General features: G+C 46.2%; 51 protein-coding genes and 1 riboswitch (2 of these 52 running past the window's edge). Of the genes, 18 read left to right on the top strand and 33 right to left on the bottom strand.

All coding sequences use genetic code 11. The features are described from left to right. On the bottom strand, positions 1–320 hold the 5' portion of the coding sequence (locus DESPCE1_RS0101810; protein ID WP_014792336.1) for a nitroreductase family protein. The gene continues 214 nt to the left of window position 1, outside the view; only the first 320 of its 534 coding nucleotides appear in the window; the start codon lies at positions 318–320; the stop codon falls past the left edge of the window. Positions 321–504: 184 nt separating this feature from the next. On the opposite strand from DESPCE1_RS0101810, the gene DESPCE1_RS0101805 reads away from it, so the two are divergent. Beyond that, positions 505–1,542: a hypothetical protein gene (locus DESPCE1_RS0101805; RefSeq protein WP_019849283.1), complete on the top strand. Its 1,038-nt coding sequence runs from the start codon at positions 505–507 to the stop codon at positions 1,540–1,542. Between the two features lie 21 nt (positions 1,543–1,563). Here the strand turns inward: DESPCE1_RS0101805 and DESPCE1_RS0101800 are convergent, their stop codons facing one another. The 7 genes from DESPCE1_RS0101800 to DESPCE1_RS0101770 form a co-directional block, all read right to left on the bottom strand. After that, positions 1,564–2,820: a DNA polymerase IV gene (locus tag DESPCE1_RS0101800; RefSeq protein ID WP_019849282.1), complete on the bottom strand. Its 1,257-nt coding sequence runs from the start codon at positions 2,818–2,820 to the stop codon at positions 1,564–1,566. A gap of 81 nt (positions 2,821–2,901) precedes the next feature. Then, positions 2,902–4,305 (bottom strand): sodium:proton antiporter, encoded by a 1,404-nt coding sequence (locus tag DESPCE1_RS0101795; protein ID WP_019849281.1) that lies wholly within the window; start codon positions 4,303–4,305, stop codon positions 2,902–2,904. A 132-nt stretch (positions 4,306–4,437) separates the two neighbouring features. After that, positions 4,438–6,312 (bottom strand): TRAP transporter large permease subunit, encoded by a 1,875-nt coding sequence (locus tag DESPCE1_RS0101790; RefSeq protein WP_019849280.1) that lies wholly within the window; start codon positions 6,310–6,312, stop codon positions 4,438–4,440. A 77-nt stretch (positions 6,313–6,389) separates the two neighbouring features. Continuing rightward, positions 6,390–7,436, bottom strand: a complete 1,047-nt coding sequence (locus DESPCE1_RS0101785; protein ID WP_014792331.1) for a TRAP transporter substrate-binding protein — start codon at positions 7,434–7,436, stop codon at positions 6,390–6,392. A gap of 25 nt (positions 7,437–7,461) precedes the next feature. Beyond that, positions 7,462–8,394 (bottom strand): glycyl-radical enzyme activating protein, encoded by a 933-nt coding sequence (locus DESPCE1_RS0101780; RefSeq protein WP_014792330.1) that lies wholly within the window; start codon positions 8,392–8,394, stop codon positions 7,462–7,464. A gap of 15 nt (positions 8,395–8,409) precedes the next feature. Continuing rightward, complete coding sequence (locus tag DESPCE1_RS0101775; protein ID WP_014792329.1) at positions 8,410–10,887, bottom strand: glycyl radical protein; 2,478 nt, start codon at positions 10,885–10,887, stop codon at positions 8,410–8,412. A 356-nt stretch (positions 10,888–11,243) separates the two neighbouring features. Next, positions 11,244–12,638 (bottom strand): sigma-54-dependent Fis family transcriptional regulator, encoded by a 1,395-nt coding sequence (locus DESPCE1_RS0101770; RefSeq protein ID WP_014792328.1) that lies wholly within the window; start codon positions 12,636–12,638, stop codon positions 11,244–11,246. 280 nt (positions 12,639–12,918) lie between these two features. On the opposite strand from DESPCE1_RS0101770, the gene DESPCE1_RS0101765 reads away from it, so the two are divergent. The 13 genes from DESPCE1_RS0101765 to DESPCE1_RS22890 all read left to right on the top strand — a co-directional run bounded on the left by DESPCE1_RS0101765 (position 12,919) and on the right by DESPCE1_RS22890 (position 24,905). Continuing rightward, a complete protein-coding gene (locus DESPCE1_RS0101765) occupies positions 12,919–13,857 on the top strand; it encodes an amidohydrolase family protein (RefSeq protein ID WP_014792327.1) in 939 nt (312 codons plus the stop codon). Positions 13,858–13,869: 12 nt separating this feature from the next. Further along, entirely contained in the window at positions 13,870–14,703 is an 834-nt protein-coding gene (gene eutJ, locus DESPCE1_RS0101760) for an ethanolamine utilization protein EutJ (RefSeq protein WP_019849279.1), read from the top strand. A gap of 58 nt (positions 14,704–14,761) precedes the next feature. After that, on the top strand, positions 14,762–15,052 hold the full coding sequence (locus DESPCE1_RS0101755; RefSeq protein ID WP_014792325.1) for a EutN/CcmL family microcompartment protein: 291 nt from the start codon (positions 14,762–14,764) through the stop codon (positions 15,050–15,052). Further along, entirely contained in the window at positions 15,045–16,379 is a 1,335-nt protein-coding gene (locus DESPCE1_RS0101750; RefSeq protein WP_019849278.1) for a 4Fe-4S dicluster domain-containing protein, read from the top strand. The genes DESPCE1_RS0101755 and DESPCE1_RS0101750 overlap by 8 nt, the downstream gene beginning before the upstream one ends. A gap of 2 nt (positions 16,380–16,381) precedes the next feature. After that, the gene (locus DESPCE1_RS0101745; RefSeq protein WP_014792323.1) at positions 16,382–16,927 is read left to right on the top strand and encodes a BMC domain-containing protein; all 546 of its coding nucleotides are present in this window, start codon (positions 16,382–16,384) and stop codon (positions 16,925–16,927) included. Between the two features lie 45 nt (positions 16,928–16,972). Then, positions 16,973–17,569: an ethanolamine utilization protein EutQ gene (locus DESPCE1_RS0101740; RefSeq protein WP_019849277.1), complete on the top strand. Its 597-nt coding sequence runs from the start codon at positions 16,973–16,975 to the stop codon at positions 17,567–17,569. 49 nt (positions 17,570–17,618) lie between these two features. Further along, complete coding sequence (eutM, locus tag DESPCE1_RS0101735) at positions 17,619–17,897, top strand: ethanolamine utilization microcompartment protein EutM (protein ID WP_014792321.1); 279 nt, start codon at positions 17,619–17,621, stop codon at positions 17,895–17,897. A gap of 22 nt (positions 17,898–17,919) precedes the next feature. Beyond that, positions 17,920–18,210 carry a BMC domain-containing protein gene (locus DESPCE1_RS0101730; protein ID WP_014792320.1) on the top strand — a complete coding sequence of 97 codons (291 nt, stop codon included), beginning with the start codon at positions 17,920–17,922 and terminating at the stop codon, positions 18,208–18,210. 54 nt (positions 18,211–18,264) lie between these two features. Continuing rightward, on the top strand, positions 18,265–19,752 hold the full coding sequence (locus tag DESPCE1_RS0101725) for an aldehyde dehydrogenase family protein (RefSeq protein ID WP_014792319.1): 1,488 nt from the start codon (positions 18,265–18,267) through the stop codon (positions 19,750–19,752). Positions 19,753–19,779: 27 nt separating this feature from the next. Next, the gene (pduL, locus tag DESPCE1_RS0101720) at positions 19,780–20,448 is read left to right on the top strand and encodes a phosphate propanoyltransferase (RefSeq protein ID WP_014792318.1); all 669 of its coding nucleotides are present in this window, start codon (positions 19,780–19,782) and stop codon (positions 20,446–20,448) included. A gap of 164 nt (positions 20,449–20,612) precedes the next feature. After that, complete coding sequence (locus DESPCE1_RS0101710) at positions 20,613–21,332, top strand: sulfite exporter TauE/SafE family protein (protein WP_019849276.1); 720 nt, start codon at positions 20,613–20,615, stop codon at positions 21,330–21,332. A 153-nt stretch (positions 21,333–21,485) separates the two neighbouring features. Beyond that, on the top strand, positions 21,486–24,713 hold the full coding sequence (carB, locus tag DESPCE1_RS0101705) for a carbamoyl-phosphate synthase large subunit (RefSeq protein ID WP_014792315.1): 3,228 nt from the start codon (positions 21,486–21,488) through the stop codon (positions 24,711–24,713). Positions 24,714–24,755: 42 nt separating this feature from the next. Then, positions 24,756–24,905, top strand: a complete 150-nt coding sequence (locus DESPCE1_RS22890) for a hypothetical protein (RefSeq protein ID WP_019849275.1) — start codon at positions 24,756–24,758, stop codon at positions 24,903–24,905. 36 nt (positions 24,906–24,941) lie between these two features. Here the strand turns inward: DESPCE1_RS22890 and DESPCE1_RS0101695 are convergent, their stop codons facing one another. The 3 genes from DESPCE1_RS0101695 to DESPCE1_RS0101685 form a co-directional block, all read right to left on the bottom strand. Further along, positions 24,942–25,895: a hypothetical protein gene (locus DESPCE1_RS0101695; protein WP_019849274.1), complete on the bottom strand. Its 954-nt coding sequence runs from the start codon at positions 25,893–25,895 to the stop codon at positions 24,942–24,944. A gap of 135 nt (positions 25,896–26,030) precedes the next feature. Beyond that, a complete protein-coding gene (locus tag DESPCE1_RS0101690; RefSeq protein ID WP_019849273.1) occupies positions 26,031–27,134 on the bottom strand; it encodes a response regulator in 1,104 nt (367 codons plus the stop codon). Then, positions 27,127–28,752 carry an ATP-binding protein gene (locus tag DESPCE1_RS0101685; RefSeq protein WP_019849272.1) on the bottom strand — a complete coding sequence of 542 codons (1,626 nt, stop codon included), beginning with the start codon at positions 28,750–28,752 and terminating at the stop codon, positions 27,127–27,129. The genes DESPCE1_RS0101690 and DESPCE1_RS0101685 overlap by 8 nt, the downstream gene beginning before the upstream one ends. Before the next feature lie 267 nt (positions 28,753–29,019). Then, positions 29,020–29,205: riboswitch (cobalamin riboswitch) on the top strand. A 130-nt stretch (positions 29,206–29,335) separates the two neighbouring features. Between DESPCE1_RS0101685 and DESPCE1_RS0101680 the strand changes: the two genes are divergently transcribed. The 3 genes from DESPCE1_RS0101680 to DESPCE1_RS0101670 all read left to right on the top strand — a co-directional run bounded on the left by DESPCE1_RS0101680 (position 29,336) and on the right by DESPCE1_RS0101670 (position 32,479). Continuing rightward, positions 29,336–31,705: an anaerobic ribonucleoside triphosphate reductase gene (locus DESPCE1_RS0101680; RefSeq protein ID WP_019849271.1), complete on the top strand. Its 2,370-nt coding sequence runs from the start codon at positions 29,336–29,338 to the stop codon at positions 31,703–31,705. After that, positions 31,705–32,217 carry an anaerobic ribonucleoside-triphosphate reductase activating protein gene (nrdG, locus tag DESPCE1_RS0101675; protein WP_019849270.1) on the top strand — a complete coding sequence of 171 codons (513 nt, stop codon included), beginning with the start codon at positions 31,705–31,707 and terminating at the stop codon, positions 32,215–32,217. Before DESPCE1_RS0101680 ends, nrdG begins: the two co-directional genes overlap by 1 nt. Positions 32,218–32,281: 64 nt before the next feature. After that, positions 32,282–32,479 (top strand): YjfB family protein, encoded by a 198-nt coding sequence (locus DESPCE1_RS0101670; protein WP_014792309.1) that lies wholly within the window; start codon positions 32,282–32,284, stop codon positions 32,477–32,479. 110 nt (positions 32,480–32,589) lie between these two features. Here the strand turns inward: DESPCE1_RS0101670 and DESPCE1_RS0101665 are convergent, their stop codons facing one another. The 11 genes from DESPCE1_RS0101665 to DESPCE1_RS0101610 all read right to left on the bottom strand — a co-directional run bounded on the left by DESPCE1_RS0101665 (position 32,590) and on the right by DESPCE1_RS0101610 (position 43,288). After that, entirely contained in the window at positions 32,590–33,120 is a 531-nt protein-coding gene (locus tag DESPCE1_RS0101665; RefSeq protein WP_019849269.1) for an FmdE family protein, read from the bottom strand. Positions 33,121–33,149: 29 nt separating this feature from the next. After that, the gene (locus DESPCE1_RS0101660) at positions 33,150–33,929 is read right to left on the bottom strand and encodes an ABC transporter ATP-binding protein (RefSeq protein ID WP_014792307.1); all 780 of its coding nucleotides are present in this window, start codon (positions 33,927–33,929) and stop codon (positions 33,150–33,152) included. Position 33,930: 1 nt separating this feature from the next. Beyond that, positions 33,931–35,019: an iron ABC transporter permease gene (locus tag DESPCE1_RS0101655; protein ID WP_014792306.1), complete on the bottom strand. Its 1,089-nt coding sequence runs from the start codon at positions 35,017–35,019 to the stop codon at positions 33,931–33,933. Continuing rightward, the gene (locus DESPCE1_RS0101650) at positions 34,994–36,091 is read right to left on the bottom strand and encodes an iron ABC transporter substrate-binding protein (RefSeq protein WP_019849268.1); all 1,098 of its coding nucleotides are present in this window, start codon (positions 36,089–36,091) and stop codon (positions 34,994–34,996) included. The genes DESPCE1_RS0101655 and DESPCE1_RS0101650 overlap by 26 nt, the downstream gene beginning before the upstream one ends. 400 nt (positions 36,092–36,491) lie before the next feature. Continuing rightward, on the bottom strand, positions 36,492–36,779 hold the full coding sequence (locus DESPCE1_RS0101640; protein WP_019849266.1) for a metal-sensing transcriptional repressor: 288 nt from the start codon (positions 36,777–36,779) through the stop codon (positions 36,492–36,494). Positions 36,780–36,925: 146 nt separating this feature from the next. Further along, positions 36,926–37,084, bottom strand: a complete 159-nt coding sequence (locus DESPCE1_RS22230; protein WP_019849265.1) for a hypothetical protein — start codon at positions 37,082–37,084, stop codon at positions 36,926–36,928. Positions 37,085–37,179: 95 nt separating this feature from the next. Continuing rightward, on the bottom strand, positions 37,180–37,557 hold the full coding sequence (locus tag DESPCE1_RS0101630; protein ID WP_019849264.1) for a carboxymuconolactone decarboxylase family protein: 378 nt from the start codon (positions 37,555–37,557) through the stop codon (positions 37,180–37,182). A 49-nt stretch (positions 37,558–37,606) separates the two neighbouring features. Then, positions 37,607–38,431, bottom strand: a complete 825-nt coding sequence (locus DESPCE1_RS0101625; protein ID WP_019849263.1) for an SDR family NAD(P)-dependent oxidoreductase — start codon at positions 38,429–38,431, stop codon at positions 37,607–37,609. Between the two features lie 36 nt (positions 38,432–38,467). Then, positions 38,468–39,796 carry an MFS transporter gene (locus DESPCE1_RS0101620; RefSeq protein ID WP_019849262.1) on the bottom strand — a complete coding sequence of 443 codons (1,329 nt, stop codon included), beginning with the start codon at positions 39,794–39,796 and terminating at the stop codon, positions 38,468–38,470. Positions 39,797–39,810: 14 nt separating this feature from the next. Next, positions 39,811–40,737 (bottom strand): glycyl-radical enzyme activating protein, encoded by a 927-nt coding sequence (locus tag DESPCE1_RS0101615; RefSeq protein ID WP_014792300.1) that lies wholly within the window; start codon positions 40,735–40,737, stop codon positions 39,811–39,813. A gap of 70 nt (positions 40,738–40,807) precedes the next feature. Beyond that, positions 40,808–43,288 (bottom strand): pyruvate formate lyase family protein, encoded by a 2,481-nt coding sequence (locus DESPCE1_RS0101610; protein WP_019849261.1) that lies wholly within the window; start codon positions 43,286–43,288, stop codon positions 40,808–40,810. Positions 43,289–43,543: 255 nt separating this feature from the next. Between DESPCE1_RS0101610 and DESPCE1_RS0101605 the strand changes: the two genes are divergently transcribed. Further along, a complete protein-coding gene (locus DESPCE1_RS0101605) occupies positions 43,544–44,938 on the top strand; it encodes a sigma-54-dependent Fis family transcriptional regulator (protein ID WP_019849260.1) in 1,395 nt (464 codons plus the stop codon). A 452-nt stretch (positions 44,939–45,390) separates the two neighbouring features. On the opposite strand, the gene DESPCE1_RS0101600 is transcribed toward DESPCE1_RS0101605, so the two are convergent. The 11 genes from DESPCE1_RS0101600 to DESPCE1_RS0101555 all read right to left on the bottom strand — a co-directional run. Further along, positions 45,391–45,900 carry a GNAT family N-acetyltransferase gene (locus DESPCE1_RS0101600; protein WP_019849259.1) on the bottom strand — a complete coding sequence of 170 codons (510 nt, stop codon included), beginning with the start codon at positions 45,898–45,900 and terminating at the stop codon, positions 45,391–45,393. Then, positions 45,872–46,060, bottom strand: a complete 189-nt coding sequence (locus DESPCE1_RS22885; RefSeq protein ID WP_242835414.1) for a Uma2 family endonuclease — start codon at positions 46,058–46,060, stop codon at positions 45,872–45,874. The genes DESPCE1_RS0101600 and DESPCE1_RS22885 overlap by 29 nt, the downstream gene beginning before the upstream one ends. Before the next feature lie 177 nt (positions 46,061–46,237). Then, positions 46,238–47,509, bottom strand: a complete 1,272-nt coding sequence (locus DESPCE1_RS0101595; protein WP_019849258.1) for a serpin family protein — start codon at positions 47,507–47,509, stop codon at positions 46,238–46,240. 139 nt (positions 47,510–47,648) lie between these two features. Further along, the gene (locus tag DESPCE1_RS0101590) at positions 47,649–48,749 is read right to left on the bottom strand and encodes a glycoside hydrolase family 5 protein (protein WP_014792295.1); all 1,101 of its coding nucleotides are present in this window, start codon (positions 48,747–48,749) and stop codon (positions 47,649–47,651) included. Next, positions 48,746–51,097, bottom strand: coding sequence for a glycosyltransferase family 2 protein (locus DESPCE1_RS20915; RefSeq protein ID WP_019849257.1), 2,352 nt, complete (start codon positions 51,095–51,097; stop codon positions 48,746–48,748). The genes DESPCE1_RS0101590 and DESPCE1_RS20915 overlap by 4 nt, the downstream gene beginning before the upstream one ends. A gap of 1 nt (position 51,098) precedes the next feature. Next, positions 51,099–51,941 carry a ComEC/Rec2 family competence protein gene (locus DESPCE1_RS0101580; protein ID WP_156831317.1) on the bottom strand — a complete coding sequence of 281 codons (843 nt, stop codon included), beginning with the start codon at positions 51,939–51,941 and terminating at the stop codon, positions 51,099–51,101. Between the two features lie 29 nt (positions 51,942–51,970). Continuing rightward, positions 51,971–53,191: a hypothetical protein gene (locus tag DESPCE1_RS0101575; RefSeq protein ID WP_019849255.1), complete on the bottom strand. Its 1,221-nt coding sequence runs from the start codon at positions 53,189–53,191 to the stop codon at positions 51,971–51,973. A 46-nt stretch (positions 53,192–53,237) separates the two neighbouring features. After that, positions 53,238–54,671: an MBOAT family protein gene (locus tag DESPCE1_RS0101570; RefSeq protein WP_014792291.1), complete on the bottom strand. Its 1,434-nt coding sequence runs from the start codon at positions 54,669–54,671 to the stop codon at positions 53,238–53,240. 11 nt (positions 54,672–54,682) lie between these two features. Further along, positions 54,683–56,290: a CotH kinase family protein gene (locus DESPCE1_RS0101565; RefSeq protein WP_019849254.1), complete on the bottom strand. Its 1,608-nt coding sequence runs from the start codon at positions 56,288–56,290 to the stop codon at positions 54,683–54,685. 11 nt (positions 56,291–56,301) lie between these two features. Continuing rightward, the gene (locus tag DESPCE1_RS0101560) at positions 56,302–56,982 is read right to left on the bottom strand and encodes a DUF4956 domain-containing protein (protein ID WP_019849253.1); all 681 of its coding nucleotides are present in this window, start codon (positions 56,980–56,982) and stop codon (positions 56,302–56,304) included. A 50-nt stretch (positions 56,983–57,032) separates the two neighbouring features. Further along, positions 57,033–57,671, bottom strand: partial view of a polyphosphate polymerase domain-containing protein gene (locus DESPCE1_RS0101555; protein WP_019849252.1) — the 3' portion only. The gene runs 63 nt beyond the window's last position; the window shows 639 of its 702 coding nt (coding positions 64–702); its start codon lies off the right edge, out of view; it ends in the stop codon at positions 57,033–57,035.

Genomic DNA, 57,671 nt, shown 5'->3' with positions numbered 1-57,671 from the left:
TCCATGGCCAATCCCGCATCCAGCATCATATAGTCCTTGCCTTCCCAGACCTCGGACTCCGATGGCACCCCGCAGAGCACCACAATAAGAGGGGCCTGGAGCAAAGCTTTGCGTCCGGGGTTGGTCTCTGCATAGGCCGTAGTCAGCTCTTGCCGCGAGGCCTCATCCTCCACTACGATAAAACGCCAGCACTGAAGGTTTTTCCAGGAGGGAGCCAAACGGGCGCATTCCAAGACGTACTCCAGCTTCTCCTGCTCTACTGGGTTCGGGAGATAACTCCGCAGACTTCTTCTCTTTTGAGCCAGTTCAAGAAAGTTCATATCCATTCCTCCTCTTCCATTGTATACCATTTATTCTTTATTATTACCTTGAATCCTTCTCCATTGTCATTTACTTCTAAATTTTATAAACCCCTCCTAAATACTGTCAAGTATTGCCGGTAATATTCCGATAACATAGATAAGGGTTTTTTAAGGATGAAATTAAAGACAAGGAGGTCGCCCTATGAAAATTCAAAACTCGTCCATCGTCATGGCAGGGGAATCCAAGTATTCTGAGAGTTACAAAAAGGATGTCACCCTGCAGGGCTGGCTGGGCAAAGATGTCGCCGGAAAGCCGACCCTTAGCCTGGAGAATGCAGACATTCTTGATTTATCTGATTCGCTTAAAGGCCTGCAAAGTCCTGCTTCCAATGTCCATCGATCCCAAGAGATCAGCTTGGACATGAGTGAAGAGGACAGGCGCAAGCTGGACCTGCTCCTAATCATGCTTGAAGCCATCACCGGCAAGAAGATGCACTTCTTGGTGCCCAAAAAGCTCGTCCTCAATGATCCGGGCAATCTTCCCTTTTTCCCCAACCGAATTCCCAATCAAAACTGGGGCATCATCTTCGAATCCAGGGAAGAGTATACCGAAGAGCAGTCCATGTCCTTTTCCGCCCAAGGCCAGGTAACCACTACGGACGGCAAGACCATCAATCTGCAACTTCAGTTGAATATGAGCCGCAGCTTTGCTTATCAAAACAACATCAGCTTCCGGGCCGGAGGTGCTGTGACCATCGATCCTCTGGTGATTAACCTGGGGGTCAGCTCCGCCCAGTTAACAGAGCAAAAATACGTCTTTGACATTGACTCTGACGGCAATACCGAGCTCATCTCCTTCCTGGCCCCAGGAAGTGGGTTTATCGCTCTGGATAAAAATCAGGACGGCATCATCAACGACGGCAGCGAGCTCTTCGGGACGAAAAGCGGAGACGGCTTTGCTGATTTGGCCGTCTATGACAGTGATAACAATGGTTGGATCGATGAAAACGACCCTATCTATGATAAGCTCCGCATCTGGACCAAAAACGAAAAGGGAGAAGATGTACTCTTCGCCCTGGGTGAAAAAGGAATAGGAGCCATCTATCTAGGTAACGTAGCCACCAACTTCGGTCTGAAAGATTCCAGCAATCAATCCCTGGGGGAGATCAGAAAGACCGGCATTTACTTGAATGAAAACGGTACTGTGGGAACTCTTCAGCATGTGGATTTGACCATCTAAGCTTCACATATATCTATATTCTTATCTCTGTTTATCTTTCGAACTTCTGACCGCTAGCTTTCTGCTTAAAGAAAGATATTGGGTTCCGCGCATAAGGATCTCAGATCCATATTTATTGCGAATCTCATCCACCGTTCGATCCAGCTCAGTCTGTTCTTGAACCTCTTCTTGAAACAGGCTGAGCTGCTCTATGCCCTTTTGCAGACGGCTGGCAGTTATACCCAGCAAGCGGATGGGTTTGCCTAGAGGCCATTTTTCAAAGAGCTTAAGACTCTCTTGATAGATCACATCAGTAATATCCGTGGGTTCAAAAAGGGTAGTGGAATAGGTCCGGGTCTTAAATTCTGCATCCTTGACCTGTACCGTAAGGGTCTGAGCCTTGGTCTCCTCCTGGCGAATTTTTCTTCCCACACTATCGGCCAGAAAAAGCAGGACCTCTGCCCCCTGCTCCGGGTCTTTTATGTCTTGGGGCAAAGTGATGGACCGCCCAATGGAATGATCCTTAACATGATCTTCCGGTGTCACAGGCCGATCATCACACCCATTAGCCCATTCATGCAGTTTGGTTCCATAAATGCCAAAACGCTTCCGGAGAACTTGAGGAGAAACGTGAGCCAAATCCCCAATGGTTCGGATCCCCATACCCTCCAGCTGTTTTTCCGTCTGCTTGCCGATCCCGGACAGCTCCCCTACCCCTAAAGGCCATACCTTACTCTCCAGATCACCCGGAGCGATAATGGTAAAGCTGCGGGGAAGCTTTATCCTGGTCTTTGGATCTCGCTGATAATCACTGGCCAGCTTAGCAAGAATTTTGCAATAGCTGATCCCTACCGATATCCCCAGACCTAACTCTTCAAGAATCTCTTTTTGTACCCGACGGGCTATCTCTTCCGTACTGCCAAAAAGAAGGTGGGAGCCTCGAAAATTCGCAAAGCACTCATCCACAGAGACCCTTTCGATATGATTTTCGTCTGTGTAGCGCTCAACGATCCGCCACATTTTTTCGCTAAGATCAAGATAGAGCCGAAAATCCGGAGATAACACCACCGCTTCCGGACAAAGCTTTAAAGCCTGAAATAAAGGCATGGCTGTCTTAATCCCACAGAGCCGCGCCTCGTAACTGGCCGTAAGGACAATCCCCGTCCGGTTCCTTGGATCCCCGGCCACCAGCAGAGGCTTTCCTTTGAGCTCAGGATTCACTGCCTGATGGCAGCTGGCGTAATAGCTGTTAGCATCGAAGAGAACGATATCAAAGTCCTTGGATTTATGTTCCAGCATCATGGATCCTTCCCGTCTATCCTATATAACAAATTATACCACAGGGGCGGTGAAAATGATGATACACCGACCCTCTAAATCTTAAAGAAAGAAAAGCCAGGTGACTATCCCAAAGAGGGGAAGGAGAATGCAGAAGCTATACGCCATATAGCCGAAAAAGCTAGGCATTTTTACTCCGGATTCTTCAGCAATGGAGCGAACCATAAAGTTAGGGGCATTGCCGATATAGGTAACCGCTCCAAAGAACACCGATCCAGCAGAAATTGCCAGAAGGTATAAGGGCTGGTCGACTAAGAACTGAGCCACTGCAGGGGCTTCAGCCATACCTGGATAGAATTGACCTAAAGCAGTACTAAAGAAGGTTAGGTACGTTGGGGCATTGTCAAGGAAGCTGGACAATGCTCCGGTAATCCAGAAGTATTGAACCGGCTCTTTTACTGCTGCAGTAATAAAAGACAAAGCTCCGGACTCACCAGCCTTCAATATCGCTAAAGCAGGAGCCATGGTGACAAAGATTCCGAAGAAGAGATAAATGATCTCCAAAATTGGCCCCCAGGAGTATTCGTTTTCCTCACGAACTGCCTTGGGTGTGATTTTCATGGAGATAACCACAATAGCTACAAGTACCAGATTACGGATAACATCCTGCCAGCCAAGATGAACCCCCAGAATAGATACTTCGCTCATCTTAACATAACCGCTAAATAGAATAACACCAATAATTGCGGCTAACAGAATAAAGTTTTGAACGCCTAAAACTTCCAATCTTTTTCCCAACGTTGAATCTCCACTGGAGTTATCTTTGGCTGCAACCCCATTGCAAGAAGATGAAGCAAAGGCTAAATTGCCTTCTTTTTGTTCCTTAGCCAGAAAGTACTTATCGAAAACAATATAAATTAGTAGGAGCCCGGCCAGCACTACAGCCATGGGTGTAATAAGGCGTAAGGTCCAAAAGAAAGGTACTCCATGCAAAAAGCCCAAGAAAAGCGGTGGATCCCCTAATGGGGTCAATGCTCCTCCCACATTGGCAACCATAAAAATAAAGAATACTACCATAAAGGCCTTATACTTACGATCCTTATTCACACGCAGGAATGGGCGGATTAATAACATAGCCGCTCCTGTAGTCCCCATCCATGAAGCGATAATAGCCCCGATCGTCAGGAAACCTGCATTGACCCAAGTTGTCCCCCTTAAGGATGTACGAACTAAGATTCCACCACCGACTGTAAATAAGGACCCGATAAGAACGATAAAGGGAATGTAATCCGCGATGAGTAAATGGAGCAGCTCATCAACACCTTGTTTTCCATAAGCTACGATCAGTGGAACAGCAAGCAGTGCTGCCCAGGCAGCTGATACCTTACCAAAATGATGATGCCAAAATTTTGGAAACAGAACAGGCCCCAGTGCAATGGACAACAACATACCTACAAAAGGAATGACTGAATACAATGGCAATAAAGTACCTAAAGAATGTTCCATTTTTTCCTCCTTAAATTTTCCAGCAGGTAAAACCGCGTTTTTAAAAACTTAATATATTAATACCTTAAAAATACCCTCCCATGGTCAAGAATATCTCACCATAGAAGGGCATAAGGTTTACTGGTTAATGTATTACCTCACAAATTGAGTAAGGAACATCGAAATGGAAGGCACATAAGTAATCAACAACAAGACGGCAATCATGGCCAAGAGGAAGGGAACAACCGCTTTGGCAATCTCTTCGATCTTTAGTTTCGCTATACCACTTGAGACAAACAAGTTGACTCCTACGGGTGGCGTTATAAATCCAATAGCCAGGTTGACAACCATGATGATCCCAAAGTGAATCGGATCGATACCAACCTTAGTGGCAATGGGAAGCAGAATTGGCGTGAGAATAACAATGGCCGCTAAAGCTTCCATGAATGTGCCAACGAAGAGCAATAATATGGTAACAATTAACAAAATAAGGTATTTACTGTCGGTTATCGCCAACATCCAGGTAGCGATCCTAGTCGGAATTTGTTCAATCGTCAAGATGTTACCAAAGATGGTGGCCATCGCCATCAAAACAATAATGATAGCAGAGGTACTGCAGGATTCCGTAAAGCAATACACGAAATTTTTTCTGGTAATGCCTTTGTGGATAAAAACGCCTACGATCAGACCATAGAACGCCGCTACAGCCGCAGATTCAGTAGGTGTCATGTACCCGGAATAAATACCACCCAGAATAATAATCGGAACCATCAAGGCCCATTTGGCCTCCCAAAAGGCCTTACCAACACTTCGAAAGGTGCGTTTTCGAGCTTCACCTTTCCAGTTGTTCTTTTTGGCATAATAATAACTGACGCCCATCAAAGCGAATCCAACGATTAAGCCAGGAACAATACCACCCATAAAGAGCTTACCAATCGAGACTTGAGCTGAAACGCCATAAACGACAAAGGGATTGCTCGGAGGAATCATAACCCCGATGGATCCGGCAACTGCAACAAGTGCCGCAGAAAATCCTCGGGAATACCCCCTTTCAACCATTGCCGGAATGGTTAAAGAACCAATGGCAGCTACAGTAGCCGGTCCTGAGCCGCTTATGGCAGCAAAAAACATACAGGTGGCAACCGTAGCCAAGGCCAAGCCGCCGGTAAAGGAGCCTAAGAGTTCATCAGCCAAACCCAAGAGCCGTTTGGATAATCCTCCTTCACCCATAAAGACACCTGCGGCTACAAAAAACGGGATAGCCATAATGGGAAAGCTATCGATGGAAGTAAAGCAAATTTGTGATATATACTCTATCGGCATAGTATGGGCACAGAGAATAGTGGCTAAAGCGGAAAGACCTAGGGACATGGCAATGGGTACACCAATAAAAACAAAAAGCACAAAGTATCCGAAAAGCCAAGCCATGGCTGGGATATCGAAATCCAAAAAAAGCGGAGAAAAAATTACAGCTACTATCAAAACTCCGATCAGAGTATCTTTTAGACCGCTCTCCAGGATTTGCTTAACCAAGTCCTGGAGACATCGAATCGACATTAAGCCAAAGCCAATGGGTAAAATTAAGTAGGGAATAAAAAAGGGTATATTCAATGCCGGAGAAATCTGAGGATACTTTAACATCATTTGCAAATGATCTATTCCCATAAAAAAGATTACTGCTGTTAATATAAGAATGCAGCCATCGACAACGATCCAACTCATTTTTTGCCACCTATCGGAAAGGCGATCATAGAGAATATCAACCCTGATATTATTTCGCTGTTTGATAGCCAATGGAATCGCTAAATAGGATATCCATATGAAGATAAAGCGTGATGCTTCTTCTAATCCAACAATTGCTGTACCGCCGGTGATATTAGAGACGATATAACGATAGATGGTTTGATAAGTAATCAAAACAATAATAGCCAGCATGCCGATCACAAGAAATGGTACTTCAAAATAGTCATCGATCCATTTAAGCCATTTTTTCCAAGAAGCTTCTGGTTTTTTTGAAATATCTATCATAACTAACCTCCTGTCCTATTTGGACAGAGGGAGCAGGAGTTACCCCCCTCCCCCCCTGTCTTCAAATGCTGTTGCTGTTATTGTTGAGTAGCTGTGACTAAATCAATCAATTCTTGAGGAATTTCCGGGAATTTATCCCAAATCGGACGAGTTAAGGTCTTAAATTCTTCTTTTTCAGCTGGAGACAATTCTTTAATCGTCATTCCGTCATCGATTAGCTTTTGTTTGGCTTTATCCTCCAGCTCAATGGTTACTGTACGCTGCCAATCCAGAGCCTCCTTACCGGATTCTACTAATATCGTTTGTAGGTCTTGAGGCAAAGCATCAAAATAATTTTTATTGATCATGAGCAAATGCATGCTGTAGTTATGGCCTGAGTCAATGCCGTAGGATAGTACTTCACCATGCTTCGCATCCGAAAGCAAGCCCCAGGTATTTCCTTCTGCATCAACGGTTCCCTGTTGCAATGCTGTATACGTTTCTCCCCAGGCGACCGGAGTAGCGCTCATTCCTAAAGCCTCAGCCACAGCAACTTCTACAGGTGAATCCGTGGTCCGCACTTTTAAGCCTTTTAAATCGGAGGCATTGGCGATGGGTTTGTTCGTGGTCACAAAGTTACGGTAGCCATATTCACTGTACATAATGGGCTTCAAGCCGACTTTCGCACACACGTTGTCCAAGTACTTGCCTAGTTCACCATTATCTAAAGCGTCGTACAATTTTTGTTGATTTTCGGGTTGGGTGATATAAGGAAGGTCGAAGACCATGAATTCACGGGCAAAACTGGCCATATTGGGAGATGAGCTGGAGGACATTTCCAAAGTGCCCTTTTGGGTGGATTCCATTGTTACACGGTCACTACCTAGGGTTGTATTTCCGAAGATTTGAATTTCAATTCTTCCGCCAGACTTTTGCTCGACGATTTCCTTGAATTTTTCATAACCCACCGTTACATTATTACCAGGTGCCATGGGATGTCCCAAACGAATGACGACTTTTTTATCAGCAACTCCTGATCCTGCGGCTGGAGCGGCGGCTTCATCAGCCTTTTTACACCCTGACAGAGAAAAGACAAGAAGACAGGATAAGATGAGAATCGAAAGCTTAAATAACCTCTTTTTCATATACCATTCTCCTTCCAAACACTCTCTAGTCTAAAATGGACTTTGCGAGCTCCTTAAGTTGTTCAAATTTTGCGTCCCCAAGCTGGGTATCACTTAGTGGATAATCTTTCCCCAAAAAGTGATATTTTTGTTGTCCTAGACGGTGATACTTAAGCAGCTCATAAGTAACATTGAGTTTACCCTTAACAAGATTGGCAATTTCCTTAATATCTTCTTCTGTATCGTTAAAACCGGGGACCACTGGGGTTCTAATAAGTTTTGGCAACTTTGGAAAGCCCTCGCAAAGCTTATTAAAGTTTTCTAGAATAAGCTCATTGGGAGCACCTGTATACTTTTTGTGCTTTTCGGAGTCCATGCATTTGATATCCATAATAATTGAAGTCAGATATTGACAAACGTTTTCCATGCTTGGCCAATCTGCATAACCACAGGTTTCGATGGTCGTTTTAAGTCTTCTCTTACGGGCTTCCTTTAATGTTTCCGTAACAAAGTCCGCTTGCATTAAAGGTTCACCACCGCTAATGGTTAAACCACCTCCGGATCGTGCATAAAACACACTGTCTTTTTCAACTTCCCTGATCGCTTCTTCAACGGTTATGGGTTTGCCGAAGACTTGTAAGGCTTGAGAAGGACAGACATCTACACATTTCACGCAATCCGTACAGAATTTACGATCAACAAAAATCTTGTCGTTTTCCTCTGTATTCAGTTTGATTGCTCCATAGACACACACCTCCGCACATCGAAAGCAAGCTTTTATGCCTATGCATTTATGGGGATTAAATCCAAGCTGTGGTTGTGTTTGCTGAGACTCAGGATTGCTGCACCACTCACATCTGAGGGGGCAACCCTTGGTAAAAATAATTGTTCGTATTCCTGGACCATCATGAACTGAATAGTGTTGAATATTAAAGACTAATCCATATCTACGCTCATCAGAAGCCCTCGACTCCCCCATAAAAGAACCTCCTCCTTAGATCGCCTCATGCTCTGTTCTAGCGATGATATCGTCTTGGAGATCTGAGGAAAGATCTACAAAGTAGGCACTATAGCCTGCGACTCGAACAATCAAACCGCGATATTTATCAGGATCTTTCTTTGCAGCAAGTAATGTTTCTCTATTGATAATATTGAATTGGACATGCCACAATTTCAAATCGCACCATGTTCTAATGAAGGATACTAATTTTTCGCTACCTTCCTCACCGGCTACGCAGGAAGGACTCAATTTGAGGTTCAACAAGCGAGCGGCCCGATTGCGATAACCATAATTCTTCGAGTAGAAATTGGATAGAAGCACTGCTGTTGGACCATAAATATCAGCACCATGGGATGCTGAGGAACCATCAGCCAGCGGAGTCCATGCTTTTCTGCCGTTGGGTGTTGCGCTGACGACCTTTCCGAAAGGTACATGGGAAGTGAACGGTACAAGTCTCAGATCCAAATGGACACCCAACTCTTTTGAATATTTTTTCGTAAATTCAAGGGCCTGACGATCCACTTCTTTAGCAATAGCATCCGGGTAGGGATCATTGTTGCCATACTTCGGTGTATGCATGAGCATTTCACGGATAGCTTCGTACCCTTCAAAGTTATTCTGAACAGCTTCAATCAACTCAGCCATGGTTAGCTTCTTCTCTTCGTAGACCAGTTTCTTAATAGCAGCTAAAGAATCTACCACAGTCCCATAGCCAATTAACTCAAAGTAACCTAAATCAATACCTCCTTTAATCACGGGTTGATGGAGATCGATACAATTCTCCATACAAAGATCGTGCATTAAAGAACCTAAGGGTGAGGCAAAATGTTGAGCACGCAGCCTGATGATGATATGTTGCTGAATGAAAGCATGTTTAAGGAAGTTGGTTTGTTGGGCAAGATAAGCCTCCCAGAATTCATCCCAAGTCTTGAATTGAGTCGGGTCGCCGGTTTCAAGTCCAAGCTGCTCATTTCCGTATTTTATCATTTTCCCGTTGTACAATGTCATCTCCACTGCCGCAGCAAAGTTAATATAGGGATTACCACTGGTATAGGTGTCCCGGTTGGGCATACGACACTCAGCGCAACCGGATACAGCATAGTCCATTGCTTCGTCAAATTTTGCGCCTTTAGAGAGGAGGAGCGGCACAACTTCCTCATCATTGATGAGTTTCGGGAAACCGGTTCCTTCTTTAATGGTCTCTGCAACTTCATGGAGGTACCGATCGGGGGAGCCAGAATGAATCCGCGCAGCCAAGTCAGGATAATTAAGGGGAAATTCTTGTTTGGATTTTAGGAATAGATACGTGAGCTCATTGGTTGCATCCAAACCGTCGGGAGTCTGACCGCCGACAGTAACGGCCTCCCAGTGAGCATACCCTTCATTGAACGCGCCACCTGTGGGCGATAAGTAAAGGTCAATGAATTGGGCCATGCCAACCCACATGCATTCCAGCAGTTCGATGGTTTGCTCATCCGTGAGGATACCGTCTTCAATATCTTTTTTGTAATAAGGATAGAAATATTGGTCCATCCGGCCATTGGAAATAATCGTACCCGTTTTTTGCTCAATTCTGGAGAACATCTGCACAAACCATTGTGATTGAACCGCTTCGCGGAAGTTGCGAGCCGGATTCTCAGGTACCCAGGCACATCTCTCGGCAATACCCAACAATTCCTGTTTGCGTTGGGGATCCCTTTCCTTTTTTGCATAATCTGCAGCTAATTGCGCATGGCGATTGGCCCAAAGGACAATGGCATCACAGGTGATAATTACCGCTTCGAGGAAAGGTTTCTTTTCCATATTATCTACAGGGCTCATGGGATCAAGGTTGGCCAGCTTTTCCTGGGCTTCTTCTTTAATGCCCTTAAAGCCTCTCTTCAGGATCTTTTCATAGTCGTGCACCCATTGAATGGATGACCGGAAGGATGCTGTTTCGTTGACAATGAACCTTGAAATCAATGGATCTTCCGGGTCATAAGTTACCTTCAAGGTGTCTTTGGGAAGTTCCTTAGCTAAATCTTCGTGGAATGTCTTGCCCTTCCAGTAAGGAGCAACATCTTTGATAATAACTTGTGCATCATCGGGATCGATATCAAAGGGAGACTCCACACGTTGGGGCAGCTGTTCAATCGCTAAGCCAAGGAAATCCCCGTCTAACTCCGGGAAAACAATCCCATAGCGTCCCTGACAGCCGGCACGACCTACAATAAGTTGATCACCATCAATATAGACTGTCATGTTCTGAGCAATGTGCATTAATGCTTTTGCCCATCTTAACTGTAAAGGTTGGCCTTCGGTCACTTTAAAGGACTCTGTAAAATATTTTGCGCGTTCGACATCAATTTTAGGGCGAAGGTTTTGGAAACTCGTTAGAATTTTGAATACTCGCTCACGGCCTTCGAAACTGACCTTGCCCTTTTGTTCATCTAAAATTCTTTGCTCGTGAGGGGATAAACAGCATGCGTTCATCTTTGATAAACTCCTTTCACTCATACTAATTCGTGGGAACCCCTTGCCCGGGGTCTGGACGTGAATGGCAAGTGTGATAACTTTTATAGCTCACTAAGCTGCTTTGGTTAAAACCAAGCCGTCTGTCAATCACTCTCCTTTGTTATTAAGATAACCAATTGCGCTCCTTGCCTTTCTTCATTGCAAAACTTATGCCAACCACGAATTCCTTGAAACATGCTGTCTTCGCAATAATGCAGGGAAAACTATGTTGCAACTATGCACAAACTCTTTCATGTAAAGTGCATGTGCTAACTATCCCAATAGGTAGGACTATGTTGTCATCCTGCATCAAGGTTTCCAAACTGCAACATTTATCACAAGAGATTATATTTTTTGGCTTTTCTAAATATTGTTGAGCGGTCTACCCTCAATACCTCAGCAACCTTCGAGCCTGATTTATATTGATCCAAGGCTTTTTTGAGTAAATTTTTTTCATAATCTCTTACAAGTTGATCCAAGGATTTTTCTTGGTGATGATCAGCGGAGTCTTCCTCCATATTGAGATTGATAAGCATATACTGAGGCAAATCCTGTACATCAAGAGCCTTCTTCTCACCGGTTACAACGAGGCTCTGAATAAAATTATCCAGTTGGCGGACATTACCCGGCCATTTATAAGAAAGGAACACTTGCTCCACCTCTTTAGTAAAGGATATCTGCTTACGATACTTAGAATTGTATTTGTCAAAAAAAGCTCGCATCATGGCGCTGATGTCCCCCTTTCTTTCACGTAGCGGTGGAATCTCAAGATCGGCAACACGTAAGCGATAGTAGAGATCACTCCGAAAACGGCCTTTCTTTACTTCTTCTTCTAAATTCCGATTGGTTGCGGCGATAAAACGGACATCGACTTTTCGAACCTTTGTTGAACCGATATGGATTATTTCTTGATCCTGTAGAACACGCAGTAGCTTTACCTGCAGCTGTAAAGGAATTTCGCCAATTTCGTCTAAAAACAATGTCCCTTTATCCGCCATCTCGAACAGCCCGGCCTTCCCTTTTGTACTGGCTCCCGAAAAGGCACCGTAATCATAACCAAATAACTCAGATTCAATTAAGTTCTCAGGGATGGTCGAACAATCAATTTTTAGGAAAAGTTCATTGCGTCTCGCGCTATATTCATGAATTTTGTGTGCTAAAACATCTTTCCCTACCCCAGTTTCCCCCAAGAGCAAAACTGTGGCATCTGTTTTGGCTATCCTTTTCAATTTTTCCATTAGGGTAAGCATTTTTTTGCTTTTAAATATTTCGGAGTTACTTTTTAAGACCTTTTTGCAATGCTTATTCGCTTCACGGTACTTAATAATCGTATCCTGTTGCTCTACAATCTGCTCCTTTAACCGGGACAATAAAGAAATATCTCTGACAAAGGTCAAAACAAAGCAAACTTTACCTGATTCATCACATATGGGATAGCCGTTTAATAAAACTTTTTGCCCTGTCTTCGTGATCTGCACCGACGATTTATGCTCACCGGTGACCACTATTTCCGGATTTAGAGCCACACTGTATATTCCCTTACCTACTAGCTCCTTAACATTTTTCCCTATAACCTCTTTACATTTCAAACCGGTAAGCTGTTCGTACATGGAATTAACCGCAATAGTCATACCCTCGGCATCAGAAATGTAAACTCCCTCAGAAAGCACTTCAATAACTTGCTGATGAAGTCCAGAGATACCCGAATTACTCCAATAATCCTGTGTCATTGAATAATCCCTCCCTGTACTCGTTGCATCATAGCAACAGGTATGCAGTATTGCACCAATCGCCTTGTCCTTATACCCCCATTCACAAACTCAACTCCGAATCCTTTCACTCGTTGCACCTTTACAACAATTTTATCACCGATTTGCTTTATGTAAATCCCCAGAACATTCTTTAGGCTGATTAGAGGGTTGGAATGAATCTTGCAATGTTGTTTACTGAAGTGTGTTAACTTTGACAGACTATGCGCTCCGGTCTGTCTAATAACAAGGAGGAAGCTTCATGACCATTATTGATTTCAGATTTAGACCTAATACTGAAGAAATCTTAAAAGGAATCTCGAGCAACCCTGCTTTTAAAGGGATGTGCCAATCCATCGATTTTAACAAAATGCTCCCTCAAACTGTAGAGGAAGTTGTTCAGGAGCTGGATCATCATCATGTCGTTAAGGCTGTGATTTCCGGCCGGGATTGTGAAACAACTTACGGTGCAAAATCAAATAACACGAGTGTGATCGAGTTCTGTCATCGATTTCCTGACAAGTTTATCGGTTTTGCAGGATTAGATCCCCACAAAGGAATGGCCGCTATAGAAGAACTTAAACATGTTGTTAACAATGAAGGGATCAAGGGAGCCGCAATTGACCCCTACCTGGCCCGTATTTATGTTAACGACGCCAAATACTACCCGATTTATGCAAAGTGTTGCGAATTAGATATTCCTTTAATTATTGCCACCGGCCCTGGAACCTTAGTTCCTAATGCGGTTATCGATCATGTTGCCCCTCGCTACATTGACTTTGTAGCTCGCGACTTTCCCGAGTTGAAGATTATTGTCAGTCATGGTGGATATCCTTGGGTCAATGAAATGATTACTGTCGCACAACGGAATGCTAATGTCTTCCTTGAGTTATCAGAATATGAATTCTTCCCACAAGCGGACGCCTATATAGAAGCCGCCAACTCAATTCTCAGTGATAAAATCATGTACGCCAGCGCTCATCCCTTTGTTGATTTTAAAATTGCTTTGAAAAATTATGAACAACTCCCCTTTAAACCCGAAGTTCGTGAAAAAGTGATGTATAAAAATGCTGCTAAAATCTTGGGGCTTAGTGATAGTGCTTCCTCCGTGAGCAAGACGATGGATAGTCAACAGATACAAGTTATTATCGAAAATGTGATTGCCCAGCTTTCACAGAAAGGCATGTTAGCGAGTCGCTAACTGAGGGCACTCATGAAAACTATAGGAAAAGCTAACCAGCTCATTGAGGCTTTTCAAGAAGTCATCGAGCACCCCAAGCCCTATAGCGGACATAAGCAGCTTTATAGTGGAGTCGATCTGGGCACTGCTTACACCGTTCTCGCAGTCGTTGATGAAGACGGCGCCCCCGTAGCCGGCGCCATGCGCTTTGCACAAGTCGTCCGGGACGGACTTGTTGTTGATTATCATGGGGCCGTTGAGATCGTGGGGGAACTCAAAGCAAAAATCGAGAATTCCCTTGACGCAGAACTCCTCCAAGCGGGAATAGCCTATCCCCCTGGAACCTCCGAAGGTGACCAAAAAGCCTTTCGCTATATTGCCGAGGCTGTCGGCTTTGAAGTGGCCGTTTCCATTGATGAACCTTCCGCCGCCAATAATGTATTGAATATTGAGAATGGTGCTGTCGTGGACATCGGAGGAGGAACCACAGGTATTGCAATCATTGAAGATGGCCGGGTGGCCTATCTTGCCGATGAACCAACAGGGGGGGTCCATGTGAGTTTAGTTATTTCAGGAGCTTGTAAAATCCCTTTTGAAAAAGCAGAAAAACTAAAAAATGATTCTAATCATCATCAGATGCTGTTGCCAACTATCAAGCCTGTTATTGAAAAATTTACGACTATCATCAGACAACATATTCAAAATCGCAACGTCGATAAGGTTTTTCTTGTTGGCGGTACGGGCTGTTTTACACAGTTTGAAACCATTATTGAGGCAGAGCTTCATCTGCCAGTCATTAAACCAGCCAATCCCTTCCTTGTGACTCCCTTAGGAATCGCTTTAGAAGTAACCAAGGCCTGTTCCTGACGACTAAGCAGGCAGCCCTTATCCTGTCTGCAAATCTTAGTAACCATGGGGTGAATTTATGCGAATTGGAAAAGTAATCAACAGTATCTGGGCCACACGGAAAGATGATTCTTTGATAGGGACTAAGCTGATGATTGTCCAGCTCCTTGATCGTCCCAATGATGAATTAGGCCGCATCATTGTTTGTGCCGACATTATTGGAGCGGGAATCGGGGAAAAGGTCTTAGTCAGTGAAGGTAGCTCAGCACGAAATATGGACAGCTTTAATTCCTCGCCCATCGATTCTGTGATCGTCGGGATCATAGACGAGGAAAAAGATAAATCGGACGAGGTGCCTAAGAATGCGTGAAGAATTAATCCAAAAAATTAAAGAAGCAGGTGTAGTAGGTGCCGGGGGTGCCGGTTTCCCGACTCATGTAAAAGTTGCTGCAAAAGCACAAATCGTCATCGTCAATGGGGCTGAGTGTGAACCCCTGCTTCGAGTTGACCAGCAACTGATGGCGTCCCAAGCAGCTAAAGTGGTTATGGGCTTAGAAATAGTGATGTCTATAACGGGTGCCGGCGAAGGAATCATCGCTCTTAAAAGCAAGTATAAGGATGCCATTGCCGCACTGGAAAAAGAAATTGCCGGCAAACCTATCCGAATTCACATCCTGAACGATTTTTATCCGGCCGGTGACGAACATCTTATCGTCTATGAGTCGACTGGCCGTCTCATACCCCAAGGAGGCATTCCCCTAAAAGTCGACTGTATCGTCAATAATGTAGAAACCTTAATCAATATCGTTGATGCCGTTGCAGGTAAACCTGTGACAGATACCTATCTCACCATTACAGGTGAAGTCAATCAACCCATGACCATAAAATTACCTATTGGAACTTCCATCATCGCAGCCTTAGGGTTTGCCGGTTACCATGATTTAGAACATATGAAGATCATTGAAGGCGGCCCTATGATGGGAAACATCGTCGATGATGTGGCCCAACCCATCACTAAAACCACCAAAGGATTAATCCTCTTGCCACAAGATCATCCTTTGATTAAGAGCAAAACTCTCCCCTCAGACAAGGTTCTGCGCCAATCACGGGTCAGTTGTATGCAGTGTCGTTATTGTACGGATTTATGCCCCCGTTACCTGCTGGGACATAAGATTGAGCCTCACAAAATGATGCTAATGGTTAAACATCTCCAAGGGGATGAAAACACGATGAAAATGGCTTTTTCCTGCTCTGAATGTGGTGTTTGTGAACAATACGCCTGCATTATGGGGCTCTCCCCCCGAGCTGTGAATGCCATGCTTAAACATGAATTATCAAAAATGGGCATTAAGCCTGATCCCTCCCCAGCCAACCAAACTGTCGACCCTCTCCGGAAGCATCGTAAAATACCGATTAAGCGCCTTATTTCTCGACTCGCTTTAACACAATATGACCAAAGTGCACCCCTAAATGAACAGAACTATCCCGTTCACAATGTCGCCATAAAATTATGCCAACATATCGGTGCCCCGTGCAAACCTTCCGTTAAAGTTGGAAGTAAGGTTAAGAAAGGCGATGCCATTGCTTTCCCTCCCACCAATGGCATAGGGGCTTGTCTTCATGCCAGTATCGACGGGGTCGTCAAAAAAATTACGAACAGCATCTTTATCTCTTCAAGTGAAGGAAGTGAAAAATAGCCATGGAATCCATAGGTTTGGTGGAAATCAACAGTATTGCTAAAGGGATCGAAGCGGCTGATGCTATGCTGAAAGCAGCCCAAGTGGACCTTCTCGAGGCAAAACCTGTTTGCCCGGGAAAGTATACTATACTGATTTGCGGTGATGTTGCTGCCGTTCAAAGTTCTGTAGACGCTGGAAAAGGCATTGCTGCCAACTCAGTACTTGACGATTTTATCCTTCCCAACGTTCATCCCCAAGTTCTCAAAGCCATCTCATCGACTACACCCATTACGGAGATTATAGCTTTGGGGATCATTGAAACCTTTTCTGTAGCCTCACTCATCGTTGCCGCTGATACAGCTGCCAAAACAGGTCAAGTGGACTTGGTTGAAATTCGGATCGGCATGGGAATCGGCGGAAAATCTTTTGTGACTCTCACCGGCGACGTGGCTTCGGTGGAATCCTCCGTTGCAGCAGGAGCTGCTCTGGCTTCCGAAAGAGGAATGCTTGTAGAGAAAGTCGTGATTCCTTCCCCACATTATAATTTGAAACAGTGCCTCTGTTAGAAATTCTTCTTCGGAAAACTACTACCTAAGGAGGTGAAATGACCATTGAAAGCCTTAATCACAGCTGCTGATGTCAAAACTACAGCTGAAAACCATCAAACAATACTCTATGTTTCTGAAGAAAGTATCATTACCCCTGCAGCTAACGATGCTGCTAAGGAGTTGGGAGTAGAAATTACAGTCCGTTCCCTTTCTTCACCAAATCAACCCTCGGCTTCTTCCCTCGATCCTGCCCTTCTAGCCAAGATCGTGGAAGAAGTCATGGTCTTCTTAAAGCAACCCCAGTGTCCTTTACCGCCCCATAAAGAAGCAGACCCCTGTGGTTTAAGGATTGTCAAGGGAAGCCATCTGATTTTAGAAGACTTTAATACAGGTAACCCCAAGGATTGCATCAAGATCAAAGAGCTATTTAATAAAAAAGAATGCTCCAACTATTCGGTAGGGATTATGACCCTCGAGAAAACCGACTACACTTCAACGACTACAAAGGATGAAATCGATTACATCGTCGAGGGTACCTTGGAATGTTGTGTCGATAACCGCTGCTATACTGCACAGGCTGGCGATACACTGTATATTCCTGCCCATGCCACCATCACCTTGTCTACTTCAGATAAAGTCAAACTCTTTTATGTCTGCTAACTTACCCTTTTTAATCTGCTAAATTACCCTTTAAAAGGAGGATTTAATCATGCAACAGGAAGCTTTAGGAATGATCGAAACCAAAGGTCTCATCGGTTCCATCGAGGCGGCAGATGCCATGGTAAAGGCCGCTAATGTCCATTTAATCGGGGATGTCCTCGTAGGTGGTGGTCTCGTTACCGTCATGGTTCGTGGAGATGTCGGTGCAGTCAAAGCAGCTACAGATGCCGGTGCTGCCGCTGCACAACGTGTGGGTGAATTGATTTCTGTTCATGTTATTCCTAGACCTCATAGCGATGTTGAAATGATTTTACCTAAAGTAAAATAATTAAATTTAGGAGGCGAACGTAATGCAACAAGATGCATTAGGAATGGTTGAAACTAAAGGTTTGGTTGGATCGATTGAAGCGGCTGATGCTATGGTAAAAGCGGCTAATGTTCATTTAATTGGTAAAGTTCTCGTCGGGGGCGGCCTCGTTACCGTCATGGTACGTGGAGACGTCGGAGCGGTCAAAGCCGCTACAGATGCCGGTGCTGCTGCTGCACAACGTATAGGTGAATTAAAATCCGTTCATGTTATTCCGAGACCTCACGCAGAAGTCGAAATGATTCTTCCCCACGATGATTCAGCAAAGGCGTAAAGATGACCAACACCATAGCATTAATCTCCCACTACTAGGAAAGGATGATTCATCGTGGTATTAGATACTGATTTGGCTTCTATTCAAGAATCTCGTCATCTCGTCAAAAAGGCCAAAGAAGCCCAACTCCAATTAGCCCATTTTAATGAGCAGCAAATTGATAAGATATTGGTATCCATCGTTGAAGCCATCGAAGCGAATGCTGAAAGATTGGCACGGATGGCTTGTAAGGAGACTGAATACGGTATCGTTGAGCACAAAATAGCCAAAAATCTTTTTGCCTCGAGGGAGGTCTATGAATCAACAAAACATATCAAAACCATCGGCACGATCAGTGAAGATTCCTACGCGAAAGTCATTCGCTATGCCGCCCCTATGGGTGTATTAGTAGGAGTTACACCTCGTACCAATCCCACCTCAACCATCATTCACAATGCCCTTTGCGCCATCAAGGGAGCTAATTCCATCGTCTTCTCCCCCCATCCCTTTGCTGTCCAATGCGGATGTGCCACTGCAGAGCTTATCAATGAGGCTGCCGTCAGGGCCGGAGCTCCTGACGGGGTGTGTTCATGCCTCAGCCTAACCTCCCTCCAAGCTACCAATGAACTGATGCACCACAGCGATGTGGCCGCGATTATCGCGACAGGTGGACCAGGCTTAGTTAAATCGGCATACAGTGCCGGTAAACCAGCCTTTGGGGTGGGATCGGGTAATGTTCCTGTCTTCATTGAGCGAACTGCAGATGTCAAGCAAGCCGTCTCTGATATTATGGTCAGCAAAACCTTTGATAATGGAATGATCTGTGCTTCAGAGCAGTCGATTATTGTGGACCAGCCTATCCAAGATGAAGTGATAGCCGAACTAAAAAGGCTGGGTGCCTATTTCCTATCTCCAGAAGAAGTGAAAAAAGCCGGTCGCGTCGTGATCACCCCGGCTGGTGGAATGAACAATGCTTTAGTGGGACAACTTCCCGCAGTAATTGCTGAAAAAGCCGGCATCAGCATTCCCCCTGATGCAAAACTGCTCATTGCCCCTATGGATGGTTACGGCAGGGATTATCCTCTATCCCACGAGAAACTCACCACCGTATTAGGCTTTTACGTGGTTAATGACTGGAAAGAAGCCTGTAATCTAAGTATTGAGTTATTAAAGCTCGGCGGGATCGGCCATTCTTGTGCGATTCATTCCCTTAACGAAACGATCATTCACGAATTTCTTCAAAAGCCTGTTTTCCGGATTATCGTCAATACTCCCTCAGCACTTGGTGGCATCGGTCAAACCACCGGCCTCATGCCATCCTTAACCCTAGGCTGCGGTACATGGGGTGGAAGCAGCATCTCGGAAAATTTGGGACCTCAGCATTTAATTAATATTAAACATTTAACCTACGGCATCAAGAAAGCAACCTTCGCTAAAACACAAACTTTTACAACTGCGGCTTCTTCACTTTTACAGCAGCCCAAGGTGGACTCCTTGAACATACAATCAGACGCTATAGAAGATATCGTCAAACAGGTTCTTCAGCAGTTGAAGGTCTGTTAGTATTATGAGTTAGAGCAGGTGAAACACATGGAGAATAGCCAGCTTATTGCGATGATTACTGAAGCAGCTATTAAACAAATCTGTCATAGATCTGAGAACAACAAGATCCCTGTAGCCATATCCAACCGCCATGTTCATTTATCTCAAAGGGATATCAAAATCCTCTTCGGAGAGCATCATACCTTTAAGATCAAAAAAGTTTTGTCTCAGCCTAAGCAATATGCCTGTGAGGAAAAAGTGACCCTCGTGGGGGTGAAGGGAGTCATTGAAAATGTCCGCATTTTGGGACCCTCCCGCACCCACACCCAAGTAGAAATCTCCGTTTCTGACGGGATTAAACTCGGTATCAGCCCTCCCGTCAGAGACTCCGGCGATTTAGCAAACTCAGCCAGTATTACTCTCGTAGGCCCTTTAGGCTGCCTCACTTTACAAGAAGGCGTCATCGTTGCCGCTCGTCATATCCATATGCATACTACAGATGCAGAACGTTTCGGAGTAAAGGATAAAGAGCGGATCAGTGTCACCGCTGCCGGTCCACGAGGATTAGTATTTAACGAAACCTTAATTCGTGTCAGCGAACACTATAGATTGGAAATGCATATCGATATTGACGAAGCTAACGCAGCCAGCCTGCACAATCAGGATTATGTAGAAATACATCAAACGCACTCCAACACTCAGAAGTCATTCCTATAAATTCTACTATCCTAAATTTTTTATATCTTTAAAAGGAAGGAGACGTATGGAAACCAAAGTTCCCACACGTCTCCTTTTGGTAATCTTTTATATTTTTCTGTTTTCCTTGTCTCTTAAATTATGGGCTAGTGGGAAATTTGTAGGCTAACAAAGGAGGATAAGTCATGAACACCTATGCTCTTATACTAATTATACTCACGGCCTCAACCATACAAGCCGCCACTGGATTCGGTTTTGCCATCATGTCCATTCCCTTTCTCCTCCTCTTGTTTGACCCCCGTGATGCTATCCAATTAAATATTATACTTGCGCTTATCATCTCCCTCATGATGATTTATAAAATCCGCCATACTGTTAATGTCAGGACTCTGAAACGATTAATCCTTGGCAGCTTATTAGGAACTCTGCCTGGACTCCTCATCTTCACTATGGATGTCCGGCCATTAAAAGTATTCATTAGTGTGTTATTGATGGTCTCGACATGCTTATTGGCCACAAAAGTTCGCATAAAAGAAAGTGACAGGAAGGAACTCCTGGTAGGGGTGTGTTCTGGATTTCTCACCACAAGCATCGGCATGCCCGGTCCTCCCCTGATGATCTATTATGCAGGAACGAACCTTGATAAAGCTACCATACGCAGTACAACCGTCGCTTATTTTGTGTTTATTAATCTGATCAGTATTCTACTGCAACTCTTCCTTTATGGCAGTACTCCCATAGTCTGGGAGGCCACACTGATTTCTATTCCTTTCATGTTGCTGGGCATTATTCTTGGACAATTTGTCTTTGTCCGTCTTAATCAACAACATCTGCAAAAGATTATTTATCTTTTATTACTTTTTACCAGTATCTACTTACTTTTGACGACAATGATAGTCCCGTAAATGTCAAAGAGACCCCCCGAAGGTCTCTTTTCTCTTTCTAAAAAAATATGCTATTTTTCATTTTATAGATGTTATATTTATGCATGATAATGTATAATTATATAAAGCTCTTGTGCGTACCATTTTCAACACAAAGTAAGGAGGGGTTATCCAATGCCTAAAAGAGAAGATATTAAAAAGATAATGATTATCGGGTCCGGCCCCATCGTCATCGGGCAGGCCGCCGAATTTGACTATTCAGGGACGCAGGCTTGTAAAGCCCTTAAAAATCTAGGTTATGAAGTGGTGTTGGTGAATTCCAATCCGGCCACCATTATGACAGACCCTAGTACCGCCGATGCCACATACATCGAGCCCCTCAATGTCCGGAGAATCACCGAGATCATCGAGAAGGAACGGCCCGATGCCCTCTTGCCCAACTTAGGAGGCCAATCAGGGCTTAACCTGAGTTCTGAACTGGCCAAAGCAGGGATTCTTGATCACTATGGAGTGAAAGTCATCGGGGTACAGCTGGATGCCATCGAGCGCGGTGAAGACCGGATCGCCTTTAAGGAAACCATGGAACGCCTGGGTATCGATATGCCCAAAAGCAGTCCCGCTTACAGTGTGGAAGAAGCAGAGAAAATCGCTCAAGAACTGGGCTATCCCGTGGTGATTCGTCCCGCCTACACCCTGGGCGGCACTGGAGGCGGCCTGGTCTACAATGTGGAAGAATTGAGAACTATCGTAAATCGGGGTATCTCTGCCAGCATGATCGGGCAGGTTCTGGTGGAGGAATCCGTCCTGGGCTGGGAAGAGCTGGAGCTGGAAGTGGTCCGGGATTCCAAAAATCAAATGATCACCGTGTGCTTCATTGAAAACATCGATGCCATTGGGGTCCATACCGGGGATTCCTTCTGCAGCGCTCCCATGCTGACCATCTCTCAGGAACTCCAGGGAAGGCTCCAGAAATACGCCTACTCCATCGTGGAAGCCATCGAAGTCATTGGTGGGACCAATGTTCAATTCGCCTACGATCCCAAAACCGACCGGGTGGTTATCATCGAGATTAATCCTCGTACTTCCCGCTCCTCCGCCCTGGCTTCCAAAGCCACAGGGTTCCCCATCGCCCTGATCTCTTCCTTGCTGGCTGCCGGTCTGACCCTGGATGAAATCCCTTACTGGCGGGAAGGAACCCTGGATAAATATACTCCCTGGGGTGACTACGTCGTAATCAAATTCGCCCGCTGGGCCTTCGAAAAGTTCAAGGGTGTGGATGACAAACTGGGCACTCAAATGCGGGCCGTAGGTGAGGTCATGAGCATCGGCAAAAATTACAAGGAAGCCTTCCAAAAAGCCATTCGTTCCCTGGAAATAGGCCGTTACGGCCTGGGCTTTGCCAAGGACTTTAACGACAAGACTCTCCCCGAACTTTTGGAGCTGCTTAAGACCCCTACCAGTGAACGGCATTTTATGATGTACGAAGCCCTGCGCAAGGGGGCTGACCCGGTGGAACTGACCGCCATCACCCATGTCAAGACCTGGTTCATTGAGCAGATGAAGGAACTGGTGGACCTTGAAGAAAGGCTTCTTACTTACCAGGGCAAGGAGTTCCCCGCCGAACTCCTGATTCAAGCCAAAAAAGATGGTTTTGCCGACCGCTATCTGGCGAAACTCTTAGCCGTCTCCGAAGCGGAAGTCCGCCGACAGCGTCTCGGACTGGGGTTGACCCAAGCCTGGGATGCCGTACCCGTAAGCGGAGTGGAAAACGCCTCCTATTATTACTCCACCTATAATGCGCCGGACAAGGTCACCACCAGCCACAAGGAAAAGGTCCTCATCCTGGGCGGCGGACCCAACCGCATCGGCCAAGGCATCGAATTTGACTACTGCTGCGTTCATGCCGCTTTCGCTTTAAAAGACCTGGGCTATGAGACCATCATGATTAATTGCAACCCCGAGACCGTGTCCACAGATTATGACACTTCAGATAAATTGTATTTCGAGCCTCTGACCGTGGAAGATGTCTTAAGCATCTATGAAAAGGAACGCCCCATCGGTGCCATCGTCCAATTCGGAGGCCAAACGCCTCTGAATATCGCCGCCCAACTTCAGGAGGCTGGAGTAAGAATTCTCGGTACCGTACCGGAAGTCATCGACCAGGCCGAGGACCGGGATCAATTCCGCAAAATGATGGAGAAGCTGAATATTCCCATGCCCCAGGCAGGTATGGCCAGCACCCTGGAGGAAGCTTTAGCAGTGGCGGAGAACATCGGTTATCCCGTCATGGTTCGTCCTTCCTATGTCTTGGGGGGCCGGGGCATGGAAATTGTCTTTGATGAAGAGCAACTGAAAGAGTATGTGGCGGCCGCCGTGGACATTACCCCGGAACGCCCCATCCTTATCGATAAATTCCTGGAAAACGCCATCGAAGCGGAAGCGGATGCCATCTCAGACGGTGCCCATGCTTTCGTCCCCGCCGTTATGGAACATATCGAGCTGGCGGGGATCCACTCCGGAGACAGTGCCTGCGTCATACCTCCTCTGACCATTGCCGACCACCACCTAAATACCATCATCGATTATACCCAGCGGATTGCTCAGGAACTCCATGTCGTAGGACTCATGAATATCCAATACGCCATTGCCGGGGATAAGGTCTACGTCCTGGAAGCCAATCCCAGGGCTTCCCGTACCGTACCTTTAGTCTCCAAGGTCTGCAATATCCCTATGGCACGGCTTGCCACAGAATTGATCCTGGCCGACTATACCGGGCAAAAGACCGATATGGCAGTAAACTTCAAACCCGCTCAGATCGCCCATTACGGTGTCAAGGAAGCGGTCTTCCCCTTTGACAAATTCCCTGAAGTGGATCCCGTTCTCGGTCCGGAAATGCGTTCCACAGGAGAGGTCCTGGGCATGGCCGATACCTTCGGGCTGGCCTATTTCAAAGCCCAGGAAGCGACTCACTCCCCCTTACCCTTCAGCGGAACCGTACTCATGAGCATCGCCGAACAGGACCGCTCTTCAGTGGTGGTCGAGACCGCCAAGGAATTCCTCAAACTGGGCTTTAAGATTAAAGCCACCCAGGGGACCCAAAAATTCCTCAAGGATCATGGAATCGAAGCCGAATTCATCCACAAAATAGAGGAAGGCCGTCCCAACATCCCCGATGGCATCATGAACGGCGAGATCCAATTGATGATCAATACACCGATTGGAAAACTCAGTGTGAAGGATGATTCCTATATCCGCAAAACCGCTATCAAATATAAAATCCCCTATATCACTACCACCCCTGCCGCTCTAGCCAGTGCCAAGGGAATCGCCGCGTCTCAGGAAGCCGCCGCCAATAAGACCGTGGTTAGGTCCTTGCAGGAATATCATGGTGAGATCGTGTGATTTAGACCGTTGACGGTCCCCTTGGTTGACGGGGATACCGCCATGGGCACCATACTGCGCTACGGCTCCGAAGGGGATACCAGCTGCTGCCAGATTCGACTTTTTTTATCCTTATATCGGGTGTTGATTAAGCTTGATTATAAAAAAACAGTAGATCGCGATGATCTACTGTTTTTACATGACTTTATTTAATGTGTAAGCTCATTAAAGACGAACAACTCAACCTGATTAGAAATTGCCGTCTTTTTTCATTTCATTGAGCAGTTGCTGAGCCATTCTTAGATAATTATCCCATGCGGTGTTGCGTGTGGTATAACCACTTTCTGCATAATTACCGGTATCACCAATGGCTGGAAGCTCGGATAGATCCAAGAGGTTTTGTGTTTTGACGACTTGTTCGTTTAAAGCATCCATTTGAACATTAAATCCAATACGGGAAGGCTCTTCATATTCTACACTGTCATATTTGGATTGTCTGTAAAACTTTTTCAAGTTTGTGTTGTCGATTTCTTCTGGAGTGTCTGCAAAGATTTCATCATACTTTACAGAAATGATCTTTTTATCTTCGACAACTATTTTGAGAAGACCTGTGAGTCCACCTTCAAGTTTTTCAGCAATGCTGTAATACTTTTGATTCGATGGTGCATTCAAAGAACCTTTCAGCTGCTCTGCCAGTGGAAGCATGGATTGCTTGATACTGTTGGACGCACCGGAAACCATATCAAATTCTCCAGTAAGGGTTTGCTTCTCGATCATTTGCTTTTCCACCATAACTACACTTTGAATCCAGGCTGCTCCTTTGCGCTCTCCCATTGTGAAGTTATATTCAGACATCCGTTTGGGAACATCTTGATAAATACGATGGTAGTAATTTGGACGCGTCGTTTCGTTAAATTCGACATGAACTATTTTATCATCATTTTTAACCACCTCTAGGGTTCCCAGGTGTCCTTGACGGAAATGTTCTTCGATTTTATAGTAATCCCCTTTGGTAATCCCTAGCTTCGGTTGAATACTCCATTCGAGATCAAATTTCTTTTTTTCCGGTTGAACACTTGCGTTTTGTGTTTCCTGAGTTTTGGGTACCTCTGGCGCCTTACTCTCTTGACCGCAACCTGTCATTGTTGTTACCATCGCAGCAAGTAGCACTCCTGTAAGCCAACTTTTTTTACCTAATACCATCCTTATCGCTCCTTTTTCTATATCGAGCTTGAGAAGCTCTTTGTGATGGTTTTATCATACAAGAGCTTCCCCTGCATGTGAATGTAATTACTAAGGGTTATCCCCTGACAAAACACGGATTCGTATGTTACGTTCCTATCGCTCATCCTTTTTCATGGCCCTGTACACCATAGGTGGCATCCCAGTATATTTCTTAAATAACTTCCCGAAATACTCTGCATCACTAAAACCCAGGAGATGGGCTATTTCATAGTTTTTTAAGGCATCTTTTTCAACCAATCTTTTTGCCCGTTCTATTTTGATAAAAGTAATATGCTCTCCTACGGTTATTCCCGTCTCCTGTTTGAACAGATCACCGACATAATTCTTCGTCAAATAAAATGCTTCTGCAATTTTTCCGAGACTAATCTGATTTTCAATATGCTCAATACAAAAAAGACATACCTCTCTTACTAGGGCACTGCGTTCAGACCGCAAAACAAATCGATTCAGTGTGTCCATCAGCCTTTCAACATGCTCCATGAATCGCTCCTTCAGGACTTGAAACTCCGCTTTCTGAGGGGAGGGATTTTCCAGATAATGCTCTACTGTGATGTACTTCTCAAGCCAGGGATATGCCTCTTGTATGGACATGAAAACTTCATCATAAATTTTTTGCAATACCAGAGCCCCTTTAATCCGATCATGCCCTACCCCCTCACACACTTCATCAAGCATCATCTCTATTCCCCTTAAGGCTCCCTTTTCTCCTTGATCCAGCTGCTTCAAAAGGCTTCTCAGCTGTGCCTCAGGATAATAGATATCTACCTTTTCAACCAGCTGTTCCTCTAATGTCTTTACATATTCATTGGCCTTTTTCTTGTCCAATAGATGTTTTTTTGCTTTTTCGAGCACCTGTTTTAGGTCATCATGGACAACAGGCTTAATCAAATAATCAAAAACACCGTATTGAATCGCATGTTTTGCAAAGTTAAATTCACTGTGCACGCTCAAGAACACGACGCAAGAAGCTAATCCCCGCTCTTGTACTTCTTTTAATAGTTCAATTCCATTGATGACTGGCATTTCAATATCCGTAATCAAGAGGTCTACAGGATGCTCCCGAAGCTTTTCAAGGGCTTCTTGACCATCCGATGCCTGTGCCACGATGCGAAAATCCGTTTCATCGCTCCATAAGGTTAACCGCTTAATCTGTTTTATCATAATATCCATATCATCGACAATCATTACCTCAAACATTTTCGCCCTCATCTATGTTGTTTTTTTCTAAGGGTAAAGCAAAATAAAGTTGTGCTCCTTCATTAACTCGTCCCTCAATCCAAACTCTTCCTCTATGTTTCTCAAGTATTTTTTTCACAGTAGCAAGTCCTATACCCGTTCCTTCAAAATCCTGCTTACGGTGCATTCTTTGGAATACGTGGAATAACTTACCGGCGTACTTCATATCGAAACCAACACCATTATCTTTAAAGCAGAATACCCATTCTTCAGCATGTTTGACACTGTTTACGTTCAGGATTGCCTGTTGACGCCCTTTTGTAAATTTAAACCCGTTGGAAAGAATATTTTCAAGGGCTTGCCGTAAGAGTACTTTATCCCCTGTTACCATCGGCAATTCATTCTCAATGACCAAATCCACGTTTCGATCAGGATGAGCTACCTTAAGTTCTTCATAAATATTGAGAATAAGGTCTGCTAGGTTTACTGGTTGGAGTGCCAATTCTTGCTTTGACGTTATGGAATACTCCAACAAACGATGAATCAATGTGTTCATATCTTGGCAAATTCCTTTAATGCTCCCTAACATTTCATTGGTCTCTGGATTAAGTTGTTTTCCATAATCCTCAAGAATAAAATTGCTATATCCTTCAATAGCTCGGATAGGCGCCCGCAAATCATGGGATATGGTATAGGCAAATCCCTCCAATTCGCTGACTGCATTTTGCAGTTCACCTGTGCGTAAGAGAATCCGTTGTTCCAGCTCGTCATTAAGCACCCGAATATCTCCTAACGCCTCCTCTAATTGGCGCTCTCGAATTCTCAGCTGCGCTTGTGTCTCCACCACGCGCTGAACAAAGCGAATGGTGATCCCACCCATAATAAAAAACAAAATAATTGCAAATAAGAAGGTGACTCGGGTTTCTTCACTGGGATTGAGATTCCATGAAAAAAAGGGGATCTCATCCGAAATATAGTTGTAAATTCCTAATACAGCTAAGGTAAAACATAAACCGAAAAGAACAATTGCGGACAAAATATACGTGTTATATCTTGCTCCACTAGAGATGGGGAGGTTAAAAAATTTGCGAACAAAAGGAAGGAGGAGCACTGCATCGCAAAAGCCTAATAAAATGGATTCGACAATGATTCCCTTGATTACGAATAAAAGAATAATCCCCATATCTATTTCCGTATAGGCTTGAGGATTCCAAAACGGTGTAATCACTTCATTGAATCGAATAAGTATTGGGAATAGAGTGATATAAACCACAAATCGGATAAGCACATATATCAACTGTAGAAAGTAGAGATTATAGACTCTCTTATTTGATTTCTGGCGTTTTTCACTCCCATATCCGTGAATAAGAACCCAAAGCAAAAGAGATAGGGAAGGAATCAGCGATGCCCAACCGTTATAACTCCCTAGAATAAACGGATAAAAAATAATAGGGCTGGCTACAACACTAATAACACCATACTTAGTCCCCCAGGCTAATGCCACCAACAAGGGAAGCATCAAACTCCATGTAATGTTAATGGAAAACCCATTAAAATCAAATCGACTTGCAAAGAAAACCCCGACAAAACTAATCAATCCAAACAAAATCGATATGAAGGTCCTGTAACGTTGGCTCATCTTTATCTCCTTAAGTAAACTCTCTAACTATCTTCTTAGTTATACCTCTATTTTTATCGATTTATCATCGGATGACAAGTCTTTTACTTTTTGCTTCGGTACATCTGTGATTTAGATCGTTGACACTCTCCTTGGTTTTAGGATATGATTTTATTAAACCTTGGCTCTGATTTTGGTTATAGACCCACTATATATAGTGTCTCTTCACTAATTTTTATCTATATATGGTGTTCGATAGGATTTTGATGTATAATAAAACTGATCCATTGATCAAGGAATCTCATAGGTGACTGTGTGACCACAGGTGAAAAGGGAAGCCGGTTAGAATCCGGCACGGTCCCGCCGCTGTAAGGGAGATATGCTTCTTGGCATTACCACTGAAAAGGTTTTCGGGAAGGTAAGAAGTATAGATGATCCTAAGTCAGAAGACCTGCCTATGGGTATACCACCAACTCTACGGAGTATAGAGTATGTTGGACTGCTAATGGCATGTTGTTTTTAGCTTCTCGACATCTCTGTCGGGAAGTTTTTGTTTCTTTATCAGATGTCAGGAGATTAGATTGAGAAAAGAGGTAGATTTTATTTGATTACTAAGATTCGCAAGCGAGACGGACGAGAAGTTCCCTTTAACATTGAGAAAATAGCCAGCGCCATCTTTAAGGCGGCCAGCGCCACAGGAGGCAAGGACTATCAATCCTCCCTCCTTCTTGCTGAGGAAGTGGTCAACTACCTTGAGATCAACCTACATAAAAGAGTTCCTTCCGTGGAGGAAATTCAGGACGCTGTAGAAAAGATTCTTATCGAAAAAGGCCACGCCCGCACAGCCAAAGAGTTCATTCTCTATCGGGCAGAACGGACCCGGGTCCGGGAAATGGATACCCGGCTTATGAAAGTCTATGAGGATCTCACCTTTAAAGAAGCCAAAGACAACGATATGAAGCGGGAAAACGCCAATATTGACGGGGATACCGCCATGGGCACCATGCTGCGCTACGGCTCCGAAGGGGCTAAACAATTCAATGAGATGTTTGTCTTAAAGCCAGAACACTCTAAAGCCCACAAAGAGGGAGATATTCACATCCACGATATGGATTTTCTCACCCTCACCACCACCTGCTGCCAGATCGACATTATAAAACTCTTCAAAGAGGGCTTTGGGACCGGCCACGGCTTCTTAAGAGAACCCAACGATATCCAAAGCTACAGCGCTTTGGCTTGCATCGCCATTCAATCCAACCAGAACGACCAGCACGGCGGCCAAAGCATCCCTAATTTTGATTACGGCATGGCACCCGGTGTGGCCAAAAGCTATATTAAACTTTACAGACAAAACTTGCTCAAAGCCTGCGAGCTTTTATTCCCTCAGGAGATGGATTCGGAAGAGCTGGAAGCCCATCTTAAGGATGTGTTCTCCACTCTGGAAAACCAAGGAGGGCACATACCTACCCTTTCCCCTGATCCGGACTATTTTGAGCAGGAATCCGCTCTGCTCCAAAACCTTCCTAACCTTAAACTGGACAAGCCTACCCTTCGGAAGGCCCAGGACTTTGCCGCTAAAAAGGCTCTCGCCGAGACGGATAAAAAAACCTATCAAGCTATGGAAGCCTTGGTCCATAATCTCAACACCATGCACAGCCGTGCCGGGGCCCAGATTCCCTTCAGCTCCCTCAATTACGGCATGGACACCACCCCGGAAGGCCGTATGGTGGTCAAAAATCTTCTCCTGGCTACAGAAGAAGGTCTGGGCAACGGGGAGACCCCCATTTTCCCTATCCATATCTTCAAAGTGAAGGAAGGGATCAATTATAATCCCGGGGAGCCCAACTACGATTTATTCCAGCTGGCCTGCCGGGTGAGTGCCAAAAGACTCTTCCCTAACTTCTCCTTCCTCGATGCTCCCTTTAACCTGCAATACTATGTCCCCGGCAAACCTGAGACGGAAATTGCCTACATGGGCTGCCGCACCCGGGTCATCGGCAATAGTTACGATCCTTCCCGGGAAACCATCTTTGGCCGGGGGAATCTTAGCTTTACCACCATCAACCTCCCCCGTCTCGCCTTAAAAAGCGACAAAAACCGCACTGAATTCTTTACCATGCTGGATGAGAAAGTTGACCTCGTCATCAACCAGCTCTTGGAACGCTTTGAGATTCAAGCCCGCAAAAAAGTCAAGAACTTCCCCTTCCTCATGGGGCAGGGGATCTGGCTGGACTCTGACCAATTGGGCTGGGATGATGAGATCCGCGAAGTGCTGAAGCACGGAACCCTTTCCATGGGCTTTATCGGACTGGCCGAGTGCCTTATAGCCTTAACCGGACAGCATCACGGGGAATCGGAAGAAGCCCGCCAATTGGGACTGGAGATTGTCCAGCATCTGCGCCAGCGCATGGATGAAGCCGGGCAGGAATACGGGCTGAACTTCTCTCTCTTAGCCACTCCTGCCGAAGGCCTCTCCGGCCGCTTCATTAAGATGGATCAGGAGCTTTTCGGCAGCATCCCCGGTATCACGGATAAAGAATACTACACCAACAGCTTCCACATCCCCGTCAGCTTCCCCATCCCTGCCTTTCACAAAATTAAAATCGAAGCACCTTATCATGAATTGACCAATGCCGGCCATATCACTTATGTGGAGGTGGACGGCGACCCGGCTCAAAATGTGGAGGCCTTTGAGAAAATCATCCGCTGCATGAAAGAATCCGGCATCGGCTTCGGCGCCGTCAATCATCCTGTGGATCGGGATCCCATCTGCGGATATACAGGAATCATCGGCAACGAATGCCCTCGCTGCGGCAGAGCAGAAGGTGCCACCCCCTTTGAGCGCATCCGCCGCATCACCGGCTATTTGGTCGGCACCCTGGATCGTTTCAACGACGCCAAAAAGGCCGAAGTCCGGGATCGGATTAAACACCTGAATTGCCTCCACTCCTCTGCGGATCAGAGGGAGGTCTGATGATGGACTTCCAGATCCGGATCGCAGGAATCATTGAAGAATCCATTGTCGATGGCCCGGGCATACGTTTGACGGTCTTTGCCCAAGGATGCCCTCACCACTGCCCCGGCTGCCATAATCCTGAGACCCATTCCTATGAAGGAGGAAAAAGCATCCCTATCTCAGAGATTCTCAAAGGTTTGGCGATGAATCCCCTCCTTGACGGCATCACTCTAAGCGGCGGGGAACCCTTTGCCCAAGCTGAAGGTTTTGCCTTATTGGCACAGTCCGCTAAGCAAAGAGGCTTCCACGTCATGACTTACTCTGGGTATACCTATGAAGAACTTACCGCTCAAAGTAAAAAAGAGCCTGCCTGGGCTCTCTTACTTGAGCATACCGATTTATTGGTGGACGGACCATTCGAATCAGCCAACAGAAATCTGCTTCTACCCTTTAGAGGTTCGGAGAACCAACGAATTATCGATGTGCAAGCAAGCCTGAAGCAGGGGAAGGTTGTTTTGGCCTTGGCTTAAATTCGCAAAAGGTTTGGTTAAACTATCCAAGATATGATATATTTAACTTGGAGGAGGGTTAACTATGGATATAGCAGCTTTGTCCGTCGTTTCCAATCAGGTTCAGCTCAAACAGCAAGCTTCAATTTCTGTCATGAAGATGGTTATGAATACCTCTCAGGAACAAACCAATGCCATGCTGGCCATGGCTTCGGGGATATCCAATGAGATGGAGCTATCTGTGAATCCTCAGCTTGGCAGTCAACTTAACGTCTTGGTATAATGATGTCCTTGTGCCCCGATTTATGCGCAGGATAAAAAGGACCGTTGCCGGTGAACATTGTTTTCCGGGCAACGGTCCTTTTTCGTTTATAGGCTTTTTTGTTGATAAGATTATAATCCATATCCTCTTGAATAGTCCTCAAAACAGTCCAGGCAGACCTTTTTCCCCTCCTGGAGCCTGATCTTATGTTCAGGCGCCCCTTCCCCGCAGCTTTCACAGACCACGGTCCTGAAGAGCCGGGCCTGCTTAGGCACAGTAAAACCAGGCTTTTTAAACTCAAACACTTCCTCCACCGGAGCGGTGAGGATATACTTTTGCCGTTCCTGCCGGTCCATTTCCCCTTGAGAGGGTTTCAGAACGATTCTCACACTTTCCCCTGTGGTTCTGTTGAAGAAGCTGAAGGCCATTTTTCCGGTTCCCCGATAGATAAGATTTCCTTTGCCAAAGCTGCATCCCGCAATAACTTGCACAGCATCGACTCCACAGGCATCATTTTCCGTCACGCAAACAATTTCTTCATCACTGGAGAACTTGAGTCCCATTTTTTCCTGGGCCGCTTCACATGCTCTGAAACCAATGGCTAATCCCGGACACTCATGGCCATGAAAGGCCACCGCTTTTTCCCACAACTGCTCATCCATAATCATCCATTCCTTTCTTTATTTATGCATTATGCTTTATTCGTCTTCATAACCTGCTCGGGGAAGGGCACGACCATTTTAACTCCATGGGAATATTCCATAGCCACCGGTATGCCGTACACTTCGCTGATCACCTTAGCATTCATGATTTCTTCGTCGCCATAGGCATAAATTCCTCCGTTTTTAATAAAGAGAAACCGATCACAATAGCGCAAAGCAAGATTCAAATCATGAATGACCATAAGGACACAGATATCTTCCTCCCTGGCGATTTTCTCTACCAGCCCAAGCATATCGTGCTGATTTTTCAGATCCAGGTTGCTGGTAGGTTCATCCAGGAGCAGCACTTTAGGTTGTTGGGTCAAAGCCCGGGCCAGCATTACTTTTTGCAGTTCTCCACCGGAGAGTTCATCGATATAAGAGAGGGCCATATGAGTTAGCTCCAATTTTTCAATCATGGTTTCAACGATCTCATAGTCTGCTTGGGAGGGGCTGAACTTGATATAGGGTTTGCGCCCCAGCATCACGGCATCGAACACTGTAAAGCGGGAGGTTTCACTGTGCTGAGCCACATAGGCCACCTCTTTCGCCACATTGGTCCGGGACATGCTGAACACATTCTGTTCATCCAGTAGAACCTGGCCGGAGCGAGGGGGTAGTATTTTATTGAGGCATTTAATCAATGTACTTTTTCCTGCACCATTATTGCCCAGAATGGCGACACAATGTCCATAGGGCGCTTCGAAGTGTACATCCTCCAGTACAAGGTGGGTTCCATAGTGAAAGCTAAGGTTCTGTACTTTCAGCATCCTATCTCGCCCCCTTGTAAATCAGATATAAAAACAGCGGCGCCCCGAGAAATGAAGTTATGGCACCAATGGGCAAAACCACCGGCGCTACAATGGTTCGGGAACAAAGATCACTTAACAGCAATATACAGGCTCCGGCTAGCATGGAAGCCGGAAGCAAAAACCGATAATCGCTGCCCACGAACCTTCTAACCATGTGGGGAGCCACCAACCCGACAAAATTAATAATCCCCACAAAAGATACGGCACTGGCCGCCAAAAGAGCGGACAACACCATACTGACCAAAATCAGCTGATCCACATGGATCCCCAGACTTCGTGCCGTCTGCAGCCCGCTTTGTATCCCATTGTAGCTCCAGCTTTTGGACATAAAGTAGATAAAAGTCAGACTAAGAATGACAAAGATAAGGACTATTTCATTCCAGCTGGTACGTCCCAGATCCCCAAATGTCCAATAGACCACCGAGGCCAACACTACATCGTCGGCAAAATATTGGGCCAGAGTGGTTCCCCCGCCGAACAGGGAAGAAAGAGCAACCCCGGCTAAGACCATGGAGGCTGGGGTAACGGTTTTAATCCGGGATAAAGCCAGAATGACCAATACGGAAATGATCCCCCCGAAAAAAGCGCATACGGTGACCAGAAAGGGGTTGGTAATACTGATCGCCCCGCTTCCCGTGGCATTATGCTGCACCCCGGCACTAAAGTAGACAATAGCGATGGTGGCACCAAAGGAAGCCCCCTGGGATACCCCCAGGGTTGAGGCAGAGGCCAAAGGATTCCGCAGTACGCCTTGCATGACACAGCCTGCCAGGGCCAAAGCACCTCCCACCACTGTCGCGGTCATGATGCGGGGCAAGCGTACATTCCAAACAATAGCGTTGGCCTGAGTCGTACCTTCCCCTATGAATGTCCGGAAAACCTCTCCCAAGGTCAGACCGGCGGAGCCGGCTGTCATCGAAAACAGGGCCGTACCTATCAGCAGGGTTATCAGGACAAAGAGCACAAAGCGCTTTCTGGCCATATATTTTCCGTAAGCATCCCGATAGTGAAGTTTACCTGAGTTACTGACCAAGTGTAATCTTTCCAAAGGTTAACCCGGCCTCCTTCATTTCGGCATAGATCCCTCTACCCAAAAACTTTGCAATGATTTCATCGGTCTTGGTCTCCATATCAATATCTGCAAACTTCTCAGGGAACAGCACCTTGCCTGCATAATAAGCGTCGGCTATAGCCACCTCACTATTCGTGGAGTAATTATTAAAGTTAATCATGGAATAAACCTTACCTTCTCTCACCGCACGCAAAGAATTGAAGTAATCAGGCTTCTTGGTATATTCCTCATTGACCAGATTCATATTGCCAGGATCGAGAAAGATGTAATCGGGGTCCCAGACCTGGATTTTTTCCCAATCCACATCGAATCCATCTTTCTGACCGGTCTCATCGGCTACATTGATGGCATTAATGGCCTTAAGGGGACCAAAGTTGGCATAGGTTCCGGCGAATCCGTGGGCACCGTTATAGGTTACGGCACCGGTATACACAACCGGTTTGTCCGTATCCGCAATATCCTTGGTCCGGTCATTGAGGTCGGCCCTTAACTGCTCCATATAAGCAGCCAACTCGGCACAGCGTTCCTCTTTGCCAAGAATCTCTCCGATCAATGTCAGGGATTGAGCCGTATCCTCCCCAAACAGGTTGGCCTGAGTCGCAATGGATACTACAGGAATCCCTGTTTTGTTGGCCAGCTGCTCAAGGGCGTCACTATTATAAAAAGTAAAGATGATATCAGGCTGAAGGGCAATAATCTGCTCTTCATAGGCGGTATAACCACGGCCGCCGCCTTTGCCTATACTGGGGAGGTCTTTGAATTGGTCATGATAGACATAGTTATAAGCTCGTTTTATTTCTCTCGTTTTGTCGATATCTTCAATTCCAATTAGAAGATCAGTGGCCTGGGCATAAGCGATTAACCGCAGAGCGCCTGAGCCTGTGCAAACGATGGAATCGATCTTCGCCGGAATCTCCACTTGCCTGCCCATCATATCGGTGACGACCCGGGTAGTGTCCTCCGTCCGGCCAGGAACCGCAGACTCCTGACTTGTACACCCGGTCGCAATAAGCATAAGTGTCAGTAAGATAAGGGTCAATTTTTTCATGGCATTCCTCTCCTTTTTAGAATTTTTTCTTTTATGGTCTTCAGGCCAATAAGCCCGTTTTTTATAAAGAAACTCATTTCATTGATCCCAAACCCAAATGGACCAAAAAATGAGCAAAAAGAGAAGGTATATTGAACCCTGCCAAGGGAATCCAATATCAAAAAACCATTAAAATAATCAAGAGTCCCCCAAAGAAATGCAAAAAAACCATGGAATATCCTCCCTGTATCTAGGGAAAAAGACCTCCATGGTCTTCATTTTACTATGATAGAGTGACCCAATCTGTAGCCAACTACTAGATCTAAGTATAGACTAACAATTCTTTCCTTATCTCACAAGCCCCCTAGGGGGATACTTTTCCAACATTCTTATCTCTTGAGGTTCAATTCAGATGTGCCAATCATTTAATAAACCGATCAATGGCCTTATTCAGATTTTCAATTGCCTTTTCATCGCCGAGTTCCCATACATCAACAATACAATGCTCAATATGATCTTTAAGAAGAACCTTACCGGTATTATTGAGAGCGGCTATAACTGCTGACAACTGGATCAATACTTCGCTACAGTCCTTTTCCTCTTCTACCATCCGTTTTACTGATTCCAAATGGCCAATTGCCCGGGATAAGCGATTGAGTACGGCTCTGGTATTATGATGATGGCTATGACCCTTTTCGCTCATTACCATGATTCAGCTCCTTACGAATACATTAAAAAGAAATCAAGATGATTTGCTAAAAAATAAAAAACCACAGAGCTAACCCCTTTTAGGTTAAACCTCCATGGTTTAATTCATTTCATTCATTTCTTTTGAGGTATGATATTCGCTGTGATTTAGCTTTTTCCTCTTTTCTTCATTACTAATTTGCTTAATTGGGCCCTATCGGTCTTCCCTTCTGCCGTCATCATCGCGTCTGCCGCCCCGTCTGTGGGGGAACACGCCCCCATAAAAGCCGTGGAAATCGCCCCTGTGTTCTCCAAAGCCGCGGCCATGATAATGCTTCATAAATCTCTCCATCTTAAACAGGGGCAAATTCCCAAGCGCTTGGAAATTTGCCCCTCGTCAGCTATGGATTTCTCCATAGCTATTATTTCGTCTTTGCTGATTCCACTTTTTCAACTTCTTCCATCAAAATAGGCACACCCATGGCACAGGAATGGATGCTCAATAAGGTGGTACTCTCTAAGACAGCCATAATCTCCCTTTGGGTCACTCCCAATTCAAGGGCTTTTTGAATGTGTCTGCGCACACCTGGGGCATACATATGGGTGCAAGAAGCATCCACCGCGATGGCGATCAGCTCTGCTGTTTTGGGGTCCACAATGCCGGACATCGCCTGCATGGCCATATCCAGGTATTTCTCAGTCCATACCGGATCCAAATTATATAAGCCGTTCCAGTCATTGTTCCAATACCCGTTTTCCTGTAATCTGTTGCATATCGGGGTTTCAACCTTGTTATTCATTTGACAAGCACCTCTTTCTACTATTTATAGTCGTTTATTGGAGTGGACTTTAGATAGCGGCTCCGCCATTCGGACTGATGATCTGACCCACCATATAACCGCCGCCTTCTGAGGCCAGCCATACCGCAAGGGAAGCATACTCTTCAGGTTCGCCTAATCTCCCCAAGGGGACCATCTGGAAAAATTCATTTCTCGCCTGTTCTGTCATCCTGCCCAAAATATCACTGAAATCATCGGTCATGATGCCACCGGGGGCAATGCAATTCACCAAAATTCCACCCCCTGCCACTTCTGCCGCAACCGACCGGGTAAACCCGATCAACGCCGCCTTTGATGCACTGTAATGGGGGCTATGAATACTTGTAACCGACATCCCCGCCGTGGAAGCAATGTTAATAATCCTCCCGGATTTTTTAGTTTCCATGATTTTCAGGGCTTCACGCGTACAATAAAAGGCGCCGTGAATATTCACATCAAAATAGCTCTTCCATTCCTCATCGGTGATATTCATCGTAATTTGGAGCGAATGCCGCGGCACCGGCTTGGTCACCAGTTCATAATGGGCTTTTCTGCGCTCTGCGCTTTGCGGGTCCGTGTTTAATTTGGCTGCATTATTCACCAGGATGTCCAGAGTACCAAACCGCTCCACAACCTTGGCAAACATTTCCCTCACCTGTCCACTTGAGCTGACATCGCATTGCAGGGGCAGGTACTCTCCGCCCATCTCGTCTAATTCCCGAGCAAACTCCGGTTTCATCGGATGCCGGCCGGCAAACGCCACTTTCGCACCTTCAGCCAGATAGGCTTTGACAATCGCTCTTCCTAGCCCTCCATTTCCTCCGGTTACCAACGCCACTTTGTCTTTAAGTAACATATCCTTTTGCCTTCCTTTCAGCTTAATTCCCCGAACTTACTCATTGATTTGTTCAAGTGATTTTCCACTGGCGCGCACTCCCCAGACGCCGACGATAATCGCCGTAAGGACATAGATCATTCCCGTCACAGCGAATACGCCAACATATCCATACATCCTATTGATCACCGGAATGGCCACCATAGCGACTGCCGTGGGGATACGCCCCGACGAGTAAATAATACCTGAAGCAGCATTCCTGATATTGGTTGGGAATAATTCCCCTAAATAGGTCTGCGTTACAGCGCACATAGCCTGTATAATCACGGCGATTAACACAGCAACCACGTAAATCCCGGTTTTGTTGTTTAAACTCGCGTAGACTATGGACAGAACCAACGCGGCGATATTTAAAGCAACGATCGGCCATTTTCTTCCGCCCTTGTCAGATATGGCAGCAGCTACAAAAGGTCCGGCCACAAAACCAAAGGACATCATCATCGAAAGGGTTAAACCATCCTCAATGGAATAGCCCTTGGTAACAAATAAGGTTGGGGCAAAGCTGATGAAGATAAATCCTGCCGCATAAGCAAACCAAAATATCTCCAGCAGCACCAAAGTATTTTTATATAGTTTCTTGCTGAACATTTCTTTTAGAACATACAAAACACTGACCTTCTCCGTATTGCGTACCGCGCCGCTTAAATCGGCTTTATAGCCCGTCATTTTTTCCACGATTCTTTCTGCTTCCGCTACTCTGCCCTTTGACACAAGCCACCTTGGAGACTCTTCCAGCCACAATAACCCCAAGATCGCGATGATCAGGCCGCCGCCGCCGATAGCATAAACATATCGCCAGTTTTCCGGAGCCAAGGGGATGACCTTCTTGCAGAAAATAGCAATGGCCGGTATGCCGATATATCCAAGGCCAATTCCGAGAGCCTGCCACTTACCCCGGCTCTCCGCAGGCAGCATTTCAACCATATAGGGTACGGCCACAATAATCAGGCTGGCAATCCCAACACCGGTCAAGAACCTCATCACCATAAAGGCCTGGACATTGGTAACAAAGGCATTGCTAAGGGAGAAGACGGAAAAAAATACTGAGCTGGCCAAAAAGGCCTTCTTTCTTCCGATATGATCAGAGATGAATCCGCCGAACAAACTCCCCACCAGCATGCCGATAAAAAACATCGAATTGATCTGTCCCACCTGCTCCATGGTGATACCCCAGTTTTTCATCAGAGTCGGCGCAACAAAGGAAAAATTATAGTTGTCCATCATGTCAAACAGAAGGCCCATGGCAATTAAAAGTACGATTTTTAAATGCTTGGATGTAACCTTGACGCCATCAAAATAGCTGGTGAGTACTTTTTGATTCTCCATTGATGTTTTCCTCCTTAATTTTTCATCAAAAACTTGGCATAGCCTTCCAATTCCCTTAGTTTTTCCTGTTCAAGTGTTGGAACACCACTCAAGGGGTATATTCTTCCCAGAGAAGGGTATTTGCTTTCCCCCAAGCGGTGATAGGGCAAAATCTCATATTCGATATCCCTTGGCATTCCTTTTATAAACTCTACAATAGCCCTAATCTCCCGTTTGGTATCATTGAATCCTGGAACAATCGGCGTCCGAACCCGAATCGCCATCTCCGGAAACTCTGTACATATCTTTTTAAAATTAAACAAGATCTTCTCATTGGCAACCCCGGTATACTTTTTATGCTTTTGGGAATCCATGCATTTTAGGTCATAGTAGACCGTGTCTGCATAGTTCAAGACCTTTTCGATGGCTTCCCACTCAGCAAAACCGGTCGTTTCAACGGCGGTATTCAGCCCCCTCTGCCTGGCCTCATTTATGAGCTTGCCGGCAAAATCAGCCTGCACCAAAGGTTCCCCGCCGCTCAGCGTGATTCCGCCTCCTGAACGGGTGTAAAAAGCGCCGTCCTCTTCAACACTATTCAGAACTTCGTCCACCGTCATGGGGACACCACAAACCTCCACCGCCTTAGCCGGGCAGGCTTCGGCGCAATCTCCGCACTGAGTGCATCGTTCCCTGTCAATCGCGACCTTACCCTCAGCCTCCGTCATGGCGCCGGCACGGCAAGCCTTCAGACAATAACGGCACTCTCCAATACCGATGCATTTATTATCATTGTAAAATACCTCAGGATAAGGATGCTGACTTTCGGGATTGGAACACCATTGGCATTTTAAAGGACATCCTTTTAAAAATACGATCGTTCTTATCCCGGGTCCGTCGTGGATCGAGTATTTTTGGATATTAAAAACCTGCCCCGAATTTTGGCCTTTTTGCTTTTCCTTCATAATCTGTGTCTCCTTTAGGAGGAAGGGCAGGACCCGCCGTCGCCCGACGGGGCCTGCGCTTTTCCTTTAACTATAGACTCTGCTCTGTTCTGGCAATAATCTCGTCTTGCAGTTCTTTGGACAGTTCCGTGAAATAAGCGCTGTAGCCAGCTACACGGATCACTAAGCTCCGGTATTTCTCAGGGTCTTTCTGGGCGGCCAGCAAGGTTTCTCGATTAATGATATTAAACTGAATATGATAGAGTTTCATATCGCACCAGGTTCGGATGAGGGACATCAGCTTCCGGGTTCCTTCCTCCCCTTTGACTGAACCGGGGCTCAGTTTCAGGTTAAGTAGTCTGGCCTGTCGGTTTTTGGACCCTTTATTTTTGGAATTGACGTTAGACATGAGCAACCCGGTGGGTCCCTTTGTATCACAACCATGTGAAGCCCCGGTTCCTTCTGCCAGAGGCATTCCGGCTTTTCTGCCGTTAGGCGTTGCTCCCACCACTTTGCCAAAGGCAATATGGAGGGTTACGGGGACCATACGGAGCGATAGGACCGTTCCGGGAATCTCCTTGTTCTGTTCTTCTAAATAATCCAGATGATATTTTTCCAGTTCCTTAGCTATCGCATCAGCCTCAGGATCGTTGTTGGCATATTTAGGCGCATTCAGGCACATCTGCCGGATAGCCTCTTTACCCTCAAAATTAACCGCTAAGGCATCCAATAGCTCACCCATCGTCAGCTTTTTATTATCAAAGACCAGCTTCTTAATGGCTGCCAAGGAATCGGCTGCAGTTGCATAACCAATGGCATCACAATAAATTTCGCGCAGGCCCCTCTTTAACCGATGGTGAAGATCCTGGCATTCCTCCATACAAATATCATGGACCATCGAGGTCATGGGAGCCGCCATAAACTTTGTTTTGACCTCATCCAATACTGCCTGCTGGGTTAGGACATGTTTTAATAAATAGAGATGCTGAGTGCGGTAAGCATTCATCACCTCTTCAAAGGAGGTGAAGTTTCTGGGATCACCGGTCTCCGCCCCAAATTGGTAATCGCCATACAGTTTCATCCGGCCGTTATTCAGGGTTAACTCCACTGCGGCGCCAAAATTAACAGCACCGGCGGGAGTCGCATAGGTGTCCACGTTCGGAATTCTGTTCTCGACACAACCGGCGATACAATAATCCAGAGCATCCTCATAGCTTACACCCTTAGCCAGGTACAGAGGGACGATCTCCTCATCATTGAGCAGCTTCGGATAGCCCTGCCCTTCTTTAATGATCTCTGTTACCGCTCTAAGAAATTTATCCGGAGTTTGCGCATGAATCCTTACCCCCATATCCGGATAGTTGATAGGAATCCCCCGCTTGGAATCAAGGATCAAATACGACACCTCGTTGGTCGCATCCTTGCCTTCCCGGGTCTGTCCGCCTATGGTAACACCCTCAAAGTGAGCATACCCCTCTGTGAAAGAGCCGGCCGCCGGGCTTGCCATAATGAACATCGCTTCGGACATATTGACCCAGACGCTCTCCAGCAATTCCCTCGCTTGATCCCTGGTCATCCGGCCTTCTTCTATGTCCTTTTTATAGTAAGGATAGAGATACTGGTCCATTCTTCCCAGACTCAAGGAAGCGGCACCCAGTTGCTCCAAGCGGCAGAACATATAAGCAAACCACTGGGTCTGCAGAGCTTCATAGAAGGTCCGCGCAGGATTTTCCGGAACCCATTCACAGATTTCGGCAATCTGCAACAGTTCTGCCTTCCGCGCCGGATTGCTTTCCTTTTGCGCCATTTCCCGAGCTGATTGAGCATACCGCTTAGCCCAGATCACAATAGCATCACAGGTGATGATTACGGATTGCAGGAAGGGTTCTTTCTCCACCCGTTCAAAGGGATTTTCTATCGCCGCCAGTTTTTCCTGAGCTTGTTTTTTGATATCCTTGATCCCCCGCTCCGCAACCTTTTTATAATCAATGACCCAGTTATGGGAGGCTCGGAAGTTCCCTGAACAAAAAATAATCCCAAACTGCTGATAGATATTTTCCTGATCGGCACCGAACATCAGGGTTCGGGTATCCTCCGGCAGGGCTGCGACAAAGGTCTCTGGAAAGGATTTGTCCTTCCAATAGGGTGCGATCTCCTCCGTCATGATTTTGTAATCTTCTTTAGATACATAAAAAGGAGTGTCGGGGCGGCCGCATATATTTTCTCCCATGCGATCCAAATACGCTCCGTCGATTTCCGGATAAAGCATCCCACAGCGTCCGGGATGATTCTCTCCTTTCCCGACGATCAAATCGTCCTCCCCGATATACACCGGGATATTCTCAGCGATATGCTGCAGAGCTAAGGCCCATCTGAGAATCAGGGGCTTGCGCTCGGTAGCTTTCATGGATTCCGTAAACAAACGCGCTCTATCCGTGCATAGCAGAATTTGACTTTTACGGATCGCCTCCATCCTTCTGAAGGTTCTCTCTCTGCCTTTATCTTCGTCCTTCATCTTTCCCTCAAGCCACATCTCCTGAGGGGACAATACTAACGGTTCACAGCAAGACATAGTTTTCGCTCCTCTCCCAAAAATCATCTTAGGATAAAACCCACATTCACATAAGAGACTTCCTTTATCCCTCCCATACGTCCTTAATTCTTTGGATGGCTCGCCAACTGCTACACTATAAATGCAATAAGTATGCCAAACACCAGAGTGCGCAAATTGGATTGTTTTAACCTTCACAACTGTAACGTTTTGTATTATAATGTCCGTAACCATGTGTGAAATTTAATACAAATCCGAACGAGAGGAATGAAGACCATGTCTGCCAAAGAACTGGGTACCAAAGACTTCCAGGAAATACTCGACAATATTATGGAGTCCGTTTCAGTCATGGACGAAAATGGTGTTGTGATGTGGACTAACAAGGCTAACCGTGAGAAGTTAGGTATTACTACCGAGGTGATTGGGAAAGAAGCGAAATATCTCGTTCAGGAAGGGTTAATCGATAAAGCCGTTGTTTACGAAGCGATAGAAAGCGGCAAATTCACAGCGTCTATTATCTCTAAAGGAAGTGAAAAGGATGTTATTGTCTACTGCAATCCGGTCTACGATGAAGAGGGCAAGATCAAGTTTCTGGTATCCAGCGCTATGACTTGCAGTGAGGTGAATCAAATCTTAGAGACTCTGGAAACCGAGCGCCGTATCAATAAGACATACCTTGCGGAGATAAAACACTTGCGCAATACTTTGTTGCTGGGAGAAGATTTCGTTATCGAAAGTACGAATATGAAGTGTCTGCTGGAAGATGTCCAAAAGCTGGCTCCCATCGATTGCAGCGTCTTGGTTACCGGGGAATCCGGAGTTGGCAAAGAGGTTATGGTCAAGACCATTCATAAAAACAGCATCCGCAAGGAAGGACCATTTATCACCGTAAGCATCCCGTCCATTCCGGATAACTTGCTTGAGGCTGAACTGTTCGGATATGAAGAAGGCGCCTTCACAGGAGCAACCCGCGGTGGAAAAATCGGTCTTTTTGAACTGGCCCAAGGCGGAACCCTTTTCTTGGATGAGATTGGGGATATCCCCTATGCTCTTCAAGTTAAACTCTTACGGGCTATAGAGAACGGAGAAATCCGCAGGGTAGGCGGAACCAAGCTCATAAAGATCGACACGCGGATCATCGCCGCTACGAACAAGCACTTGGAACAGATGATAAAAAAAGGCCTCTTTCGAGAAGACCTTTTTTATAGATTAAGCGTTATGCATCTCCATATTAAACCCTTGCGGGAAAGGTTGGAGGATATAAAGCCTTTAGGAGAGCAATTCATACAGAACTTTAATAACAAATATAAAACCGATAAAAAAATCACCGAACCAGCTTTTAATTTGATGAAAAAGTATCCCTGGCCGGGCAATGTTCGGGAACTGAAAAATTTGGTAGAAAGGCTGGGCATCCTTTCAAACGGAGATTTAATCACTGCGGAAGACGTACAGGCCGTTCTCAGTAAAATCAGCAATACTATCAATGATATCGATCCTGATCACTTGAGTGATGATTGGAAAACAAACCCCCAGCTTGCGGAAGAGTATTCATCCTATGAAAGAACCAAAATACTCGAGGCTCTAAAAACGGCCCATGGCAACAAGACCAAGGCCGCAGAGCTTCTGGGGATAACCAGGACAAAATTGTACCGGAAGCTTAAGAATCTATAGGCCCATGATGTGCCCTTCGATGCAAATCGACAATGTACTTTTTTATGTCATCATACTCCGGTTGGCAGACTAATATCTTTTTCGCGTCTTTCACAAGCTTTTGCCCGCTGGCGTGGCTATTTCATACGGATATCTGCTGCAGTCCAGATAAGTATAAAGATAAAAAGCTTTCCTTCACAGGGGAGGTTATCCAAGCCGACGATGGATTCGGATACCAACGCTTGTTAATCTGCACTTCATATGATGGAGATAGCATCGTTTATGTGGATTACAAAGGCGCGGAAGAAAGCGATAAAAGCATTATACGCAACAAATCATTCAGTATAAGTCAGAAACACAGACAATAAACGACTTGCATATACAAGTTTGCTTTTATAACATTTGCAAATTGCACATCCGCATAAACACAAGAAATCGAGTAGGAGCCTTGGCGGAAGATTATAACCACACATTCACAGCTCAACAAGAAAGCTGTAACCATGAATCTTAAATCCTAAGCTTTCGTAAAATTTGTGGGCATCTTTCCTTTTAACGTTGCTGGATAAGGCCATTTTGTAACAGCCTTTTTGCTTGCATATCTCCATTGCGGCTATCATCATGCGCTTGCCAATACCCATTCGCTGATAGTTTTCCGAAACGATGACATCCTCAACAAGCCCTGAAGGCGCACCCCTGTGGGCGATGTTATTCATAATGGCTAATGAAAAGGTACCGACGATGTTACCTTCTATCTCTGCCACATAAATAGAATAGTCCGGGTAGCTGTAAATTTTGCTGAAAATAAAGACTGCGGCATCGATATCGATACCGCAGTCTTTATTTTCCTCCAACGTCCCATAGAGCTTTAGAATACCCTCTAAATCATTTTCCGCGGCATGCCTGATAACTATCATCAGCACCTTGCTTTCTTTACATTTCTTCCAGCCATCACCGTCACCACATCTCCTGCAATATAAAAACACTGATGAATTTCCCCTCCGGAAGCCTTAAATCAAAAGGCGCTGCAAACACCTGGCAAGAGTTACCTTTTAAAAAAACATTGAACTGGGTTAAAAGCTCTCTCGCTATCGCCTGATGTTGCCAAGTGGGGGCTGATTGTAGAGAAGGAACTCCCTCATAAATCTCCCAACGTTCGCTATCCGGCCAGGTAAGATAGGGTGTAAGTATATTTCTTATCTTCCCGGTGAAATTTCATAACTGCCCTCACCTTTCTTGGACGGTGTTGCTGAAAGCAGAATGCTTTAACATATTACATCCTATAATGTTTTGGTGAAGTTCGAGTTACTCCGCAGCTTAATCTCACTTCACCGTAGGATCTTCCATGATTCCCACAAATAACGGGCTATTTGTCTGCCAATCTATGATGGCATAGACAAAAGGCCGATCAAATACGACTTGGGTAAGATCTACAGGCATGCTGGTATTGCTGACTTCTACCCCTGTTACCGCAGCAGCCTCCGTTCCCTTTTCATCCACTTTAATATAGGTTTTATGCTTTACTCCCCCGATAAAAAGGTCCTTGTTATGGGCCTTATTCATTAATGAGAAGTCTGCACGAGAAGGATCAAAAGCTATTTCCATTCCCAAAGTATTGAGTTCATCCTTTAGTTCATTTTCATAACTACTTTCAAATTTCGGCAGAGATAGCTCAACATTCTTCACTTTTTTCGTGTTCATTAATTTTAACATTTCCTCAGCAGTGACCGTGTTGATAAAATCCCGGGGAGATTGGCCTTCCCCAGGCAAGATCCCTACGAAAGCAAACCGCTCATCGGTATAAGGGAGAATGACTCCGGTGGCCCCTTTACCTTGGATATAGTCCATATTCCCGCTTCGTCTCATAAATGGAGTTTCTACACTGCCTGCCGGAGCAGAGAAGGTACTTTCATAGGTGCTTCCAGCCTTAAATTGATCCTTCCACTCCCCTTTAAAGTAAATCGCATTGATAAGGTACATCATTAAATCATCGTCAATCTTCTCGATGATCTTATCGATGGTCCCCTCCGTTTTTTCCTCCACCCATTGATTGATTATCTTAGGGGCCGAGGGATCGGCAAAATCAATGCTTCTTATTCCCGCTTGATAATAATCTCCATTGGTCTGTAAAAAAGCCGGGTCCGCCTCAAAACCATCACGAATCCAAATCGAATTGGCAATACGCACATCCGCCTTATTTTCTTTATCCATCAAAGAGGTCATCCATGCGGATAAGCCTAGATTAAAGTCCTCCGGCTTTATGTTTTGAGCAGACAAGGCTTTGAGCATGGCTTCCCTGGTCTCACCATCGGCCCCATTTAGGGTCATTCCTAAGGCCAGATAGACAGAGGGTGCTGAAATCATGACATTACCGGTGTTAGCACCGCTTTCCCTGAATAAATTCCATGTAAAATCCAGTAGAGCTTGATTCAACTCTCCATCCATTTTTTGAGGAAGTTGGACAGGATTTTTATTAATCCCCTTCATCAAATCCCCGGCAGCTACTTTGGAGTTCCCTGAGCAGCCGGTCAGGGTCACCCCCAGCATCACCGCCACCAAGGCCCAAGTTACAATTAATTGATATTTTCTACTCATAACCTTACCTCCTTCTAATATTAAGTCGTTTATTTGGGTCAAAAGCTGACATGGAAAATCAATCTCTTTAGAGAATTTAGGCAACTATTGCTATAGCCACCCAAAATCGGATTCGTGTCCGATTTCGGGTGGCTATTGTTCACCGATTTACCAAGGCCTGCACCAGTTTGGGGAATCGCCATGTTCTCGTGTATCTATCGTATAAAGAGTATGATATTTCCTTGCCGGCATCTCCACCCGCATCCCACCAAAGGCACGAGATACCCAGCTTTTTCGCTTTCTTCAAAATATAATTTGCCCATATGATCCGCTGCTGTTCGTTGTCCTTGTCAACCGCCCCGAATTCCGTAATGATTACAGGAATCTTTTTATCAATAAAAAGCCTCTTGAGATCCGAAAATAGCTGATCAATAGCTTCGGTGTCCGCAGGGCTTTCCGGGGTAAATACATCCGTTCCGGATGAGCTTTGGGCGAAACGATACGGCGTATACAAATGTACCGATAAAATCATTCGGCTTCCTTTCGGCAAATAAAAACCTTCAAACGCTGCCGTTTCTGCCCGCGCACAGTAAGCAGGCAAAAGCAAATACCGCTTGGCGTTTTCTCCGCCAGCCGAACGCACCGTTTCTACAAACGCCACATTCAGCTTGTTTACCACATCTCTAGCCGCAGGGGTACCAGAACCCCATTCTTTATCCGTTCCAATCAGACGCGGCTCATTCATACTTTCAAACATCAGCCGTTCATCATAGCTTTCAAACCGATGGGCAATTTGCCGCCATAACGCCTGCATCATTTCTTCGGCGCGTGGAAGATTCTCTTCATCTGGGTAGTACCACTGGTCGTGGTGGGCGTTAATGATCACATAAAAGCCGGCCTCCAATCCATAGTCCACCACCTGCTGCACACGATCCATCCAAGCCTCGTTTACCTGGAGGTTATCATCCATGTGGTCCTGCCATGTCACCGGAATGCGCAAAACAGAGAAGCCCGCTTGCTTAATATCCTGAAGCATCTCCTTGGTGGTAATGGGGTTGTTCCAGTATGTTTCATATATGGCAGGATCACTGGTTTCAAAATGCAAATCATAGGGCTCCAGGGTATTGCCCAAGTTCCAGCCCACACCTAAACTCTTCACAAAGCGCAAATCCTCTTTTGCCGTCCAACCCGATATCAGAAATCCCCCCAACATCACGATTAACAAGACCACCACGAATCTGAAGCACTTTCCTGACTTCATTGCTTTAGTCCCCCTCCTTGCCCCTGTGGCGCACCCAGAATATTGAGAGCCAAATCAGAAGAACGGGCGCTTGGCATGGACTTGTTTCCTAACACACTCTCTTTGCGCAAAATCTGATCCACCCACTCCCTCAGCAGACGGCTGGCCTCAGCGTTATTGTGAATATCGTCATAATTTGCCACGGCATATAATTTTTTGCCATCTTGCACATCCCGCTCGTAGCGGCACAGCAAAGCAAGCCCCTCCACTGGGTGCAAATACAGCTCATTTGGCAGATCCGGCGAATCTGTCACCACATATTTGTAGTTAAAATTAATGAGGTGAACCGGCCCATAGTCTGAATGGATGGTTTCATCCATGTTGATACGCGGATAGCGACGGTTTTGATAGAATACCCCTTGGGTACGGCGGGTGATGTTACGGCGAATATCATTGTAGCTCCCCTGCGCTTTTTTTAGGTCGGTGGGCAGAGTCGGCACACGGTCATAGACAATTTGGAGGTACTGGCTTTTGCTATCCCCGTAGTCTGTGATAAGGAACGCGTATTTCCAGCCACCTGGAATAGCGCTCACATGGACAATTCGCCCTTTCAGCTTGGCTGAATATCTGTCGGTAAGCAAATGCAAATTGACGGTTTCGTTTTCGTCAATATCTGTCGGCTTTTTCAAAAAAAGAGCCACACCAGTTTCAGAGAAATCCGTGGTTTCACAATGAATAACACCATGGGCGTTCGTCCCCAGACGACATTCCACCACAGCCGCCACCCGCTCGCTCATGCGGTAGAAATTGCGTCCAAGAGTAAAAAACAGTGCCATCACCAGGTTGAACAGGTTGACCGACAACCAAAATAAAACCACGATGGGCGATACGGTTCCGCTTTGGAATATCATGGCGGTACAATTGATAATACCAATCACCGACAGGACAGCCAACAGCACAAAGGGAATAGCGTACAGGACGGTTGTCGCTTTTTCGCTGCGTACCCTTTCCTTTTTCGTTACACGGAATTTCTTCAGAGAAATGCCAAAGAACTCCGCAAGAACAGGAAACAGCATGAATGGGAACAGAACAGTTTCGTATATGCTGGTCCATTTGGTGGTTCGTATGCCCCGGCTCAGCATACGCAGTGTAATATTGCTGGAAATGTACATAGGCAGCCAGAAAATCAGCACCTCCAGCAAGGTGCACTTGATGACCATGAACCCAAAGACAGCGAATAAAATGGGGGACATGATATAGGACAGCCGTTTCAAGGGTGCATACCAATACCAAACAGAGGCCCAATAGTTGGCTTTCTGCCCAAAGGAAAGCTCTGGTGAAAAGATAATATGCATTTTACGTCCTGTTTGAATACACCCGCGCGCCCAGCGGATTCGCTGCTGAATCAAGTTGGGCAGGTCGGTGGGCGATAACCCACTGGCCAAAACTTCATTGATTGCATAGCAGACATATCCCTTTTTCTGCAACAGGATGCCGGTGGCGAAGTCCTCCGTGATCGCCCCTTCAAAGAAACCGCCGATGTCCTCAATAGCAGCACGGCTCAGCATGGTGTTGGAGCCGCCGTAAATGACGCTGTTGGAACGGTTGCGGGACACCTGCACATCTTTGTAAAAGTAATCCTGCTCATTAGGGATACGGTTCTCTGAATACAAAAAGAATTGAAATAAATCAGGATTGTAAAAGCTTTGGGGGGTCTGCACAAACCCCATACGGAGCTTCTTGCCGTCCTCACGGGAGGCATTTTGCAGATCGGCGTCCACAAAGTAGGGGACACAGCTCATTAAAAAACTGTGCTGTGGAATCATATCCGCATCCAGTGTCACAATCAACGGTGCACTGGTTACCGACATGGCGTTGTTCAAATTGCCGGCTTTGGCACCCTTGTTGTCCTCGCGGCAAATATAATTGATCCCCATCTCCATGGCCAACTGGCGGGCCTCAGGGCGGCGCCCGTCATCACAGAGATGAATATGCACCTTGGATTTGTCCGGGTAATCCAGATACTTACATCCATTGATGGTTTTATACAGCAGATCGATGGGTTCCGTATAGGTGGCAATAAAGATATCGACATCGGGGAACAGATGCAGCGGCACTTCGGGTACCGGGTGATTTTCAATGCGATGCATGTTGAAATAGTGCACCAGTGATTCGAGTGCGCCCAAAAACTCTACCACGAGCAAAGACACACCTGCAATGATGGAAATAACGCCATATTCTATGGGTAGGGTATACCGAACGCGCCAGTACAGGTAAATTGCATTCAAAACCATTGTCAGAATCATCCAGGACCGGTAACGAAAGGCTTGGGACCGGCTTGTTGCATTCATTTGCTTCTCAGCTATCATCTTAAGGCCTCCTTTCAACATACACCATGGTTTTTCCGTCACTAACAAACTGTTGTGTTCCGTCTCCTGTGTAAAAAATCCGTGCGCCTACTTGTTTTAGGGCATCTTGGACGGCTTGGTCGCCGTCAGAAGCAGTGATTACGGCGTACTGCGGCCGCAGCTGTTCAATCAATAAGCCTGAGGACCGGCTGGCACGTCCATGGTGCGCCACCTGATACAGCTGCACGGCCGGCCAATGGATCTGCATCAATTCGTTCAGCCGCTTTTCCTCCGCATCCCCCGCAAAGGCCATATCCACCTTCCCATGCTTTATCCAAAGGGCCAGAGAATAATTATTATCCTTCCGGTAGTGCTTCTCCAGCGGCGGATACACAGTCATCTGCATTTGGCCGCAGGTAAAGCTTCTGGGGCGGGTGGGGTAAATCTGCGCTACCCCCAGGGAATCAATGGTTTGCCTCAAGGCGCCGGCCAGGACATTTTCCTTGGCATAATACGGCTGTATCACATAGCGTACTTCAAACTGCTCAAGAAGGGCGGGAGCACCCCCAATATGATCCTGGTCGGGATGAGTCAACACAAGATAATCAATCACGCTTACCAGCTGTTCCCGCAAAAAAGCCGTGATAGCTGGGGCGTCCACTTCTTCCCCAGTATCAACCAGAATGACGGCCTCACCCTGTTTGAGCAGGATGGCGTTAGCGTCGCTTTTGGTCTCGATGAAGAACACTTCCACAGAACCTTCCGCCGTAGGACCGACATTTACCCGCCACACAAAAAAGAAGGCGGCCGCAAGTATGGTCAAAAAGAGGGAAAGTCTCAAGGCGAAACCTATTTTTTTAGCCATAACCATCTCCTCTCCCCCCATAAAGCAAATCATCGTTTAAAGAAAGGGAACATATCTGCCCCAATGCTCTGAGCCTCACAGGCTACTACCACTAACGAATACTCGCCACTTGCCACAAGCTTTTCCATGCTGGCCGCGTCATTTGAAGCCACCACCCGCGCATCCACTTCACCGCACATCAAGGCCAGATAAGCGGCGGTCGTCAGGAAAGTGCTGTCGCACAGCAGCAGAACCTTTTCTCCGTCCGGATTGCGGTGATTCACGATGTGCACCCGTGTGACGCCTCCCCCGAAATATGTTTTAGAAGGGTTGTCATAGCGCGGGTCTCCTACATTCAGGTAATCCATATTCAGCACGGATTGGGAAAACGGGCCGCGGCGAAGGATATTTTGGGAAGAAATCTCCAATGTCAGGTCGGTTTCAAAGGCCGGAACTACTGCTACAAAGTCGTCCAAACCGGAAAAAGGCATGCCTGCGCTGTGTCCGTAATCGCCCAACAGGATCTGGGGATAGATGTAGGCTTCATAATTGGCTAAATCGCTGTAGAATCCATCTGAATCCAGCTCAACACCCAACTTATCCTTTGCCGCATCGGCAACGCTGCCCGCTGCAAACTGGGCGGCACGCGCTGTCCATCGGCTGTCGGTGCGGTAATAGTAGTCCGTGTAGTCAAGGGGTGCTGTTTTGAAGCTTTCGCGCAAGTCCAGATTGCTCACGTGGTAGGCCAATAAATCCAAAAAAAGCTCATCCAGATTACGCAGACTGGAGTGATCCGGCAGATAGCCCTCCGGCATTTTCGTGGTGCCGGGCACAAACTTGCCGGTGGTTCCCACAAACAACACCTGTGTCCCCTTGAGCGCAGCTGCTTGCCGCAGTTTACCCAATCGCCGGGCATATTCCTCAATATTGGGATCTATCTCCTGATAGAGGTTGGTTCTCAGCAGATAGCCATCGTTGTCTTTCACAATGAAAAAAGTGCCGATTTCCCGTTTGCCCTGCGCCACCAGGCCGATTGAGTATATATCGCGTATCTCCAGACGGTATGGGAGCTGGTAGCGGATGGCGCTCTCCATTTCTTCTCTAAGGGAAGAGGGGGTGCGCCAGCTTTTCAGTGGGTCATAAGCCGCCAATGTGCCAAGCACACTGTCATATGTAAACCAAAGGGAAAACCCGCTTGCTCCAATTAGTACAGTTAACATGAGTACGGCTGCTGCGATTTTATGCCAATGCGCCTTTGGGGAATTATCCATGTGATCCGCCTCCCTTCCTTACCTGGCTTCACCTTCTGTGATGTGTCTAATATACAGGCGTGATCACTGCCTTGTTTTGAACAATAAAGACCATGCACACTATCAGCAGCCCGGCAATGAAGACCGGGTAGAGGATAGCCGACAACCTCCAAAGAGATTTTCCTTTACCAGGCCGTTGTGCCAAGGCGTTCCACTTGGGCGCCAGGGGTATTGCAAACACTACACCAAGTCCGAGGGGCATCCAGTTCTCCCTTAAAAACACGGGGAGCAGGGTGCTCCAAAAACCGTTGTTGTTCAGCCCCAACATGGAGGCGAAATATTGTCCCGCAGTATACAGAGAAGGGCTTCGCAACAATACAAATCCGAGCAGCACTGCAAGCAGCGTGTATACATGCTTTAAAAAGCGTCCCGAAATGCGCTCAGCATAACCAAAAAAGTGTTCTGCCAGCAAGAGAAGAAAATTCCATACACCCCAGAATACAAAGGTCCACTCAAAACCTCCGACAAACAAAGCAAACACTATCCATGTAATAAGCAGATTCCGTATCACAAGGTCTTGATTTTCCGTCCTGGGAAGGAACCCAAAAACATATTTCCGGAACCAGGCCAGGGGTGTGATGTTCCAACGGCGCCAGAAATCCGTCATATTCGTGGCTACGAAGGGATAGCAAAAATTCTCCGGCAAATCAAACCCGAACATCTCCCCCAGACCAATGGCCATGTCGGCAAAGGCGGAAAGTTCATAATACAATTGCAGGCCAAAAGCGAACAGCCCCAGCCAGGCCAGGCTTACCGGCAGTTGTACTACGGTATTGTCCATGGCCGCTTGGGTGAAGATGTAGTTCACCAGATAGGAAAGCTGATCTGCCAGCAAAAGCTTTTTCGCAAGACCTACCACAAATCTGCACAAACCCCGGCTAAACTTGTCAATGGTATGTTGGCGTTCAGTGAACTGCCGACGCATCATCCCATAATCCACCAAGGGACCCAAGGTGATCTTAGGAAAAAAGGCCAGGTGCAGCCCCACATAAAGGGGGTTTTTCTCGGCAGTTACCTCGCCACGGTAGACATCCAGGCAGTAGCCCACCGCCTGCAAGGTGTACCAGGCAAGCCCCAAGGGCATCAGAACCTGAAAAGAGGGTGCCACACAACCAAACCAGGAGGGAAGAAAGGCCAGCATTTGGTTTATCCATTGAAATGCCAGTAAAAGCAGCACATTCATCCCGACGGCTATTCCGGTCAAGGCCTTGCTGCTGTGCCCTTTCTTTTGCCGGGTCGCGATGGCCAAGCCCATGGCATAATTCCATGCCATAGAGAGCAAAAGCGCCAACACATAGACAGTCTGGCCAAAGGCATAAAACACCAGGCTGGCCAGCAGCAGTATGACATTTTGCGCGGGCCGGTAAAAGAAGAAAAGGAAGTACAAAATCAAGCAGGTGGGTAAAAAAACAAGCATAAATGCCAAGCTGGGAATTGGCATAACTAAGCCTCCTATTTACGAGATGCGTAGAAAGCGGGGATGAGGAATACCAGCACGGTCACCAACAAAAGTAAGGGAGAATATATGGAAAGCCCGGTGTTTACGATAGTGGATTTTCGCAATATCCGGAGGTAAGGGCCTATGGCTGCGGCGTGTTGTGTAATGCTGGTTTTCAGCCTGTATACCTCCTGGCGGAATTCATCCGTATTTCTTACCAGTTCATGGTTTTCCCCGTAATTTTGCATGCTGTATCTGTTGAAAGTTGTGTACACATGAGCCCACCGGGTCCACTCTCTGTCGGTGGCTGGGCCCAAATGAGCTACAATGGCATCGATGGTGCCGAGATAGTTCTCATCGGAAAGGGGCCCCCGCCTAAGCTGGGCATATCGTTTTTCCAGCTTTGCTAAAAAATCCGAATCACGTATCAGCCGGTCGAACCATGGCTTGATCTGAAAGGCTGTTACATTCACATTCAAAGGTTCGGATTTGTAATTGTCCATTGCGTTATCCAGATCCCATACCGGACCCATATACAGCTTGCCGCCCACCTCCTTGTACATATAGGTGGAGTTGATACCCGCGTCGTAGCTGCCGAAAAATTCATTAAAAATAAAATAGTCGATGAAAGAATCCACATCGATATAGCGGGGGTAGGTAGAGAAAACATGCTCGTCGTCAGAATACAGAACCTTTTCAATCCGGCTGATGTCTCCTGTGACAAACTCGATAGTTTCCTTTGTAGCGTTTTTCATGGTGGGATAGATCAGCCCCAGATAATGTTCGTTCAATTCATCAGGAGTAAATCTCAATCCCTTTTGCGTGGCCCAGGTGTCCAGGATAGTGTCATCCTCTGCAAACCGATCGCGCCGGACAATGTAGGACGGATAGGGATCGGAGGATTTTGACTCTGAAATAGCAACGCGCTCCTCACCCTGCTTGATGCTTTCAATCAGCAGATACACACCCTCGTAATAATAGCGGCCATTCTCGTGGTACACCACCTCGCAGTACCGTGAATCCGGTGTAAAGGGCATGAATTGTGAAGCAAGGCGGTAGGAAAGGTAATTTCGCATCATGCTTTTGTCAGCCATGGAGCCGTTGAGCACCCATTCGCATTCCGCTCCAAGATCCAGCAAATCCAAAAAATTGTCTTGTCCGGATTCTGTCTGCAGCTTGATTAAATACTGGGCTTTTTGGTACAGCATCGAGCTGTTGCCCCTGCGCTTAATGGCGATGGGACTTACATGATCCGGCTCGCTCTTCAGGTTGTTGAGGCCGCCGGTGTCAATCACGTGGATACTCCCGTAGCGGTAGGGTTCTACCCCGGGAATGAGTTGGAAAACGCCATCTTCACCCTGCTGGGTGCTGATGGGCGGACGCTCGTTCCCGGTATCGATGACAATAAGAGGTAGATGGGTGGAAAAGGTGTCGTCCACGCTCCAATCCTCTTGGGATATTCCCTGCATGACGTTTTCGGTTTTGGGCGCCGCTGGCAGCGGAGCATTGTAAGAGTTAGGATGCTCTGTCCGGTGCGGTACTGCGGTCAGAAGACTTAAACCGAGTACTGCCAAAAGCAATGCCGCTATTGAAATGACAGCTATCTTCCGCTCGTTTCTCATGGACATGTCCCCTATCGGTTGATTTCGTCATTTTGGCTGATTAAGTTTACTGCCGTCATACCTTCTATTTTATTCAGATAGGAGGTAAGGGAACCGATCTGTTTCTCCGCCTGCTGCACCTGTTTTTGTGATAACTCATAGATGTGTTCAATGAAGCTCTTCGAGGTGTTTTTCACTTTAAATTGAGCTTTGCCGCCGAAGATCTGATCAATGGCCTTTTCCAGGGCCTGTTCGGCAACACTTTCTCCCCGCAGCACAAGCAGATAACGGTCGTTGCTCTTTACCGCCCCGAACATCAGCATGAACAAGAAGATGATGCCCGAGCCGATGGCAGACAAAAGATACTCCTGAACGCCACAACAAACACCCACAGCGATACCCCAAAAGATATAAGCAGTGTCTCGCGGATCCTTAATGGCCGTGCGGAAACGGACAATGGACAGGGCCCCTACCATACCCAGTGAAAGAGCAATATTATTGCCGATTACATTCATCACCAGCGTGGTGACGAGGGTGAGCATAATCAGCGACACATTGAACTTGGCGCTGTAGACGGCACCCGAATGGGATATGCGGTATGAGATGAAAATCATCACGCCCAAGATTCCGGCAATCAAAAAATTCAAAAGAATATCTTGTAATGTAAGGGCACCGGTACTCGCCTCCAGCCCAGCCAGCAATTGGTCTTTCATCGTTATGTAGCTCCTCCTCTATAGATAAGATAGTGCAACACAATCGGGTTTTACTCTAAACTGTGGGTCATAAAACGCGACATGACATACTTGCTGTAGGATACGGGCACTTTGTCAATGTCATCCAGCAAGTCCTTAATATAACTAAATAAGAAATTATTATATTTAACCTCCAGGGTTACATCATCAGGCCAGCCCACAGGATACAGAAAGGCATCGTCTCTATACAAATCCAAATATCCTTCCGTTGCCATAAGTTTGCTGTCGAAGGTAATACGGATATCGTTGGCCGGAACAATAAAGGCATACCGTCGGTATTGTACGATGCATTTGGGCCGATACATTTGCTCACTCATAAAACGGTACAGCTGTTGGGCAAGAGGGAGTTGCATCCTAGCCAGGGATGTATAGTCTCCAGTAGACAAGTGAATAGCCATCTCCCGCGGAATCGTGATGGAGCGCTTGTGCTGCCAAAAACCCTGTTTCTCTTTCAGCTCCAACTTTGCTGTGGCAGCTTCAGGCGAATAAACGCGCAGTCGTATTTTTCTGCGGCTTTCAAGGCCATCTTTTTTTTCTTCAAGATCACGATTCCAAAGCGTGTCAAAATAGAGTGACCGCACAAGATACCCATCAGATCCATTGTGGGGATCACCCTGCAAAACCTTGCCTATGTATTGCTTTGCTCTCGA

The sequence above is a fragment of the Desulfitobacterium sp. PCE1 genome (assembly GCF_000384015.1).
Classification (GTDB): domain Bacteria; phylum Bacillota; class Desulfitobacteriia; order Desulfitobacteriales; family Desulfitobacteriaceae; genus Desulfitobacterium; species Desulfitobacterium dehalogenans.
Note: the sequence above shows the minus strand (reverse complement) of the source record. Positions and strands in the feature narration are given on the sequence as shown.

Coding starts and splice junctions, on each gene's coding strand:
- DESPCE1_RS0101805 (WP_019849283.1), top strand. CDS start 505: ATGAAAATTCAAAACTCGTCCATCGTCATGGCAGGGGAATCCAAGTAT.
- DESPCE1_RS0101800 (WP_019849282.1), bottom strand. CDS start 2,820: ATGCTGGAACATAAATCCAAGGACTTTGATATCGTTCTCTTCGATGCT.
- DESPCE1_RS0101795 (WP_019849281.1), bottom strand. CDS start 4,305: ATGGAACATTCTTTAGGTACTTTATTGCCATTGTATTCAGTCATTCCT.
- DESPCE1_RS0101790 (WP_019849280.1), bottom strand. CDS start 6,312: ATGATAGATATTTCAAAAAAACCAGAAGCTTCTTGGAAAAAATGGCTT.
- DESPCE1_RS0101785 (WP_014792331.1), bottom strand. CDS start 7,436: ATGAAAAAGAGGTTATTTAAGCTTTCGATTCTCATCTTATCCTGTCTT.
- DESPCE1_RS0101780 (WP_014792330.1), bottom strand. CDS start 8,394: ATGGGGGAGTCGAGGGCTTCTGATGAGCGTAGATATGGATTAGTCTTT.
- DESPCE1_RS0101775 (WP_014792329.1), bottom strand. CDS start 10,887: ATGAACGCATGCTGTTTATCCCCTCACGAGCAAAGAATTTTAGATGAA.
- DESPCE1_RS0101770 (WP_014792328.1), bottom strand. CDS start 12,638: ATGACACAGGATTATTGGAGTAATTCGGGTATCTCTGGACTTCATCAG.
- DESPCE1_RS0101765 (WP_014792327.1), top strand. CDS start 12,919: ATGACCATTATTGATTTCAGATTTAGACCTAATACTGAAGAAATCTTA.
- eutJ (WP_019849279.1), top strand. CDS start 13,870: ATGAAAACTATAGGAAAAGCTAACCAGCTCATTGAGGCTTTTCAAGAA.
- DESPCE1_RS0101755 (WP_014792325.1), top strand. CDS start 14,762: ATGCGAATTGGAAAAGTAATCAACAGTATCTGGGCCACACGGAAAGAT.
- DESPCE1_RS0101750 (WP_019849278.1), top strand. CDS start 15,045: ATGCGTGAAGAATTAATCCAAAAAATTAAAGAAGCAGGTGTAGTAGGT.
- DESPCE1_RS0101745 (WP_014792323.1), top strand. CDS start 16,382: ATGGAATCCATAGGTTTGGTGGAAATCAACAGTATTGCTAAAGGGATC.
- eutM (WP_014792321.1), top strand. CDS start 17,619: ATGCAACAGGAAGCTTTAGGAATGATCGAAACCAAAGGTCTCATCGGT.
- DESPCE1_RS0101730 (WP_014792320.1), top strand. CDS start 17,920: ATGCAACAAGATGCATTAGGAATGGTTGAAACTAAAGGTTTGGTTGGA.
- pduL (WP_014792318.1), top strand. CDS start 19,780: ATGGAGAATAGCCAGCTTATTGCGATGATTACTGAAGCAGCTATTAAA.
- DESPCE1_RS0101710 (WP_019849276.1), top strand. CDS start 20,613: ATGAACACCTATGCTCTTATACTAATTATACTCACGGCCTCAACCATA.
- carB (WP_014792315.1), top strand. CDS start 21,486: ATGCCTAAAAGAGAAGATATTAAAAAGATAATGATTATCGGGTCCGGC.
- DESPCE1_RS22890 (WP_019849275.1), top strand. CDS start 24,756: ATGGGCACCATACTGCGCTACGGCTCCGAAGGGGATACCAGCTGCTGC.
- DESPCE1_RS0101695 (WP_019849274.1), bottom strand. CDS start 25,895: ATGGTATTAGGTAAAAAAAGTTGGCTTACAGGAGTGCTACTTGCTGCG.
- DESPCE1_RS0101690 (WP_019849273.1), bottom strand. CDS start 27,134: ATGTTTGAGGTAATGATTGTCGATGATATGGATATTATGATAAAACAG.
- DESPCE1_RS0101685 (WP_019849272.1), bottom strand. CDS start 28,752: ATGAGCCAACGTTACAGGACCTTCATATCGATTTTGTTTGGATTGATT.
- nrdG (WP_019849270.1), top strand. CDS start 31,705: ATGATGGACTTCCAGATCCGGATCGCAGGAATCATTGAAGAATCCATT.
- DESPCE1_RS0101670 (WP_014792309.1), top strand. CDS start 32,282: ATGGATATAGCAGCTTTGTCCGTCGTTTCCAATCAGGTTCAGCTCAAA.
- DESPCE1_RS0101665 (WP_019849269.1), bottom strand. CDS start 33,120: ATGGATGAGCAGTTGTGGGAAAAAGCGGTGGCCTTTCATGGCCATGAG.
- DESPCE1_RS0101660 (WP_014792307.1), bottom strand. CDS start 33,929: ATGCTGAAAGTACAGAACCTTAGCTTTCACTATGGAACCCACCTTGTA.
- DESPCE1_RS0101650 (WP_019849268.1), bottom strand. CDS start 36,091: ATGAAAAAATTGACCCTTATCTTACTGACACTTATGCTTATTGCGACC.
- DESPCE1_RS0101640 (WP_019849266.1), bottom strand. CDS start 36,779: ATGGTAATGAGCGAAAAGGGTCATAGCCATCATCATAATACCAGAGCC.
- DESPCE1_RS22230 (WP_019849265.1), bottom strand. CDS start 37,084: ATGGCCGCGGCTTTGGAGAACACAGGGGCGATTTCCACGGCTTTTATG.
- DESPCE1_RS0101630 (WP_019849264.1), bottom strand. CDS start 37,557: ATGAATAACAAGGTTGAAACCCCGATATGCAACAGATTACAGGAAAAC.
- DESPCE1_RS0101625 (WP_019849263.1), bottom strand. CDS start 38,431: ATGTTACTTAAAGACAAAGTGGCGTTGGTAACCGGAGGAAATGGAGGG.
- DESPCE1_RS0101620 (WP_019849262.1), bottom strand. CDS start 39,796: ATGGAGAATCAAAAAGTACTCACCAGCTATTTTGATGGCGTCAAGGTT.
- DESPCE1_RS0101615 (WP_014792300.1), bottom strand. CDS start 40,737: ATGAAGGAAAAGCAAAAAGGCCAAAATTCGGGGCAGGTTTTTAATATC.
- DESPCE1_RS0101610 (WP_019849261.1), bottom strand. CDS start 43,288: ATGTCTTGCTGTGAACCGTTAGTATTGTCCCCTCAGGAGATGTGGCTT.
- DESPCE1_RS0101605 (WP_019849260.1), top strand. CDS start 43,544: ATGTCTGCCAAAGAACTGGGTACCAAAGACTTCCAGGAAATACTCGAC.
- DESPCE1_RS0101595 (WP_019849258.1), bottom strand. CDS start 47,509: ATGAGTAGAAAATATCAATTAATTGTAACTTGGGCCTTGGTGGCGGTG.
- DESPCE1_RS0101590 (WP_014792295.1), bottom strand. CDS start 48,749: ATGAAGTCAGGAAAGTGCTTCAGATTCGTGGTGGTCTTGTTAATCGTG.
- DESPCE1_RS20915 (WP_019849257.1), bottom strand. CDS start 51,097: ATGATAGCTGAGAAGCAAATGAATGCAACAAGCCGGTCCCAAGCCTTT.
- DESPCE1_RS0101580 (WP_156831317.1), bottom strand. CDS start 51,941: ATGGCTAAAAAAATAGGTTTCGCCTTGAGACTTTCCCTCTTTTTGACC.
- DESPCE1_RS0101575 (WP_019849255.1), bottom strand. CDS start 53,191: ATGGATAATTCCCCAAAGGCGCATTGGCATAAAATCGCAGCAGCCGTA.
- DESPCE1_RS0101570 (WP_014792291.1), bottom strand. CDS start 54,671: ATGCCAATTCCCAGCTTGGCATTTATGCTTGTTTTTTTACCCACCTGC.
- DESPCE1_RS0101565 (WP_019849254.1), bottom strand. CDS start 56,290: ATGAGAAACGAGCGGAAGATAGCTGTCATTTCAATAGCGGCATTGCTT.
- DESPCE1_RS0101560 (WP_019849253.1), bottom strand. CDS start 56,982: ATGAAAGACCAATTGCTGGCTGGGCTGGAGGCGAGTACCGGTGCCCTT.